Genomic DNA, 55839 nt, shown 5'->3' with positions numbered 1-55839 from the left:
CTCTTCTCGCTGATCGCCGCCGGGGCGGCCGTGCCCATCGCGGCTGGGCTGGCCACCTGGCTCGGCGCCGCCTGGACGCTCCGGCTGGCGATGGTCGTCTTCCTGATGACCGGCGTCCTGGCCGTGCGGCTGCCGCGCCATGTCGACTCGCCCGACGACACCGACGAGGAGTCGGGGCAGGTCCGCTGGCGCACCGTGCTCAAGATGGGCCCGGCGGTCACCGAGTCGATGCTCGCCAACATCGGCATCCGGCTGTTCTCCGGGTTCCTGCTGTTCTTCCTGCTCTTCCTCGTCCAGGAGAGCAACGTGCCAGGCATGCGGCCGGCCGTACCTCCGGCGGGCGTCGCCGTCGACCAGCTGACCGGTTTCGCGCCTCTGGCCCTGATCGCCCTGCTAGCGGGCGCGGCGGGCCTCGGCGGTCTCGTCGGCGCCCTGGCGGCCAACTGGGCGCGCCATCACTCCCCGTTGCTGATCATCCTGCTGACGTCGGCGTTCACGCTGGTGATCACCGTGGTGACCGCGGTGTTCTTCAACGTGTGGTGGGCGCTGGGTATCGCCTTCACGATTGCTTTCGCGCAGGAGCTGGGCAAACTCGCCATGGACGCGATCATCCAGCGTGAGATCGGCGAGGAGGTGCGCTCGTCGACGTTCGGCGTCGTCGAGGCGTTCCTCCAGGTGGCCTGGGTGTTCGGCGGGCTCGTGGGGTTGCTGCTGTCGCTCACGGAGAGCGGCAGGGCTGGGCTCATCGCGCTCTCGGTCGTGCTGGGGGTGGGGCTGGTCTGGTTGCTGGCCAGGAGGCGCTCGCGCATCAAGGCCCGCGACGCGCGCGCCGAGGCCGAGCAGGCGCCTTCCGGGGTGGTCGACGTGATCGACACCACCAAGCCGCTCACCCGGCCCCAGTAGCCCGCAGGGTGAGCAGCCCGTAGGAACGCAGCTCGGGCACCCTCCAGACGACCGCGGCCACGGTCACCGTCGCCAGCAGGCCTCCGGCGCAGATCACCACCCCGGTCCCGAAGATCGGCGCCGCCGTCCCGTGCAGCAGGTTGGCCAGCTGCGGCCCGCCGATGAGGACGACCGTCAGCGCGCCCTGGATCCGGCCGCGCATGGCGTCGTCGGTGAGCGCCTGGGTGATGGCGTTGCGGAAGGTGCTGAGCACGAAGTTCACCGCCCCGCCGGCGACGAGCGCCGCCAGCGCGAGCCACAGGTGCTGCGCCAGGCCCAGGACGATCACGGTGACGCCCCACGCGGCGACGGCCGCCGCCATGAGCAGGCCGTGGCGCCTGGCGCGGGTGAAGGTGCCCGACAGGAGCCCGATCGCGAACACCCCGGCGGGATAGGCGGCGTAGAGCATGCCCAGCGCGGGACCGCCGCCGGCCGGGCCGCCGTAGGTGCGCTCGGCCAGTTCGGGGAAGAGCGCGATCGGCATGCCGAAGACCATGGCGGCCAGGTCGATCCCGAGCACCGCCACGAGCAGCCGGCTGCCGGCCAGGTACCGGAATCCGTCCCCGATCTGGGCGATCGTCGAGCGCCGCGCTGCCGGGGAGGAGGCCGGCGGGATGCGGGGAAGCCTGGCGACGGCCCACACGACGGCCGGAAGCGCGAGGGTGTCGAACAGGTACAGGGTGCCGAGCCCGACGAACGGGATGAGGACTCCCGCCAGCATCGGGCCCAGGATCGACCCGGCGTAGCGCACCAGCGAGGTGAGGCTGTTGGCCGCCGGGAGCAGCTCGACCGGGACGAGGCGCGGCACCACCGCCCCCATGGTGGTCATGATGGCCCCGAAGGCCAGCCCCTGGCAGCCCACCAGCACCATCAGGACCGGCACCGACCTGAGGTCGAGCGCGGACTGCACCCACAGGGCGGCGTAGGTCAGGGCGAGGCCGCAGTGCGCGGCCAGGAGGATCGTCCGCCGGTCCTCGCGGTCGGCGAGCGCCCCCGTCCACAGGGCGGCCACGACCAGCGCCACGAAGGACACGATGGCGGAGGCGCCCACGGCCGCCGACGACCCCGCCATGGTGAACAGCTGCGTCGGGACGGCGGCCAGGCTGAACGACCCGCCCATCGCGCACACGACCGACGCCAGCCACATGCGACGGAACGCGGGGATGGCCAGGGGACGGCGATCGACGGCGAGGCCGCGCATCACCGGTCGGCGTCCAGCGGCACGACGTCGGCGACGACGCAGGCGACGTTGTCGGGGGCGCCCGCGGCGTACGCCAGCGCGATCAGGTCGTCGAGTGCCTGCTGCGGCCCGTCCGCCCCGGCCAGGACCTCGTGCAGTGACGCGGCGGGGACGACGGCCGACAGCCCGTCGGAGCACAGCAGGTCGCGGTCTCCCGCGGCGGCCTGGTGAAGCGACAGGTCGGGCTGGGTCCCGCCGGTGCCGGTGAGGGCCTGCACCAGCAGGGAGCGCTGCGGGTGGGAGCCGGCCTCCTCGGCCGTCAGCCTGCCCTGGTCGACCAGCGACTGGGCGTAGGTGTGGTCGTGGGTGATCTGGAAGAGCTCACCGTCACGCAGGCGGTAGGCGCGGGTGTCGCCGATGTGCGCCAGCGCGAGCTGGGAGCCCGACCACAGCAGCGCGGTCAGGGTGGTGACCGCCTCGCCGTCCGATGACGCCGCGGCGATTCTCCCGATCCGCGCGTCGGCGTCGTCGACGGCGTCGGCCAGCGCCCCGAGGAGGTCCTCGGCGGGGATGGCCAGAGCCTCCAGCTGCTTGAGCGCCTCGATGGCGGTGGCGCTCGCGAGGTCTCCCGCCCCGCCGCGCACGCCGTCGGCGACGGCCAGGAGGCGCGGCCCGGCGTAGGCGGTGTCCTCGTTGCTCGTGCGTACCAGCCCTGACTCCGACCTGGCGACGTAACGGATCCCGAGCATGGCCGCGCGATCGTCCACGGAGCTGCCCTTCCCCGTCAGGTAGTCGACGAGGAACGACGCCAGCCGCCCGCGAGAGGCGGTCTCGGCCTGAAGCTGCTCCCAGTAGCTCGCGATCTCCTGCGCGGCCTCGTCGGCGGGCAGGTCGCACACCCGGCGGATCCTGGCCAGGGGCATGCCCAGCCGGCGCAGCCAGGCGATCAGCCGGGCCCGCTCCAGCTGCTCCGGCTCGTAGAACCGGTATCCCGTCTCGCCGTCCACGGCGGCGGGCCGCAGGAGACCCAGCTCGTCGTAGAGCCGCAGGGCCTTGGGAGACAGCCGAGCCGCCCGAGCGAACGTTCCGATCGTCAGCAGCTCAGCCATCGTTCCTCCTCGTCCCGTCCGGCCCGGCCGGTATCGACGATGCTGGGGCTTGACCCATGGGGAAGGTCAACCCCGGAGATCCGCTCAGGCCTGGCGGCGGGCCCGCACCGCGGCCGCGAGTTCCTCGACGAGCGCCACCGTGTCGTCCCAGCCGAGGCAGGCGTCCGTCACGCTCTGCCCGTAGCACAGCGTCTCGCGCGGTCCCGGCTCCTGGCGTCCCGGCACGATGAAGCTCTCGACCATGATTCCGGCGACCGCCTCGTCTCCCGCCGCGATCCTGGCGGCCAGCTCGCGCACCACCGCCGCCTGCCGTACGTGGTCCTTGCCGCTGTTGCCGTGCGAGGCGTCGACGATGAGCCTGGCCGGCAGCGAGGCCTTCTCCAGCAGGGCCAGGGCGTCGCGCACGTCGGAGGGGGCGTAGTTGGGCCCGGAGCGCCCGCCGCGCAGGATCACGTGGCAGTCGGGGTTGCCGGAGGTGGACACGACGGACGCGCGGCCCTGGTCGTCGATGCCGAAGAAGACCTGGGGGTGCGAGGAGGCGACGATGCCGTCGATGGCCACCTGCACGTCGCCGTCGGTGGCGTTCTTGAACCCGACCGGCATCGACAGGCCCGAGGTGAGCTGGCGGTGCACCTGGCTCTCGGGGGTGCGGGCGCCGATGGCGCCCCAGCTGACGGCGTCGGCGATGTACTGCGGGCTGGTCGGCTCCAGGAACTCGCACCCGACCGGCAGCCCGGTGTCGAGCACGTCGAGCAGGACGGTGCGGGCCAGGCGCAGGCCGCGGCTCACGTCGTGGCCGCCGTCGAGGTCGGGGTCGTTGATGAGGCCCTTCCAGCCGATGGTGGTGCGGGGCTTCTCGAAGTAGACGCGCATGACGATCTGCAGGGCGTCGCTGACGCCGGGCACCAGGGCGGCCAGGCGGCGGGCGTAGTCGAGCGCGGCCTCGGGGTCGTGCACGGAGCACGGCCCGACCACGAGCAGCAGCCGGTCGTCGGCCCCGGTGAGGATCTCCTGTACGGCACGGCGACCGGCGGTGACGACGGCCGCCCGCTGTTCGCCGAGGGGCTGTTGAGCCAGGAGCTCGGCGGGCGTGGGCAGCGGTTCGAAGGAGGTGATGCGCAGGTCGCTGGTGACAGTCATGGGTGCTTGCTCCAGTAATCGGAGGCGGCCCCATGCCGGGAGTCCCAGAGCCAGGTCCGCCTAAACGACGAAAGGCAGAGACGAGATGTCTCTGCCTTGTGGCTCCGGGTGATCAGCAGGTCAGCGCATATGGACCTCGGCCCCACCCGGAGCCGTTCCATAGCGCCAAAATCGGCTGATCAATGACATGCCGGAGAGGCTAGCACACTAATCGAGGTCGTCCGCTACCACCCTCAGCACCTGAGCGATTTTCTTGGAGTGCGCGCCGTCGGGGTGCTTGCCCCGCCGGTAGATCTCCGAGATCCCGTCGAGCAGCTTGATCAGATCCTCGACGATGACCACCATCTCGTCCGGCTTCTTCCGCTTGGCCTTCACCTTGGGCTTGGCCAGGGTCGGCGGCTGCTCCAGGATCCGGACCGAGAGGGCCTGCTGTCCACGCCGGGACTCGGCCACGCCGAACTCGACCTTCTGGCCGGGCTTGAGCGCGGGCGCCCCGGCGGGCAGCGCGGAAGAATGCACGAAGACCTCACCGCCGTCGTCGCGGGTGAGGAAGCCGAATCCCTTGTCGGCGTCGTACCACTTGACCTTGCCACTCGGCACAGGGGACCTCGTTCAGACTGTCGGGAAAGTACTGTCGGAAAAAGTGAGTGGAAGTAGGTTATTCCCCGCACGCCCCGAGGGCGACCGGGTAAATCCGGGGCGAATTCAGTGCTGCCAGCCGTCGAACCAGGACGCGAACTCCTTCAGATCGTCCAACGCCACATCCGCTCCGTGCTCCCGCAGTTCGCCCACGGTGTAGGGCCCGGTCGCCACCGCCACGCTGACGGCCCCGCCCGCCCTGGCCGCCTCGATGTCGGCGACGTGGTCTCCAACATAGGCCGCCGCGCCGAAGCGCGCGAGAGCCGAACCCTTCGCGGATCCGAAAACCGATCCGACCACTTCGTCCACCTCGAAACCGAGCGCCTCGACCGTGCTGGTGGCGTCACGCACGTTCTTGCCCGTCACGACGATGACCTTGCCTCCGCGGGCCCGTACAGCGGCCAGCGCCTCGTGCGCGCCGGGCATCGCGGTGGTCATCGGCAGGGCGTAGGCCGGGTACAGCTCGCGGAAGGCCAGGGCCGCGGCGGCGATGTCGGTCTCCGGCAGCCAGTTGGCCAGTTCGTGCTCCAGCGGAGGCCCCAGCCGGGTCACGATGGCCGCGCTGTCGAAGACCACCCCCAGCCGCAGCCCCAGCTGGTCGTAGCAGGCGGCGATGCCCGATCGGGTGTCGGCAAGCGTCATATCCAGGTCAAATCCCACGTTCCCCACGCTGTGAAGAATGCCACCCGTGGGGGAAGGATGGACACATGGCCAACCCCCCAGACGCCGACCGCCGCCCGGCCGTCCGGCATCGTCCGGCCAAGCCCGGCCCTTCGAGTGGCCCCACGCCGCTGCGGCGGGTGGCGGAGGCGCTGATCTGGCTCGTCCGGCTCACCACCCGGCTGGCGGCCCTGATCGTGGTGCTCTACGCGGTTTTCACGGTGTTCAAGGCGAATCCCGCCAACGTCTGGTACCAGGTCGTGGAGTCGGCCGCGGGCGGTCTGTCACTGGGTCTGGCGGGCCTGTTCCAGCTCGCGGACGATCGGTGGGAGGCGCTGGTCAACTACGGTCTCGCGGCGGTGGTCTGGCTGATCATCGGCTCGGTGCTGGCGAGTATCCTGAGGAAACTATGACGAGGTCGACGCGCGAGCGGATCATCGACGAGGCGCTGCGGCTGTTCGCCGAGCGCGGCTACGCGGCGACCTCGGTGGCCGAGATCGAGGCGGCCTCCGGCCTGTCTCCCGGCGCCGGAGGGCTCTACCGGCACTTCAAGTCCAAGTACGAAGTGCTGGCCGCGGCCATCCACGAGCACGCCGCGCGCACCCGCAGCCAGGTCGCCGTGAGCCTGGCCGAGCTCGACGAGCTGGAGTCGCGGACCGACCTGGAGGGGCGCCTGGCCCACCTGTGCCGCTCCGGCCTGGCCAAGGTGCGCGAGGAGAGCGAGCTGACGCGCGTCTTCTTCCGCGACCTCAGCCAGTTCCCCGAGCTGGTGGCGGTGGTCCAGGAGGGCCTGCTGCAGCCGATGTTCGACGCGATCGTCTCCTGGTTCAAGACTCAGCCCGAATACTCCCAGGCCGACGTCGACTGGACCGGCGTGGCCGTGGTGCTGGGCGGCTCGGTGGTGCACTACCGCCTGTTCCAGGAGACCGTGGGCACCTCACCGGGCCATGCCGAGAAGGAGCAGTTCGTGGCCGGGTGGGTGCGCCTGGCGATGGGCCTGCTGCCGGCCCACGCACCGGTCAGCTAGCTAGCGCAGGGCCGCCTGCGGGGCGCCGATCCTGCCGCGCTCCACCACGCCCGAGATCACCGCGACACCCAGCCCCGCCGTACCCAGGATGGCCCCCACCCACAGCGGCGAGGTGAAGCCGAGCCCCGCGTCGATGGCCAGTCCTGCGAAGAACGGCCCGATGGCGTTGCCCAGGTTGAAGGCGGCCACGTTGGCCGCCGAGCCCATGACCTGCGCCCCGGTGGCCTTCTCCAGCACCCGGGTCTGCAGCGGCGGGATCGACGCCGAGGCCACCACGCCGAACAGGGTGATCGTCACAGCCGCCCCGATCATGGTGTGCGAGGTGGCGATGAGCACCAGCGCCACCGCGACGATGCCGCCGAGCAGCACGTAGATGCTGGGCATGAGTGCCCGGTCGGCCATGCGCCCGCCGATGGGGCCGCCGATCAGCATGCCGACGCCGAGCAGGGTGATCACGATGGGCACCGATCCGGCGGAGAACCCGGAGACCTCGGTGAGCAGGGGCGAGACGTAGGTGATCACCGCGAAGGCCGGTGCCCAGCCCAGCGCGGTCATGGCCAGCACCAGCCAGACCTGCCCGCTGCGGAAGATCCGCAGTTCCTGGCGCAGCCCCGAGTCGGGCCTGGGCCCGCGCGGCACCAGCAGCGCGATCCCGGCCAGCGCGACCACGCCGATCACCACGACCGCCCAGAAGGTCGAGCGCCAGCCGAGCTGCTGGCCCAGGAAGGTGCCGAACGGCACGCCGACCACGTTGGCCAGGCTGAGCCCGGTGAACATCAGGGCGATGGCGCTGGCCCGCCGCTCCGGCCTGACCAGGTCGGCGGCGACCACGGCGGCGACGCCCACGTAGGCGCCGTGCGCGAAGGAGGCCACGATCCTGCCCGCCATGAGCGCGCCGTATCCGGGCGCCAGCGCGGACAGCACGTGAGCCACGGCGAACAGCACCATCACCGCCATCAGCAGGGTCTTCCTCGGCATCCGTGCCCCCAGCGCGGTCATCAAGGGGGCTCCCACGACGACGCCGAAGGCGTAGCCGGAGACCAGCAGTCCCGCGGCCGGGATCGAGGTGTGGAAATCCGCCGCCAGGTCGGGCAGCAGCCCGGCGATGACGAACTCCGTGGTGCCGATCCCGAAGGCACCCAGAGCCAGCGCGAGCAGCGCGAGAGGCATGATGGAGCACTCCTCATATAAACTGATAGCCAGCGCGTGCATTAATTGCACACGCCTCATATATGAGCATGCAACTACATGCGTGTGCAACTTTTGGAGGGGTGAGCCATGTCACTAGAGACCAGGGCCCAGGGCTGGCGCACCCTCGCGGCCCTGCAACAACGCATCGAGACGAAGATCGAGAAAGCGCTCCAGGACCACCACGACCTGAGCGTCAACGAGTTCTGCCTGCTGCACCACCTGTCGGTCCCCGGCGGGCCGAGCACCCGCATGCAGCACCTGGCCGAGATGCTCGTGCTCAGCCAGAGCGCCACGACCCGCCTGGTCACCCGGCTCGAGAACCGGGGCCTGGTCAAGCGGGTGCTGTCGGCGGAGGACCGGCGCGGCATCTACGCCGAGGCCACCGAGTCGGGACGCGAACTGCACGACAGGGCGGTGCCCACGCACAACGAGGCGCTCGAGGCGGCGTTGCGCGAGGCCGAGGGCCTGCCCGAGCTCACGCCGCTGGTCTCCGCCCTGGAGACGCTGGCACTCAAGGTTCAGCCGTTGAGCGGCCTCGAGGCTCAGCCGTAGCGCAGCCTCAACGCTCAGCCGTTGAGCAGCTGGTAGGCCATCCTGGCCACGCCGAGCCCGGCGCCGATCATGAACATGATCCCGCTGACCGCCCAGAACTCCGTCATGAAGCGCTCGAACCCGCTGAACCCGCCCAGCCGTACCGCCGCCACCAGCGCGCCGCCCAGGGCGTAGCCGATCATCGGGGAGGCCAGCCCCCACAGCCGCTCGCGCAGCGTCCAGCCCTCGCTGATCAGCGTGAGCACCGCCCCGACGGCCCACACCAGCACCGGGATCTCGAAGATCGCCAGCTCGCCCACGTGGAAGGGCACCATCAGCCCGGCGATCAGGAACAGCACCATCGCGGTCACCTCACGCGGATGGTCCTGCAGGATGGTCCAGGCGTCGCGCCCCTCGGTGGTGTAGGGGTTGGCGCTCGACATGAAAGCGCTCCGCAGCCCGGCGAACGGCGAGCGGCGGCGCGGTGGCCGCGACAGATGCCGCTGCGCCAGCTGGCGCCCCCTGATGACGCCGGGCGGCGCGTCGTCGACGATGCGCGGGCCGACGGCGGGAAACTGCGCCGTCTTGCGCGGCTCCTCGGGCGGGGGCTCGACGATCGGGTTGAGCTGCCTGACCTCGCGCTCGACGAGCGCGCGGGGGTCGCCGAACCTGGCGAGGACCTTGGCCACGTCCTTGGCGGTCCGTGCGTCCCCGCGCTCGCGCTCGATGCTGGCGCGTAACCTTTTCACGAAGTCGATGCGCTGGTCCGGACGGAGCACTCCGTGCGCCGCGTCCGCCGCCCGGGCCACGTAGTCGAGAACCAACTGATCAGCTCTCTCGTTCACAAGCCAAAACTACAGCGACTTACCATTTTCAGGATGACCTTCACCGATTGGCTCCGGGGCCGCTCCGACGAACAGTTGCGAGCGCTGGTCTCCGCGCGCCCGGAACTCATCACTCCGGTGCCCGCCCATCTCGAAGGTCTGGCCGCGCGGGCCGGCAGCCCGTCGGCGATCGGGCGGGTGCTCGACCGCCTCGACCGCTTCTCCCTGTCGGTGGTGGAGGCGCTGGCCGTCCTCGACGAGCCCGTCCCCGCCGACCGGCTCAAGAGCGCGCTCAACCTGCCCAGGACCCCCAAGCAGACCCTCGAAAGGCTGCGCGGCCTGGCGCTCGTCTTCGGCACCGACAAGGCGCTGCGGCTGGCTCCAGGGGTGCGCGGCGTCCTGGAGGACCCCGCCGGGCTGGGGCCGCCCGTGGCCGACGTCTTCCGCCACCACCCGCCGGAGCAGCTGGCCGAGATGGCCGACGAGATCGCTCCCGGCACGACGGGCACCGGCAAGGAACGCCTGGCCGAGGCGCTCGCGCAGCCGGGCAAGCTGATCGAGGAGGTCTCCTCCGAGGCCCGCACCGCCCTGAACCAGCTCACCTGGGGCCCTCCCACCGGCAGGGTGCCCAACGCCCGCCGCGAGGTCACCACCGCCACCGCCCGTTCCCCCATCGAGGAACTGCTGGCCAGAGGCCTGCTGGCGGCGACCGGCGAGCAGACCGTCACGCTCCCCCGCGAAGTGGCGCTCTACCTGCGCGACGGCCGCGTCCACCACGACGCCCAGCCCAGCCCGCCCAAGCTGGAGGGCACGCCGCGCCAGCAGCCGCTGGCCGACCGCACCGCCGCGGGCCAGGCCTTCGAGCTGGTCCGCGCGGTCGAGGAGCTGTGCGAGCGCTGGTCCGTCGAGCCTCCAGGCGTCCTGCGCACCGGCGGGCTGGGCGTGCGCGACCTCAAGCGCACCGCCGGACTGCTCGACCAGCCCGAGTGGGTGGCCGCGCTGGTCGTGGAGATCGCCCACTCCGCCGGCCTGATCGGCGCCGAGGGCGAGTGGCTGCCCACCTCCGCCTACGACGTGTGGCGCGTCAAGCCCACCGACGAGCGCTGGGTACGGCTCGCGGAGGCCTGGCTGCGCATGGACCGCGTCCCCGGCCTGATGGGTGAGCGCGACGAGAAGGACCGCCCGCTCAACGTCCTCCACCCCGACCTGCGGCGTTCGTCCGCGCCCGGCATCCGGCGGGCCACACTCGAGATCCTGCCGCCCGGACTGGCCCCCAGCCTGGAGTCGGTCCAGCAGCGCCTGGCCTGGGAGCAGCCCCGCCGCCGCGCACTCCTGCGCGACCAGCTGATCGAGTTCACCCTCCGCGAGGCCGAGCAGGTCGGCGTGACCGGGATGGGCGTGCTCTCCACCCACGGCCGCGAGCTGCTCGACGGCGACGTCACCAGCCTGGCCGCCCTGCTGCCCGAGCCCGTCGATCACGTGCTGCTGCAGGCCGACCTCACCGCCGTCGCCCCAGGACCGCTCACCAGCGACCTGAACCGCTGGCTGGCGCTGACCGCCGACGTGGAGTCCAAGGGCGGCGCGACCGTCTACCGTTTCAGCGAGAGCTCCGTGCGCCGCTCCCTCGACGCCGGTCACGGCGCCGACGAGCTGCTGTCCATGCTGGCCCGCCACTCGGCCACGCCCGTGCCGCAGCCGCTGTCCTACCTGATCACCGACGTCGCCCGCCGTCATGGCCGCATCCGGGTCGGCACGGCGAGCGCCTACATCAGGTGCGACGACTCCGCCCTGCTCGACCAGATCACCGCCGACCGGCGGGCGGCACCGCTGCGGCTGCGCAGGCTGGCCCCGACCGTCATCGCCTCGCGCACCTCCCGAGCGGTGCTGGTCGACTCGCTGCGGGCGATGGGCTACGCCCCGGTCGCCGAGTCGATCGACGGCGACGTGATCATCACCCAGCTCGACTCCCGGCGCACCGAGGCGCAGCCCGCGCCGCGCGCCGTCCACACGGCCGTGCTCGATCCCGACGTCGTCGTGGCCGCCGTCCGCGCCATGCGCGCGGGAGACGCGCGGCGCATGCCCGCGGAGGCGCCCACCGGCCAGGTGCCGCGCGGTCCCGCGACCGCGACCATCACCGCGCTCCAGGACGCCATCCGCGCGGGTGTGCGCGTGTGGATCGGCTACCTCGACTCGCAGGGCAACGCCACCTCGCGCATCCTCGAACCCGCCCGCATGGAGGGCGGCTACCTGACCGCCTATGACGAGACCCGCGCGGCCGTCCACCGCTTCGCACTCCATCGGATCACAGGGGTCGCCGATCTCTCCTGACGGAGTTACGTTGACCGCATGACGCAGACTCTGGGGCACCTGGCCGAGCAGTCATGGGAGCGCCTGGGCGACTACGACTCGCTGTTCTACGAGGGCCGGTGGCACCGCAGCCTCGACCTGGCCGCGCGGGCGCGCCGCGTCTGCGGCGGGCTGGTCTCCGCCGGAGTACGGCCGGGCGACCGCGTCGTGGTGATGATGGCGACCTCCCCCGAGGTCCCCGTGCTCTACCAGGCCGTCTGGCTGGCCGGAGCGGTCGTGACACCGGTGGTCTTCCTCGTCGGACCCGACGAGCTGCGCCACATCCTGACCGACAGCGGAGCGCGGCTGGTCGTCACCTCGCCCGAGCTGCTCGACACCGTCAACGCGGCAGGCGTCGACGTCCCTGTCCTCACCGAACTCCCCGAGGCCGCCGAGCACGGCCTGGTCCCCCGCGACCCGGCCGACCTGGCCGCCCTGATGTACACCGGCGGCACCACCGGCCGCGCCAAGGGTGTCATGCTCAGCCACAGCGGCCTGTGGAACGTCTCCCGGGCCGGGTACGACATGTCCCACCAGGAAGGCGTCAACCGCGCGATCGTGCCGGTGCCGCTCTCGCACGCGTACGGGCTGATCGTGACCATCGGCGCCATGCAGGCGTCCGAGCCGCAGCAGGCGGTGCTGATGCGCTGGTTCGAGCCGAAGGCCTTCCTGGAGCTGGCACGCGAGCAGCGGGTGGAGTTCGGCGCCGTCGTGCCCGCCATGCTGCAGATGCTGCTCGCCCAGGACGAGTTCCCCGAGCTGCCCCACCTGCGCTTCCTGACCTGCGGCGCGGCCCCGCTGACCCGCGAGGTGCTGGAGGAGTTCGAGCGCCGCATGCCCGGCGTGCAGATCCTGGAGGGCTACGGGATGACCGAGACCTCCGCGGTGACCACCTTCAACCCGCCGGGCCGCCGCAAGATCGGCAGCGTCGGGCTGCCGCTGTCCGGCTACGAGATCACCATCCGCGACTCGGCCGGGGAGGAGGTGGAGTGCGGCGACGTGGGCGAGATCTGCATCCGCGGCGAGTCGCTGATGCAGGGGTACTGGGGCGCGACCGCCGACGACTCCACCGCCCTGGTCGACGGGGAGCTCTGGACCGGCGACATCGGCTGCGTCGACGACGACGGCTACCTCTACGTCGTCGACCGCAAGAAGGACCTGATCATCCGCGGAGGCTTCAACGTCTTCCCCCGAGACGTCGAAGACGCCCTGAACGAACATCCCGATGTGGTCATCTCGGGAGTCGTCGGGCGTCCTGACGAGCGGGTCGGCGAGGAGGTCGTGGCTTTCGTGCAACTGCGTCCCGGAGCGACGGCCTCGGCCGACGCGCTGATCTCCTGGGCCAGAGACCGGGTCGGCCGGGTGAAGTATCCGCGCGAGGTGCGCTTCGTGGATCACATCCCGGTGACCAGCGTGCTGAAGCTGGATCGTAAGGCCCTACGCGCCCAGCTGTGAGCGGTGCGCGGCCGACAGCCAGAGCATCGCGGGGATCACCCCGGCCGCCAGCACCAGCGAACCGGCCGCCCCGCCGCTCATGGCGTAGGCGTTGGCGACCAGCACCCCGGCCCCGGCCAGCCGCGAGACGACCTTGCCCGCGGTGCTCCCCTGGTGGCGGGCCAGGACGAAGCAGGCGGCACTCAGCGTCAGGAAGGTGATCGAGCCCGCGGCCATGTGGCCCAGCGAGTGCCAGCTCATCGTGGTCGGGATCGCGTCGTAGCCGGCGGGGAAGCCCGCTCCCGGGTCCATGACCAGCAGGCCCGAGGCGATCATCCCGATGCCGACGATCCCGGTCAGCCTGGGCAGCCACACGCTGCCGCTCGTGCGGCGCAGGCCGTACGAACCGGCGACGAACAGCACGCCGGCGACGACGAAGTTGGCGATCTGCAGCCAGCCCAGGTCTCCCAGCGCCAGCATGCTCAGCGGGTGCCTGGTCAGGTCGAACGGCTCGCGCAGGGCGGCCTGGGCCAGCGAGAGCGCGGCCCAGAGCGGGGCGGCGAGCGTGCCGGCGACGAGCAGGGCGCGGGTGGTGGTGGCGATGGCGGTCATGTCGTGTCCCTTTCTCGGTGGTCTCTGCCCAGACGTCGATCGATCGATGTGACAGGGAATGGTTGGCGTTCCCTGTCACATAGGCTGGAGCGACGTGGGGGTACAGGCACCGATCGAAAGGACCGCGAGATGCGCTACCTGATGATGTCCAAGGGTTCCGACACCCCGCCCGACGAGAAGCTCTTCACCGAGATGGCCGCCTTCATCGAGGAGATGTCGGCCGCCGGCATCCTGCTGGCCACCGGCGGGCTCGACCCGGTGGGCATCCGCGTCGCCTCCAAGGGCGACGAGATCACGATCACCGACGGCCCGTTCACCGAGGCGAAGGAGGCCGTGGCCGGCTTCGCTCTCGTCGAGGTCCGCTCCCGGGAGGAGCTGCTGGAGCTCTCCCGCCGCTTCCGCAGGATCGTCGGCGACGGGGAGAGCTTCATCCACCAGGTGTTCTAGGTGGACGCGGCGCGCACGGTCGACGCGGTATGGAAGTTCGAATCCGCGAAGATCATCGCTGGGCTGACCAGGCTGGTGCACGACGTCGGCCTGGCCGAGGAACTGGCCCAGGACGCGCTCGTGGCGGCGCTGGAGCAGTGGCCGGAGTCAGGCGTGCCCGGCAACCCGGGCGCCTGGCTCATGACCATCGCCAAACGCCGCGCCATCGACCACCTCCGGCGCACCCGCCGCTTGCAGCCACTGGAGGAGGAAAGGCGGGAATCACGTGACCCCGATGCCGACCCCGACGACGTCCTGCGGCTGATGTTCCTGTCGTGCCACCCGGTGCTGCCCACCACGCACCGGGTGGCGCTCACCCTGCGCCTGCTCGGCGGCCTGACCGCCGGCGAGATCGCCCGCGCCTTCCTCGTCACCGAGCAGACCGTGACCCAGCGGATCGCCGACGCCAAACGGCTGCTCGCCGCCGAGCAGGTCGCCTTCGACCTGCCCGCGGGACCCGAGCTGGCCGATCGGCTGTCGTCGGTGCTCGGGGTCGTCTACCTGATCTTCAACGAGGGCTACTCCGCCACCTCGGGCGACGACCTCATGCGTCCAGGGCTCGTCCATGAGGCGCTGCGCCTGGGCCGCCTGCTCGCCGAGCTCGCCCCCTCCGAGGCCGAGGTGCACGGGCTCGTCGCCCTGATGGAGATCCAGGCCTCACGCTCGGCCGCCCGCACCGGGCCGTCGGGCGAGCCCGTCCAGCTCCACGAGCAGAACCGGGGGCGCTGGGACCAGCTGCTCATCAGGCGCGGCTTCCAGGCGATGCTCCGCGCCCGCGCCACCGGCGGCACGCCAGGGCCGTACATGCTGCAGGCGGCCATCGCCGTCACCCACGCCCAGGCACGCGGCGCCGCCGAGACGGACTGGGCGCGCATCGCCGCCCTCTACGACCTGCTCGTCCGGCTCCTGCCCACGCCCGTCGTGCACCTCAACCGCGCCGTGGCCGTCGGCATGGCGCACGGGCCCGCCGCCGGGCTCGACCTCGTCGAGCCGCTGCTGTCCGACCCCGCGCTGCGCGACTACCACCTGCTGCCCAGCGTCCGCGGCGACCTCCTCGAACGGCTCGGACGCCACGCGGAGGCCCGCGTCGAGTTCACCCGGGCCGCCGCCCTCACCCGCAATGCGGCGGAGCGGGACTTCCTGCTGCGACGAGCCGACGCCACCGGCTCCGGCCAGGCGGCCGGCCATCTTCGCCCGGAGCCCGGGACTCTCGGCCAGGCCGCCCAGCGTTTCCTCGCGAGCCAGGACCTCACCCCCGCCACGGTCCGCTCCTACACCCAGACCCTCACCCGCCTGCGCCGGAGCCTGGGAGACCGCCTGCCGCTCACCGGCCTCACCCCCGCCCACGTGTCCAGGGTGTTCACCACGACCTGGCAGGAGGCGGCGCCCAGCACCTGGAACCGCCACCGAGCCACCGTGCGCTCCTTCTCGGCCTGGCTGGGCGGCGAGGACCTGGCGGCCCTGCTCCCCCGGCGCCGCGAGGAGCCACGCGCCCACACACCCGTCGACAACACGATCCTCGACGAGCTCCACGACCTGCCCCTGCGGGAACGAACGCTCTGGCATCTCCTGCGCGAATCGGGCGCCCCCGTGACCACCGTCCTGGCGCTGAACGTCGAGGATCTCGACCTCGACGACCGCACCGCGAGCAACGGCGTCTCCTGGCGCAAGCACACCGCCCGCCTCCTGCCCGCCCTGATCGCCGGCCGTCCCTCGGGCCCGCTGTTCCTCACCGACCGGAGAGCCGGGCCAGGCGCCACCGACGTGTGCCCGCATACCGGCAGGAGGCGCCTCTCCTACGAGCGCGCCGAGTACCTGTTCAAGCAGGCGAGCGGCGGCCTGACGCTGAGCAGGCTTCGCCGACGAGCCGGGCAGAACTCGCGAATCGTGATAAATGTAGGACGGTGACCAGCCCTCACGACCCGCAGCCGGGCTACAGCGACTACCAGCCCTACGGCGCGCCGTATGGCCAGCAGCCGCCGCCCACCTCAGGCCACGGCCACCTGCCGCCGGCGGTGCAGCGGACGGTCGAGAACACCCGCACGCAGGCGATCGTCGCCCTGACGGTCAACTTCATCTCGGTGGCCTCGTGCTGCAACGTCTTCGGCCTCGTCGGCGGGATCCTGGCCTGGCGCGCCCTCAGCAAGGCCACCACCGACCTGCCGGGCGCCAAGAGCCTGACCAAGTGGAGCTGGATCGTCTTCGGCACCGGATTCGCGATCATGGCGATCGTGATGGGCATCGCGATCGCCGTCGACACCCGTAACGGCGATTAGGGACTGTTCAGCGCCACTCTCGTGTTGGATAACGATGTGAACAACGGCCCGCTCATCGTCCAGTCCGACAAGACGCTGCTGCTCGAAGTCGACCATGATCAGGCCGACGAGTGTCGCAGAGCCATCGCGCCCTTCGCCGAGCTCGAGCGCGCACCCGAACACGTGCACACCTACCGCGTCACCCCTCTGGCCCTGTGGAACGCCCGCGCGGCGGGCCACGACGCCGAGCAGGTCATCGACGCGCTGATCTCCTACAGCCGCTACCCGGTCCCCCACGCGCTGCTCGTCGACGTGGCCGAGACCATGGCCAGGTACGGCAGGCTGCGCCTGGAGAAGAACCCGGCGCACGGCCTCATGCTGTCGAGCACCGACCGCGCGGTCCTGGAAGAGGTCCTGCGCTCCAAGAAGATCCAGCCGATGCTGGGCGACCGCATCGGCGCCGACGCGGTCGCCGTCCACCCGAGCGAGCGCGGCAACATCAAGCAGGCGCTGCTCAAGCTGGGCTGGCCCGCGGAGGACCTGGCCGGTTACGTCGACGGCGAGGCCCACCCGATCGCCCTGAAGGAAGACGGCTGGACGCTGCGGCCCTACCAGAAGGACGCGGCGGACGCGTTCTGGCACGGCGGCTCCGGCGTGGTCGTGCTCCCCTGCGGCGCCGGCAAGACCATCGTCGGCGCGGCGGCTCTCGCGCACGCCCAGGCGACCACGCTGATCCTGGTCACCAATACGGTCAGCGTGCACCAGTGGAAGCAGGAGCTGCTCAAGCGCACCTCGCTGACCGAGAACGAGATCGGCGAGTACTCCGGCTCCAAGAAGGAGATCCGCCCGGTCACCATCGCGACCTACCAGGTCATGACGGCCAAGCGGAAGGGCGTCTACGCCCACCTGGAGCTGTTCGACGCGCGCGACTGGGGCCTGATCGTCTACGACGAGGTGCACCTGCTGCCCGCGCCGATCTTCCGCATGACCGCCGACCTCCAGGCGCGGCGGCGCATCGGCCTGACCGCCACCCTGGTGCGCGAGGACGGCCGCGAGGGCGACGTGTTCTCCCTGATCGGACCCAAGCGCTACGACGCGCCCTGGAAGGAGATGGAGAACCAGGGCTGGATCGCACCCGCCGACTGCGTCGAGGTGCGGGTGACGCTCCGCGACGACGAGCGGCTGGTCTACGCGATGGCCGAGTCCGACGAGCGTTACCGCTTCGCCGCGACGACGCCCGCCAAGACGCGCGTCACCGAGGCGCTGGTCAGGAAGCACCTGGGCGAGCAGGTCCTGGTGATCGGGCAGTACATCGACCAGCTCGACGAGCTGGGCGAGCATCTCAACGCGCCGGTCATCAAGGGCGAGACCCGCATCAAGGAGCGGGAGGAGCTGTTCCAGGCCTTCCGCGACAAGGAGATCCAGGTGCTCGTGGTCTCCAAGGTGGCCAACTTCTCCATCGACCTGCCGGAGGCGGCGGTGGCGATCCAAGTGTCGGGGACCTTCGGCTCGCGCCAGGAGGAGGCGCAGCGGCTCGGAAGGGTGCTGCGGCCCAAGTCCGACGGGGGCGGGGCCCGCTTCTACACCGTGGTCAGCCGCGACACCGTCGACCAGGAGTTCGCGGCGCACCGTCAGCGGTTCCTGGCCGAGCAGGGCTACGCGTACCAGATCATCGACGCCGACGACCTGCTGAACGAGGTATGACAAAACGCCCGGCCACCGGCCGGGCGTTTCCGTTCCATACCCCACTTAGGTCCAGGAGCATCCACGGGTCATCAAGACACACCCCCCTCACCCGGGTGTCAGGCTAACTCTTGCGTATCACGCCTGAACGCGACATACCCCATGATCCGCGCAATGCACCCCCTATGCCCGGATTTTTCGGTATTGGTCTAGCTCGCGAGCAGCCCACCCAGAAAAAGCACTCCCACCGCTGCAATCCAGGCCACCACACCCGCTCCCATCAGGCGCGCGAACACCCTCTCGTGGTGCCGGGCCGCAGGGAGCACCCAGGCGCCTGCCGTACAGCAGGCCGCCACGGCGGCGAACAGCCCCGACACCAGGTTGACGCCCGCCAGCCGGGCCTCGCACTGGCCGTCGCCCGCACAGAAAGCCTCCAGCCCCCACCCCGCGAACACCGACAGCGCCCACACCGCCGCGAGAAGGAAGCTGGCGACCGTCGGGAGGACCGGGGATATGCCCAAGCGCACGCCCCACTCCTACCCGCCGAAAATGCTTTGGAAGCCTCCGCGCCCGGCGACTAAGCTTGTCGGTTCGCTACCAGGACCGTTACCACCACCTCCCAAGGAGGTCTTTTCGCATGCCCGTAGACCAGCTGGCTCCCGACATACTGGCCTCGGAACAAGCCCATCTCGCCGAATCCCGCAAAGCGCTGCAGGCCATGCGTGAGCACGCGCAGTCGCTGTCGTCCGACGCCGCCGGCGACTGGGTCTCCCAGCAGATCCTGCAATCGCTGCTCGACCAGCGGGTCGCCGCCCTGGCCGACCACCCGGACACCCCGCTGTTCTTCGGCCGCCTCGACCGCAACGCCGACGACGACCTGCCGCGCACGATCTACGTCGGCCGCCGCCACGTGCACGACGGGCACAGCAAGCCGCTCGTCATCGACTGGCGCGCCCCCGTCTCGCGCGCCTTCTACCAGGCCAGCCCCGGCGACCCGATGGGCGTGCACCTGCGCAGGCGCTTCGGCTACCACGGCGGCAAACTGACCGCCTTCGAGGACGAGCCCCTCGACACCGGCGCCGACGTCGGCCCCTCGAGGATCCTCACCGAGGAGATCGAGCGCCCGCGTACGGGCCCCATGCGCGACATCGTCGCCACCATCCAGCCCGACCAGGACGAGATCGTCCGCAGCGACCTCGGCACCACCGTGTGCGTGCAGGGGGCGCCCGGCACCGGGAAGACCGCCGTCGGCCTGCACCGAGCCGCCTACCTGCTGTTCACCCACCGCGAGAAGCTCGCCCGCGCCGGGGTGATGATCGTCGGGCCGAACAAGGCGTTCCTCTCCTACATCTCCTCGGTCCTGCCCGCGCTGGGCGAGGTCAAGGTCGACCAGACCACCGTCGCCGACATGCTCGGCACCCCGGGCGCCACGGAAGAGCCCGAGGTCGCCGCGCTCAAGGGCTCGGCCCGCATGGTCGACGTCCTCGAACGCGCGTTGTGGGCGCACATCGTCAAGCCCACCGAGGGCGTCGTCTACACCCAGGGCGTCTACCGCTTCCGCGTGGCCGACCACGAGGTGCGCGAGATCGTCGCCTCCCTGCGCGGCACCACCCGCTACAACCCCGGACGCGACGCGCTCACCCAGCGCATCGCCCACCTGGTGCTGGTCCGCATGGAGCAGCGCGGCGAGTCGCCCGACGACCGCGTGCACGACAAGGTCGCCCGCTCCAAGGAGGTCAAGGCGGTCGTCGAATCCGTCTGGCCCAAGCTGACTCCCCAGCAGGTCCTGTTCAAGCTGCTCTCCGACCCGGAGTTCCTCGCCAAGGCCGCCAGGTCCGACCTGACCGCCGAGGAGCAGCAGCTCCTGCTCTGGCGCAAGCCGTACCGCGGCGCCAAGTCCGCCAAGTGGACCGCCGCCGACGCCGCGCTCCTCGACGAGCTCAACGACCTCATGGAGCGCACGCCGTCGCTCGGCCACCTGGTCGTCGACGAGGCGCAGGACCTTTCCGAGATGCAGCTGCGCGCCCTGGGCCGGCGCTGCCGCACCGGTTCGGCCACCGTCCTGGGCGATCTGGCCCAGGGCACCACGCCGTGGTCGGTCAGCTCGTGGGAGACCGTCCTGAAGCACCTGGGCCAGGCCTCGGGCGAGGTCACCGAGCTCACCCTGGGCTTCCGCGTGCCGCGCGAGGTCCTCGACTACGCCGCCCGGCTGCTGCCCTCCATCGCCCCCCACCTCGCCGCGCCCCGCTCCCTGCGCCCCGGCGCCGGCTCCCTGTCGGTGCGTCCTGGCGGCTCGCTCACCGAGGCCGTGACGCAGGCGCTCGACAAGGAGGGCTCGATCGGCGTCATCGTGCCCGACGCCCGGGTCGACGAGATCGCCCAGGAGCTCGGAGCGCCGGTCCTCGGCCCCGACTCGACCGAGGACCACCGCCTCCTCGTCGTCCCGGCCTCGCTGGTCAAGGGTCTGGAGTACGACCACGTGATCGTCGTCGAGCCGGCCGACATCGTGGCCGCGGAGACCCGCGGGCTGGCCCGGCTGTACGTGGTGCTCACCCGTGCGGTCACCTCGCTGACGGTCCTGCACGACCGTCCGCTCCCGGAGCAGCTGGCCGCCGGATAGCGAAACGGTCCAGGCCGCCCACAACCGGCGCACAAGCGCGGTCGCCCACCCTGGTGCTCGACAACGAACACCCTGGGGGAATCACATGATCAACGATGTCCGAGGGCGCGTGCTGTGCCCGGGCGACGACGGCTTCGAGGCCGCGGCCACACCCTGGAACCTCGCCATCATCCAGCACGTCAGCGCGGTAGTGGAGGCCGAGGACGCCTCCGACGTGGCCGCGGCCGTACGCCATGCCCGCCTGACCGGCCGCGCCGTGACCGTCCAGCCCGGCGGCCACGGCGCCACGCCCGGCCTCGACGGCGAGATCCTGGTGCGTACCGGCCGGATGCGGTCGGTGGAGGTGCGCCCGGAGGAGCGGCTCGCCCGGGTGGAGGCGGGGGCCTCGTGGGGCGAGGTGCTCACGGCGGCGGGCAAGCACGGCCTGACCGGGCTCGCGGGCAGTTCGCCGGTGGTGAGCGTGGCGGGGATGAGCCTCGGCGGCGGCCTGAGCTGGTTCGGTCGCGCCCACGGGCTGGCCGGCAATGCCGTGCGGGCCCTGGAGGTGGTCGACTCCGAGGGTGCGCACGTGCGCGTGACGGCCGACTCCGACCCCGACCTGTTCTGGGCGATGCGCGGCGCGGGCGGCGACTTCGGCGTGGTGACCGCGATGGAGATCGCCCTCTTCCCCGCTTCCGTCCTGTACGGCGGGCGCCTGCTCTGGCCCGCGAACCGCCTGGAGCAGGTGCTCTCCGCCTTCCGCAAGATCACCGCGGACGCCCCCGACGAGCTGAGCCTCTGGTTCACCACGATGCAGTTCCCGCCCCTGGACTTCGTGCCGGAGCCGCTGCGTGGCCTGCACGTCGTCCTGGTCGACTGCGCCTTCCTCGGCGACGCCGCCACGGGCCGCGAGCTGCTGCGCCCGCTGGAGCGCATCCCCGGCGTCATCTTCGACACCCGCGACGAGCTCCCGGTGAGCGAGCTGGGCTTCATCTGCGCCGAGCCGGTCGAGCCCATGCCCTCGCAGCACCGCGCGGAGCTGCTCACCGACCTCGACGACGCCACGACCGCCACCCTCCTCAAGGCTGTCGCCCTGGGCCAGGTCACCCCGGACGTGGTCCTCCAGATCCGTCACCTCGGCGGCGCGCTGGCCCGGCCGGACGCCGACGCGGGCGCCTGCGGCCACCTGGCGGAGCCGTACCTGGTCAACCTGCTCGGCATGGCGGGCGAGGAGACCGGAGCGCGGCAGGCCGGCCTCTCCCTGGCCCTGGCCCCCCACGTCAGCGGGCGCAAGCCGTACACCTTCCTCAACGAGGGCGAGGGCGCCGCGGCGGCCTTCCCCGAGGCGACGCTGGCCAGGCTGCGGCGGATCAAGCGGGCACGCGACCCGCAGGGCCTGTTCCGCTCCAACCACCCCGTGCTCGGCTGACCTGAGGTCACGCTGCTAGGTTGGCGGGCCATGAACATCCGGTACGGCACGCCAGAAGAGATCCCCGCGCTCCTGGATTTCTGGGTCCTGGCAGCCGAGGGCACCGATCGGCGCGACTCTCCCGACAAGGTCGCCGCCCTGCTGGAGCGGGATCCGCAGGCCCTCCTGGTCGCCGAGATCGACGGCGTGACGGTGGGCACGCTCATCGCGGGCTGGGATGGCTGGCGCGCCCACCTCTACCGGCTGGCCGTCCATCCCGGACACCGTCGCAAGGGCGTCGGCTCCCGGCTCATCAAGGCCGCCGAGGAGCGCTTCGCCCAGTTCGGCGCCTTCCGCGTGGACGCCATGGTGCTGCACGACAACGACCTCGCCCACCACGCGTGGAAGGCCGCGGGCTACGCCGTCCAGCCGGAGTGGGGCCGCTGGGTCAAGCCGCTGACCCCTTGAGAACGCCGAAGGGCGGTTCCCCGCCGGGGAACCGCCCTTCAACGTGTCAGCTGGACTTAGAAGTCCATGTCTCCGCCGCCGGGCATGCCGCCGGGAGCAGCCGGGGTCTTCTCCGGCTTCTCGGCGATGACAGCCTCGGTGGTCAGGAACAGCGCCGCGATGGAGGCGGCGTTCTGCAGAGCGGAGCGCGTCACCTTCGCCGGGTCGATGATGCCCGAGTCGAACATGTTGACGTACTCGCCGGTCGCGGCGTTGAGGCCCTCACCCGGGGTCAGGTTGCGGACCTTCTCCACCACGACGCCGCCCTCGAGGCCGGCGTTGACGGCGATCTGCTTCAGCGGCTCCTCGAGAGCCTTGCGCACGATCGCGGCACCGGTGGCCTCGTCGCCCTGGAGCTCGAGCTTGTCGAACGCCTTGGCGCCGGCCTGGATCAGAGCCACGCCACCGCCGGGGACGATGCCCTCCTCGACGGCCGCCTTCGCGTTGCGAACGGCGTCCTCGATGCGGTGCTTGCGCTCCTTGAGCTCGACCTCGGTCGCGGCACCCGCCTTGATGACGGCGACGCCACCGGCGAGCTTGGCCAGGCGCTCCTGGAGCTTCTCGCGGTCGTAGTCGGAGTCGGTGCGCTCGATCTCGTTGCGGATCTCGTTGACCCGGCCGGAGATCTGGTCGGCGTCACCGGCGCCGTCGACGATGGTGGTCTCGTCCTTGGTCACGACGACCTTGCGGGCGCGGCCCAGCAGGTCGAGCGTGGCGGACTCGAGCTTGAGACCGACCTCCTCGGCGATGACCTGACCACCGGTGAGGGTGGCGATGTCGCCGAGCATGGCCTTGCGGCGGTCGCCGAAGCCGGGGGCCTTGACGGCAACCGACTTGAACAGGCCGCGGATCTTGTTGACGACCAGGGTGGCCAGAGCCTCGCCCTCGATGTCCTCAGCGATGATCAGCAGCGGCTTGCCCGACTGGACGACCTTGTCGAGCAGGGGCAGCAGGTCCTTGTTGGCCGAGACCTTGCTGTTGACGATCAGGATGTAGGGGTCCTCGAGGACGGCCTCCATCCGGTCGGGGTCGGTCACGAAGTAACCCGAGACGTAACCCTTGTCGAAGCGCATGCCCTCGGTGAGCTCGAGCTCGAGCCCGAAGGTGTTGCTCTCCTCGACGGTGATGACGCCTTCCTTGCCGACCTTGTCCATCGCCTCGGCGATGAGCGCGCCGATCTCGGCGTCGGCGGCGGAGATGGAGGCGGTCGAAGCGATCTGCTCCTTGGTCTCCACGTCCTTGGCCAGCTTGGAGAGCTCCTCGCTGACGCGCTCGACGGCGGCCTCGATGCCCTTCTTCAGGCCCATCGGGTTGGCGCCGGCGGCAACGTTGCGCAGACCCTCGCGTACGAGAGCCTGAGCGAGCACGGTGGCGGTGGTGGTGCCGTCACCAGCGACGTCGTCGGTCTTCTTGGCGACTTCCTTGACGAGCTCGGCCCCGATCTTCTCGTACGGGTCCTCGAGCTCGATCTCCTTGGCGATGGACACACCGTCGTTGGTGATCGTGGGGGCGCCCCACTTCTTCTCCAGCACGACGTTGCGGCCCTTCGGGCCAAGGGTCACCTTGACGGCGTCAGCGAGCTGGTTCATGCCGCGCTCGAGACCGCGCCGGGCGTCCTCGTCAAACGCGATCATCTTGGCTGCCATAAGGCTAGACCTCCCAGATGAGGGTGGCTTGCAAATGGGACCGAGCCGAAGCCCGCGACGGCATATAGGTCTGCAACTCCATGCGGCAGACCCCATCGTCCCGATCCGATTGTTGGCACTCTAGTAGCTAGAGTGCCAACGAACTGTTTAGCACTCTACCCGGTCGAGTGCAAGCGAGCGAACCAACGGCGCAGTTCAGCGGGTGTTCACCAGCTCGAGAATCTCGGGGCGTACGAACGCCTGCGCTTCGGCGTACGGCACGGCGACCCAGCGGATGTCGGCGCACTCCGGCGTGTGCCCGCGCCAGCCGACCAGGACGTTGTCGGCGGTGAAGGCCAGGGCCGAGGTCGGGACGAAACGGCAGGCACCCTCGACGGGGTGCGTCGGCCTGCGGACGAGCTCGCCCAGCCGGGCGAGGCCGACCTTGAACAACTGCCTGGGCGTGAACACCTGGCCGGTGGTGAGGTCGACGGTGATCCCAACGGGGAACTTGTACGCCGCGCCATGAGGGAAGAGCGGGTCGCTGACGTCCATGGCGGCCGACAGCAGTCGCGGCCCCTTCAGCCCGATCTCGACGGTCAGCCCCTGGTTCATCTCGACGCCGTCGACGTCCTGCTTCTTGGAGCGCCGCGTGTAGCGGGCCTGCGCCTGGTCCAGCGGCGCGTACAGGGCGCGGTTGACCGTCTGCTGGAGCACGGGGTCGGCCAGCCCGGTCACGGCCAGGTACTCCGCGCCCGCGGCCGAGTAGCCGGCGACGCGCGGACCGTCGCCCACACGCTTGACCGTCACCTGGAGCTCGGCCGGTTTCTGCGTCGCCTTCTTCTTGACCGGGGCGCTGGGACCGAGCAGGTACGCCAGCACTGTGAACACGGCGGCGACCGCTACGACAGCAGGCAGGATCCACTTGGGCACGGCGTGGAACGCTAGCCCAATCCGTCACGTTTTGCCCACCGGGAAACGGAGACGAGTGAAGGCCAAAGGCCGGGTCATGGAAAGTGGCCCGGCCCCTGAGCCCGGGAGGGGCGTTCGCGTCACGCGAACCGCCGACTGTTGGTGTCAGACTGCCCGGACAGACTCGGCCTGGGGGCCCTTCTGTCCCTGCGTGATCTCGAACTCGACCCGCTGGCCCTGCTCGAGAGACCGATAGCCGTCCATCATGATCGCTGAGTAATGGACGAAGACATCCTTACCACCGTCTACCGCGATGAAGCCGTAGCCCTTGTCCGCGTTGAACCACTTGACGGTGCCCTGCGCCACTTCCGACTCCTCTAACTGGGCTCCGGACCTCGCCCATTCCTCTCGCGACATCCGGGGTCATGCGGACTTAACACGAAATCAAGCCAGACGACCGCATCGACCATACCTGTGGCATGCCTTTGAAGAACAGAGTCAAGCGGAAAACTACTTAGCGCGACATTTCCTTTAAGTTTGAAATTTTTGCCCCAGAACGACGACAGGCCCCCTCGGGGGCCTGTCGGACGCGAGTACGGCTCAGCCGCCGGCGACCGCGGGGATGATGGAGATCTGAACACCCTCAGGCGTCGCGGTGTCGAGGCCTTCGGCAAATCGGACGTCCTCTTCGCCAACATAAACGTTGACAAAACGCCGAATCTTGCCCGATTCATCCAGAATTCGAGCGCCGATACCCGGGTAGTCGGCGTCCAGCTTCTGAAGGACGTCACGAAGGGTCGCGCCCTCGCCACTTACGTCCGAGCTACCGCCCGTGTAAGTGCGCAGAATCGTCGGAATCCGCACCGAAACACTCATTAGATAACCTTCCTAAACGCGTCGAGCGACGGCTTGATCACCGCGCTGGGCGCGGCCACGGACGAGACGGCGTCCAGCGTCTTGAGGCCGTCGCCGGTGTTGAGCACCACGGTGTCAAGCTCGGGGTCGAGCTTGCCCGCCTCGACGAGCTTGCGCAGCACACCCACGGTAACCCCGCCCGCGGTCTCGGCGAAGATGCCTTCCGTCTCGGCGAGGAGTCTGATGGCCGAGACGATCTCGGGGTCGGAGACGTCCTCGACCGCACCGCCGGTGCGGCGGGCGATGTCGAGCACGTACGGTCCGTCGGCGGGGTTGCCGATCGCCAGCGACTTGGCGATGGTGTCGGGCTTGACCGGCTGGACCACCTCGTGACCGGCCTTGTAGGCCACGGAGACGGGCGAACAGCCGGTGGCCTGCGCGCCGTACACCTTGTAGGGCTTGTCGTCGACCAGGCCGAGCGCGATGAGCTCCTTGAAGCCCTTGTCGATCTTGGTGAGCTGCGAGCCCGAGGCGATCGGGATGACGATCTGGTCGGGCAGGCGCCAGCCGAGCTGCTCGGCGATCTCGTAGGCCAGGGTCTTGGAGCCCTCGGCGTAGTAGGGCCGGAGGTTGACGTTGACGAAGCCCCACTTCTCGCCGATCGGGTCGCCGATCAGCTCGGAACAGAAGCGGTTGACCTCGTCGTAGGTGCCGTCGATGCCGATCAGCTTGCCGCCGAAGACCCGGGCCATGGCGATCTTGGCCTGCTCCAGGTCGGCGGGGATGAAGACGCAGGCCTCGAGTCCGGCGCGGGCCGCGGCGGCGGTCACGGCGCCGGCCAGGTTGCCCGTGGACGAGCACGACAGGGTGTGGAAACCGAAGTTGCGCGCCGCCTCGACGGCGATGGCGACCACCCGGTCCTTGAAGGAGTGGGTGGGGTTGCCCGAGTCGTCCTTGACGTACAGGGACTTCAGTCCCAGCGACTTGCCCAGGCCCTCGGCCTTGACCAGCTTGGTCCAGCCGGGGTTCATGTTGCGCTTCTGCTCGACGTCACCGGGGACCGGGAGCAGCTTCTTGTAGCGCCAGATGTTGGCGGGGCCGGCCGCGATCTCCTCGCGGGTGACCGTGCCGAATTCGTAGGCCGCCTCGAGCGGCCCGAAACACTCCAGGCACGCGAAGCTGGGGCCGAGGTCGTAGCGCGCACCGCACTCGCGACAGGACAGGGCGACAGCGGGGCCGAAATCAAGCGACATGAAGCGAGGCCTTCCCTCATCTTCGCCTGCGGCCGCCTTGACCGCAGACCGGATTTGGCACCTTGTCCCGGCCGGCCTCGTCACGTCACGAGCGCGTCTCCGGGAGGGTTGCCGGGGCTTCGCAGGGCCGGTCCCTCCACCCCTCTGGATGAGCAATATGAAGTTGTGTTGCTGACCTGCACTCTACCTGGAGCCCAGCGTCAAGCAACTCGTCGTCTCAGCAGTCGAGATGATCCGTCTCAGCGATAGTCCTCCCCGAGCTGGCCCTGCACATATTTGCGGGCCTGGTGAATCCGGGATTTGGCAGTGCCCAAAGGGATGCCAAGCTGCTCGGCGACCTCGTTGTAGTCGAGCTGCACGATGTCTCTGAGCACCAGAGCCTGGGCCAGGTCGGGCTTGTCGGCCTCCAGCGCCTCCATCGCGTCGAGCAGGTCGAGGCGCGACCCGGCGATCACGCTCACCCGGCGCACGTCGGGCTTCTGCATCGGCAGTTCGTCGGAGGTCTGCTCGGCCGCCCGCCGCTTCAGCGAGCGGTAGGTGGTGCGCGCGCAGTTGGCCGTCACGATGTGCAGCCAGGTCGAGAACCTGGCCCGCCCCTCGAAGCGCCCGATGTTGCGCGCGACGGCCAGCAGGGTGTCCTGGCAGGCCTCTTCGGCGTCCTGGTGGTAGGGCAGTATCCGGGCGCAGTGGCGCAGCACATCGGGCTCGATGCGCTTCAGGAGCTCGCCGAGCGCGCGGTGGTCACCGGCCGCGGCGGAGCGTGCAAGTTCCTCGGTTAGCTCATCAAGCGCCATAGAGAGATCCTAGAAGCATGAACAGCGTCCTGGTGGCCTCGAACCGTGGCCCCGTCTCCTTCACCGTCTCGGACGAAGGCGCGCTCATCATGAAGCGCGGCGGCGGCGGGCTGGTCTCCGGCCTGTCGGGGGTGGCCAAGAGCAACGGCGTGCTCTGGGTCTGCGCGGCGCTCTCCGACGGCGACCGCAGTGCCGTACGGCAGGCGCCAGGGGGCCGCCTCGACCAGGCGGGGTATGACACGGGTGCGTTGCGCATGCTGGATATTCCTCCCGCCACCTTTCATCGTGCTTACAACGCGGTTGCCAACTCGACACTCTGGTTCGTCAATCATCTCCTGTACGACATCCCCAACGCACCGTTGTTCGGCACCCGGTTCGAGCGCGAGTGGGAGTCCTACCGCGACTACAACGGCGCCTTCGCGCTCGCGCTGGCCGAGGAGGCCGGTCACGAGGCGCGGGTCATGGTGCAGGACTACCACCTGACGCTGACCCCGGCGATGCTCAGAGCCGAGCGCCCCGACCTGCGCATCGCGCACTTCAGCCACACCCCGTGGGCGCCCCCGGAGTATTTCAGCCTGCTGCCCGACGAGGTGGCGCGCGAGGTGCTGGAGGGCATCCTGGGCGCCGACCACGCCGGGTTCCTGACCGAGCGCTGGGCGCAGGCCTTCGCCGACTGCTGCCGCCACCTCCTGGGCGCGGAGGTCTCCGGGGGCGGCGTGACCTACGAGGGGCGCACCACGAACATCGGCGTGCACAGCCTGGGGGTCGACGGCGACTCGCTCTGGCAGCGGGCCTGCGAGCCCGACGTCGAGTCGCACATGGCCGCTCTCAGGGAGCAGACGGGCAACCGCCGCCTGATCGTCCGCATCGACCGCACCGAGCTGTCGAAGAACATCGTGCGCGGCCTGCTGGCCTACCGGGAGTTCCTCGCCGCCCATCCCGAGTGGCACGGCCGGGTGGTGCACCTGGCCTTCGCCTACCCCTCGCGCCACGACCTGCCGGAGTACCGCGAGTACACGGCGGCCGTGCAGCGCTGCGCCAAGGAGATCGAGGACGAATACGGCACCGAGGACTGGGACCCGCTGATCCTCAACGTCAACGACGACTACCCGCGCAGCCTGGCCGCCTACCGCCTGGCCGACGTGCTGCTGGTCAACCCGATCCGCGACGGCATGAACCTGGTGGCCAAGGAGGGCCCGATCCTCTCGGACAGGTGCGCGCTGGTGTTGTCGCGCGAGGCGGGGGCGGCCGCGGAGCTCGGCGGCGACGCCATCGTGGTCAACCCCTACGACGTGGGCGAGACCGCCCGCGCGCTGCACTCCGCGCTGGTCATGGACGAGGACGAGCGCCTGCGCAGGGCGGCGAGCCTGCGAAGGGCCGCGACCGCGCTGCCGCCGGAGAAATGGCTGTCGTCCCAGCTTGATGCCCTTTAGTACGCTTTGCCCGGTGAATAGGGTCGCCATACGCTTCACCCGTGATCGCGCAACCTGGCTGGTGTATCTGCAGATCGGGGTGTTCGCGACCTACCTGTACGGCCTGAGCTCCGCGCTGCAGATCCTGCGCGCGGAACAGGGCGTCTCCCAGACCGTCGCCGGGCTGCACGGCATCTCCATGGCCGTGTGCGGCGTCGCGGCAGGGCTGGCTCTGCCGTACCTGACCAGGAGGTTCGGCCGCCGCGCCACGACCTGGGCCGGGCTCGTGGGCATCAACGCCGGCGTCGCGCTGGTCTTCGCCAGTTCCGCCGTCCCGGTCACGATTCTCGGCTACGGACTGGCCAGCGGATTCGGCACCTTCACCCTCTACACCGGCATGGCCGCCCTCAGCGACCACCACGGTCCCGCGGGCCCCGCCGCGCTCAACGAGGCCAACGCCTTCGGCGTCATCTTCGGGATCGTCGCCCCCTACCTGGTCAGCGCCGCCGCCCAGAGCGCCTTCGGCTGGCGCGCCGCCCTCCTGCTCACGCCGGTGTCGACCGTGCTGCTCGCCCTCGCGCTCGGCCGCCACTGGTTCCCGGACAAGAACGTCGAGACGGCCGAGCACCACGAAGGGCCACCACCGGGCTTCGGCTGGCGGTTCTACGTGGCGGGCGGGGTGCTGTTCTGCTGCGTGGCGCTGGAGTTCACCTTCAACCTCTGGTCGTCGGCCCTGGTGACCACCCGCACGGGCCTCTCGCCCGCGGTGGCGGCCAGCACCCTGACCGCGCTCACCGCCGGTCTGGCCGTCGGCCGCTTCGTCGGCACCCCGCTGGCGCTGCGCATGCGCACCACGAACCTGCTCGTCGGCGCCCTGGCCGTCACGCTCGCAGGCTGGCTGCTGTTCTGGCTCAGCACCAGCCCCGTGCTCTCCTACGCGGGAGTGTTCGTCTGCGGCCTGGGCATCGCCCTGCAGTTCCCCCTCGCCCTGGCCGGCATCATCGCCAACTCGGGCAACCGCCCCGACCGCGCCTCGGCCATCGGCTCCATCTGGGCCAGCACGGCCGTCGGCGTCGGCCCGCTGGTGCTGGGCGCGCTCGCCGACGCCTCCGGCACCGTCAACGCGTTCCTGATGGTGCCGGTGCTGATCGCCCTGGCCGTGGCGGGACTGGTCAGCTCCAGACCGCGCCCTTCAGAATCGTCGCCAGTCCCGGCGTCCTGAACTCGTCGACGATCAGCAGTTTGGTCGTCGGCAGGTACCACAGCCGCTGCGGATAGGTGATCTTGGTCGGGGTCCCGTTGTCGGAACAGGTGATCTTCCACTCGGTGAAGTGCGCCTTGCGGTCGCCGATCGCCTTGAACCCGGTGACGGAGGGCTTGGAGGGCATCGGCGAGGACCAGTACCTCTCGTCCTTGACGCAGTACATCACCCCGGAGCTGGGGTGGTACGGGTGGTCGAGCCGGTAGGGGCCGCCCTCCTTGGCGTACTTCACGGCGCTCTTGCCGAGCACCCAGAAGCCGTCGCACTCGGCCGCCCGCTTGGCGCAGCCGCCGGTCAGCACGTGGAGACCGTAACGGTACTTCTTGACCTTCCACTTCGCCGGGACCTGGATGGTGAGCTTGCCGTACGTGACCGGCTTGGTGGCCGCCGCCGGGCTGACCAGGAGCGACGCCGCAAGCGTCAGGGCTGTGATCATGCGTGGGACCCTACGCGGCCCCGCTTGCAATCCGCTCGCAGAGCGATGCGAGCAGGTCCACGACGCCGTCGGGGCCTGCCACCACCAGGTCGGCGCGGGCGGCCAGCTCGGTGACCTCGTCGGAGGAACTGGCCACGGTGACCCCGGGGATCCCGGCGGCCCGCAGCTCCTCCACCGCGTCGAAGGCCTTCAGGTCGCCGAGGTCGTCGCCGACGTAGAGCACCGACCTGGACCCGGTGCGCTCCACGTAGGCGCGCAACGCCACGCCCTTGTCCATGCCGGGCGGCCTCAGTTCCAGCACGAACCTGCCGGGCTCGGCGGCCAGCCCGTTGGCGTGCGCCAGCTCGCGCAAGGGGCCGTCGAGCGCACGCAGTGCCCCGGCCGGGTCGGCGGCCTGGCGCGTGTGCACGGCGACCGAGTGGCCCTTGTCCTCGACCCTGACACCCGGCGGCAGCTCCATCGCGGCCAGCGCCTTGCGCGCGACCTCCACACCGGGATGCTCGGGCGGAGCATGGAGCTCGCCGTCGGCCCACTGCTCCAGGCCGTAGTGGCCGAGCACCGGCAGTCCGCCGACCAGATCCTGGCCGGGGCGCCCCGTGATGATCACGATGTCGCCCACCCGGGCCCGGAGCCTGGCCAGCGTGCCGGCCACGGCCGGATGCGCCCTGGCCGCGGCCGGATCCTCCACGATCGGCGCGAGGGTGCCGTCGAAGTCCAGCCCGATGAGCGTTCCCGACGGATCCGTCAGGATCGCCTCGAGCCCTGCCTTGCCCGCCTCAGTCTTCGGAGTAGGAGTCACTCACCTACCATAAAACCGGCGTTGCGCCCGCTCTCGACGGCGGGTGGCCCGCATCCTGCGCAGCCGCTTGACCAGCATCGGATCGTGCTCCAGCGCTTCCGTGCGGTCGATCAGCTCCCCGAGGAGCTGGTAGTAACGGGTCGCGGAGAACCCGAAGCTCTCCTTGATGGCGTGCTCCTTGGCGCCCGCGTGCCGCCACCAGTGGCGTTCGAAGGCGAGAAGCTCGATCTCACGGTCGGTCAGAGGTCGGTCGGGCGGCTCGGGGGCAGCACTGTCACCGTTCGCCGGTGCAGCGTCCATGGTTCCTCCTAGCCCTTCGTCGTGCCTACGGCACGACTGCTCGGAACGTCCGGGAGACCCGCTGGGGTCACGTTCCTCGCGGCGGCGGCGCGGCCTGGACACCATCGTAATGTTCCGAACGTGGGTGTTCACGGGCTATTGCGAGACGTACAGTCACCAGTTGTGGCCCCTGTCATCACACTTCTCACCGACTACGGACTTGAGGACGGGTACGTGGCGGCCTGCCACGGCGTGATCCTGCGCATCGCGCCCGACGCGCGCGTCATCGACGTGTGCCATCTGGTGCCCGCGGGAGACGTACGGCGCGGCGCGGCGATTCTCGCGCAGACCATTCCCTATCTTCCCGAGGGCATCCATATCGCTTCGGTCGATCCCGGGGCGGGCGGCACCAGGCGTTCCGTCGCCATCGAGTCCGGCGGCCGGGTGTTCATCGGCCCCGACAACGGCCTGCTGTCGTGGGCGGTGCACGCGGCAGGGGGACCCTCGGCAGCCTACGAGATCGCCAACGAGGCCTTCTTCCTGGATCCGCCCTCCCCCACCTTTCCCGGGCGCGACGTGTTCTCCCCCGTCGCCGCCCGCCTCTCGACCGGACGCCAGACGGCCGAGCTCGGGCCGGCGGTGCCGCTGACGCGCCTGGTCTCGCTGCCGTCGCCCACCTCGCAGTTGCGCGAGGGTTCCGTCGAGGGCGAGGTCGTCTCCGTCGACCGCTACGGCAACACGCAGCTGTCCATCGCCGCGGGCGATCTGCGTTCGCTCGGCGTGCGGGTGGGCGACACGCTCGGCGTCTGGCTCGGGCGGCGCCAGCTCGCGCTGCCGTTTCGCGAGACGTATGCCGCGGTCGCGCCGGGCGAGCTCGTGGCGTTCGCCGACTCGGCCGGGCTCATCGCCATCGCCGTCAACTGCGGTGACGCCGCGCAGCGGCTCGGGCTGCCGCCGGGAGCCCGCGTACGCCTCGCGCCCGTTTCCTAGCAATTCCGACATTACCCCGCGTATCGGCTTGTTTACCGAAGCGGGTGTCCGCGCATGTCAGAATTCACCGACGTGTCCACCCTGCCACTTCTCACCGCCGCCCTCCTGGCCACCAGCACCCCCGCCGTCGCCGCCGACGACGTGGCCTCCACGGTCAGGGCCAGGCAATGGCAGCTCGACGCCCTCCGCCTGCCCTCGGCCTGGCGGGCGTCCAAGGGCTCGGGCGTCCTGGTCGCCGTCCTCGACACCGGCGTCGACCCCCGCCACCCCGACCTCAAGGGCGCGGTGGTGGAAGGCCCCGACCTGACGGGCGGCGGGAGCGCCGACGGCCAGTGGGGACACCACGGCACGGCGATGGCCAGCCTGATCGCGGGCCGGGGCCACGGACCCGGCAAGGAGCGCGGCGTCATGGGCGTGGCCCCGCAGGCCAAGGTCCTGTCGGTGCGCGTGACCCTCGAGAACGGCGACCCCCGTCGCGTGCTGCAACGCGCGGGCGGGGGGAACGCCCTGGCCAAGGGCATCCGCTACGCCGTCGACCGGGGCGCCGACGTGATCAGCATGTCGCTGGGCGGCGGCAGCGGCACCTGGAAGGGCTCGAAGGCCGAGAACGACGCGGTGCGCTACGCGCTGGAGCGCGGCACGGTGCTGGTCGCGAGCTCGGGCAACGACGGCGCGACGACCAACCGGCGCAACTTTCCCGCCGCCTACCCGGGGGTGATCGCGGTCGGCGCGGTCGACAGGCAGCTCAGGGCGGCGGCGTTCTCCAACCGCCAGGACTACGTCTCGGTCGTCGCGCCCGGCACCGAGATCGTGGGGGCCGACGGCCCTGGCTCCTACGTGATCGGCGACGGCACCAGCCCCGCCGCCGCGCTGGTCGCGGGCATCGCGGCGCTGATCAGGTCGCGCCACCCGCAGCTGTCGCCCGCCCAGGTGCGCGAGGCCATCGAGCGGGGCACCCGCCGCAAGCCCGGCGAGGGCCGGACCCGAACCCTGGGGTACGGCCTGGCCGACGCGCAGCGGGCGCTCAAGCACGCCGACCGCATCGCCCGGCGGAGCGCCACCCAGCCCGCGCTCGGGCCCACCACCGAGCTGCTGCCCTCGCAGGAGCCGCCGGTCTCGCGCCTGCTGACGATCCTGGCGATGATCCTGCTCGTGGCCGGCATGTCGATCCGGGTGATCGCCAGGCGATGACTCAAGCAAGCGCTTGTGTGATACTCGGAGACTATGTGGTTCACGGTCGAGGACGGCCTCACCTACCTGGTCGGCACCCAATGCACCGCCTGCCGTACCGTCTGCTTCCCCCCGAAGACCGGCTTCTGCCCCAATCCCCGCTGCGACGGCGAACAACTGAACGAGACGCGCCTGTCACGTAGCGGGCGGGTCTGGTCCTACACCAACTCGTGCTACCCGCCGCCCGAGCCCTTCGAGGCCGCCGAGCCGTACGTGCCGATCACGATCGCCGCCGTCGAGCTGGACCGCGAGAAGATCGTCGTGCTCGGCAGGGTCAAGGACCTGACCGTCGCCGACCTGAGCGTGGGCATGGAGCTGGAGCTCACCAGCGAGGACGGGGTGTGGTTGTGGACGCGGTGATCCTCGGCGCGGGCATGCACCCGTGGGGCAAGTGGGGAAGGGACTTCACGGAGTACGGCGTGCGGGCGGCCAAGGACGCGCTCGCCGAGGCCGGGATCGCCTGGACCGACGTGCAGTTCGTGGTGGGCGCCGACACGATCAGGAACGGCTATCCGGGCCTGGTCGCCGGCTCGACCTTCGCCCAGGCCCTCGGCTGGACGGGAGCGCGCATCGCCTCCTGCTACGCCGCGTGCGCCTCGGGCGCGCAGGCCCTCGACATCGCCCGCACCCGCATCATGGCCGGGCTGTGCGACGTCGCGCTGGTGGTCGGCGCCGACGCGGCGCCCAAGGGCTTCTTCAAGCCGGTCGGCGGGCCCGGCGACCCCGACTGGCTGCGCTTCAAGCTGCTCGGCGCGAGCAACCCGGTCTATTTCGCGCTCTACGCCCGGCGCAGGATGGAGCTGTACGGGACGACGCAGGACGACCTGGCCGCCGTCAAGGTCAAGAACGCGCTGGCCGGGTCGCTCAACCCCAACGCCCGCTACCGCAAGGCCGTCACGGCCGAGGAGGTGCTGGCCTCGCCCATGGTCGCCGACCCGCTGCGGCTCATGGACATCTGCGCGACCTCCGACGGGGGCGCCGCGATCGTGCTGGCCTCCCGCGACTACGCCCGCCGGCTCGGCGCGCGCGATCCCGTACGGCTGGCGGCGATCTCCACGGTGACGCCCACCTTCCCGAACACCGTGCTGGAGCTGCCGAACTTCGCCACCGACTCGGCCGCCGCCGTCCCCCCGCCGGCCAGGCCCTTCCGCTCGGCCATCGCGCACGCCGCCTACGAGGAGGCAGGCATCGGGCCCGAGGACGTCTCCCTGGCCGAGGTCTACGACCTGTCCACGGCGCTCGAACTCGACTGGATCGAGGACATCGGCCTGTGCGGTCCGGGCGAGGCCGACAAGCTGCTGCGCACCGGCCAGACCGCGCTCGGCGGGCGCATCCCGGTGAACGTGTCAGGCGGGCTGGCCAGCTTCGGCGAGGCCATCCCCGCCCAGGCCATCGCCCAGCTCTGCGAGCTGACCTGGCAGCTGAGAGGCGCGGCCGGGGCACGCCAGGTCGAGCACGCCCGTATCGGGCTGGCCGTCAACCAGGGCCTGTTCGGCCACGGCTCGGCCGTCATCACCACGAGGTGAAGCGACACCGGAGACGCGAAGAGCCCGCCACGGTCGTCCGTGACGGGCTCCTCTCGCTCGCTAGTTGACGTGCACCACGTCGTGGGTCTCGGCGAAGTGGCAGGCGCTCTCGTGAGCGGTGCCGGGCCGGATCTGCAGCAGCGGCTCCTGCTCGGCGCAGATCTCCTGCGCCTTCCAGCAGCGAGTGCGGAAACGGCAGCCCGAGGGCGGGTTGGCCGGCGAGGGCGGGTCGCCCTGCAGGATGATCCGCTCACGCTGCTCGCGGCCCTCGGGGTCGGGGACCGGGACGGCCGACAGCAGCGCCTGGGTGTACGGGTGCGCGGGCTTGTCGTAGATCTCGACGTCCTTGCCGAGCTCCACCATCTTGCCCAGGTACATCACGCCGACGCGGTCGGAGATGTGGCGGACCACCGACAGGTCGTGGGCGATGAAGATGTAGGCCAGCCCGAGCTCGTTCTGCAGCTTCTCCAGCAGGTTGATGACCTGGGCCTGGATCGACACGTCGAGCGCGGAGACCGGCTCGTCGCAGACGATGATCTCGGGCTGCAGGGCCAGGCCGCGCGCGATGCCGATGCGCTGGCGCTGGCCTCCGGAGAACTGGTGCGGGTAGCGGTTGATGTGGTCGGGGTTGAGACCGACCAGCTCCAGCAGCTCCTGCACCCGCTTGCGGCGGTCGCCCTTGGGCGCGACCTCCGTGTGGATGTCGTACGGCTCGCCGATGATGTCGCCGACGGTCATCCGGGGGTTCAGCGAGGTGTACGGATCCTGCATCACCATCTGGATGTTGCGGCGCATCGCCTTGAGCTCGCCGCCCCTGGCGTGGGCGATCTCGCGGCCCTTGATCTTGACCGAGCCGGAGGTCGGCCGCTCCAGCGCCATGAGCACCTTGGCCAGCGTCGACTTGCCGCAGCCCGACTCTCCCACGATGCCCAGGGTCTCGCCCTTGTGCAGGTCGAAGGAGACGCCATCGACGGCCTTGATCGCGCCGATCTGCTTCTTGAAGACGATGCCCGTGGTCAGCGGGAAGTGCTTGACCAGGTCACGAACCTCGAGAATGACCTCAGCTGCCATCGAGGACCTCCCTCCAGTAGTGGCAGGCGCTGCTGCGCACGCCGCTGATCTCGTGGAGCGGGGGGACGTCGGTCACGCAGTTGTCCTGGCGGTACGGGCACCGCGGGTTGAACGCGCAGCCGGACGGCATGTCGAGCAGGTTGGGCGGCAGGCCCTTGATCGCGTACAGCTCCTGGCCCTTGAGGTCGACCCGGGGGATCGACTCCAGCAGGCCCTTGGTGTAGGGGTGGGCAGGCGCCTTGTAGATGTCGTGCACGGGGGCGTTCTCCACGATCCGCCCGCCGTACATGACGGCGATCTTGTCCGCGACGTCGGCGACGACGCCGAGGTCGTGGGTGATCAGGATGAGGCCCATGTTGCTCTCGCGCTGCAGGTCGGCCAGCAGCTCCATGATCTGGGCCTGGACCGTCACGTCGAGAGCCGTGGTGGGCTCGTCGGCGATCAGGACCTCGGGGTCCAGCGCGATGGCCATCGCGATCATGATGCGCTGCCGCATGCCGCCGGAGAACTGGTGCGGGTAGTCGTTGACCCGCTGCTTCGCGGCGGGGATGCGGACCCGCTCCATGAGCTCGACGGCCTTCTTCATGGCGTCGCGCTTGCTCATCCCGCGGTGCACGCGGAACATCTCGCTGATCTGCCAGCCCACGGTGAACACCGGGTTGAGCGACGACAGGGCGTCCTGGAAGATCATCGCGATGCGCTGGCCGCGCACCTGGGTACGGGCGTCCTCCGACAACCTCAGCAGATCGGTGCCGCGGAAGCGGACCTCCCCCTTGGGGATGACCGCCGGAGGCATGTCGAGGATGCCCATGATCGCCTGGGCGGTCACGGACTTGCCGGAGCCGGACTCGCCCAGCACGGCGAGCGTCTCACCCGCGCTGAGTGAGTAGCTCACACCGTTGACCGCCTTGACGACGCCGGCGCGAGTGTGAAACTCCACGTGCAGGTTGTCGACCGCGAGCAGCGGCTCGTTGCCAAAGCCTCCCTCGCTCGGCAACAAGTCGTTCTTGGTCTTCGCCATCTCGGTATCCCCCCTACCGCAACTTCGGGTCTAGCGCGTCGCGGACGGCATCGCCGAGCATGATGAACGCGAGCACGGTGATGCTCAGGAACACGGCCGGGAAGATCAGCGGCAGCGGCGCGTCGAGGAATCGGTCGCGCGCGTCCGAGATCATGAGTCCCCAGGAGATGTCGGGCGACTGCACGCCCACACCCAGGAAGCTCAGTGCGGCCTCCGCGGCGATGAACACGCCCAGGTTGATCGTCGAGACGACGATGACCGGAGCGAGCGCGTTCGGCAGCAGGTGACGGAACATCAGCCGGCTCGGACCGGCTCCCAGTGCCCTCGCCGCCACGACGAAGTCCTGGTTCTTGGCGGTGATGACCGCGGCCCGCATGATGCGGAAGGTCATCGGCCAGCTCAGCACCGTCAGCGAGACGATCACCAGCAGGATGCTGTTGATCTGGTCGCGGAAGGTCGAGGCGATGAGCAGCGCGCCCAGGATGCCGGGGATCGCGAAGAAGATCTCCGTCAGGCGGGACAGAACCGTGTCGGTCATGCTGGCGTAGAACGCCGCCACCATGCCGAGCAGGCCGCCGATGACGGCGACCAGGACGGTGGTGAGCACACCGATGACGATGGAGTTGCGCGCGGCGTGGATCGTCCGGGAGTACACGTCACAACCGAGGTTGTCACGCCCGAAGAGATGGCCGGCGCTCGGCGCCTGCCTGGCCACGCTCAGGTCGCAGGCCCTGGGGTCCACGGAGCTGAACAGGGTCGGCCAGATCGCCATGAGCAGCAGCACGCCGATGAGGATCGCCGAGATCACGAAGGCCGGCTTGCGGCGCAGGTCGTACCACGCGTCGCTCCACAGGCTCGCGGGCTTGTCGTTCTGCTTCTTCTGGTGCCTGCCGCCGGACTGCGGCGGGCTCGCGACGCTACTACTCATAACGGATCCTCGGGTCGAGCACGGCGTACATCAGGTCGACGACCAGGTTGGCCAGGATGTAGACCAACACCAGTGCCGTCACCACGCCCACGACGATGGGCTGCTGGCGTTCGTAGACGCCTCTGATGAGCAGGCTGCCGACCCCGTTGATGTTGAAGATGCGCTCGGTGATGACCGCGCCGCCCATCAGGTTGCCCAGGTCGGCGCCGAGGAAGGTGACCAGCGGGATCAGCGCGTTGCGCAGTCCGTGCCGGCCGACCACGCGGCGTCTGTTCATGCCCTTGGCGACCGCTGTGCGGATGTAGTCGGAGCGTAGGGTCTCCACCAGCGATGTTCGGGTCAACCGGGTCAGGTAGGCGATCGAACCGCCGGCGAGCACGAAGCCGGGCAGCAGGAAGCTGTACCAGCCCTCCGAGGTGCCCGCGATCGGGAAGAGGCCCAGCTTGACGCCCAGCAGGAGCTGCAGGACGAATCCGGAGACCAGGGTGGGGACGGAGATCAGGATCAGGGTCGAGGCGAGGATCATGGTGTCCTCGGCCTTGCCCCTCCGCAGTGCGGCCCACAGGCCCAGGCCCACGCCGATCACGGCCTGGATCATGAGCGCGGTCAGGGCCAGCTGCAGCGTGGTCGGGAACGTGGCCTTCATCAGGTCGCCCACTGGGACGTTCTGGAAGGTCGTTCCGAAGTCACCCCGGAACAGCACACCGCTGATGTAGTACCAGTACTGCAGCAAAAGGGGATCGTTCAGGTGATACTGCTCGCGGAGTACCTCGACCACCTGTGGTGACGGCGGCTTCTCCCCCGCCAGCGCCCTGATGGGGTCGCCCGGCAGTGCGAAAACGATCGCGAAGATGAGCAGGGTGGCGCCCAGCAAGACCGGTATGGCCTGCAGAAGGCGCCGGATGACGTATCGGCCCATTAATGCCTCCCGTACATGCCTGAAGGCAGTCCCTCGAACCATAGTCCGAAGTCCGAGCGACTGCCTCCGAAGCGGGTCCACAAAGGGTGGGCGTCGGCCGCGCCCACCCTTTGGAAGGACGTCAGGCCTTCTCGACTGCCGCCCAGTTGACCTGCTTGAGCAGGTTCAGGGAAACATTCTTGATCTTGGTGGAGTGGCCCCAGTTGGTCCGGTAGAAGTACACCGGGATGTAGGGCAGGTCCTTCAGCAGGACGTCGTCCGCCTGCTGGTAGAACTTGACGCTCTCGTCCGCGGTCGCCGCCTGGTCACCCTGGTCGACGAGCTTGTCGAACTCGGGGTTGTCGTAGCCGCCGTAGTTGGAACCGTTCGCGATCGCGATCTTGCCGAAGATCGGGCGCAGGTAGTTCTCGGGCGACGGGTAGTCGTACGACCAGGCCATGCGGAACAGGCCGGAGTACTCCTTGTTCTGCAGCGACTCGAGGATCGACGCGAACTTCTCGAACGGCTTGGCCTCGACCTCGACGCCCAGGTTCTGGCGGAGGTTGTTGGCGGTCGCCTCGATCCACTCCTTGTGACCACCGTCGGCGTTGTAGCCGAGCTCGATCTTCGCCGGGCCGCCGGCCTTGGTGTAGAGCTCCTTGGCGGCGGTCGGGTTGTAGGTGCAGGCCTCGCCACAGGCACCCTGACGGTAACCGTCGACGACCGGGCTGATGAAGTCGTCGGCGGGCGAACGGCTGCCCGAGAAGACGACCTCGGAGATCGTCTTACGGTCGATGGCCATCGAGATGGCCTTGCGGACGTCGGCGTTCTGGTAGTCCTTGTTGTAGGCCAGCGGAACACCGATGTAGCCGACCGCGGAGTCGGGGTCGTCGTGGTAACGCTCGCCCAGCGCCGACTTGGCGCTCGACAGCTGCGTCGCCGGGATCGAGTCGTGGATGTCGAGCTGCTCGCCCTGCAGGTCGTTGTACGCCGTCTCGGACGAGGTGTACAGCTTGAACTGCAGCTTGGTCCAGTTCTTCGGCTTGGTGCCGGTGAACTTGTCGTAGACGGTCAGGTCGATCGTCTGGTCAGTGCCCTTCTTGTAGGCCTTGTCCAGCTTGAACAGACCCATGCCGATCGGCTGCTCCTGAGCCGCGGCCGTGAGCTTGCCGTCAGCCTCCCAGGACTTGGGGTGCATCGGGTAGAACGCGGTGTAGCCCAGCATCAGGCCGAACTGCGAGAACGGCGAAGCGAGGGTGACCGTGAAGGTGGTGTCGTCGACGACCTTCAGGCCCTTCATCTCCTTGACGGTCTCCATGGTGCCTTCGCCCTCAGGGTTGAGGTCGGCGTAACCGTCGATCTTGGCCATGAAGCCCGTGGCGTCAGCGGCGCTGCTCTTGCGCGCGACCCAGTTCCACGCGTTCACGTAGTCCTGAGCGGTGAGCTTGGTGCCGTCGTGCCAGGTGTAACCCTGCTTGAGCTTGATCGTCCAGACCTTGTTGTCCGTGGTGGACACGGACTCGGCGACGTTGGGGTCCGCCTGCTTGTTCTCGTTGTAGTTAACGAGCGGGTCGTAGATCGCAGCAAGGATCTCCGCACCCTCCGACTCGGCCGTGAGACCCGGCACGAGTGCGTGCTGCGGCTCACCGACCTCCATACGGACCGGCGTCTCGCCGCTTCCGGCGCCGCTGCTTCCAGTGGAAGCGCCGCCGCCACACGCGGCAACCGCGAGGGCCAGCAGCGCGGCACCGGCGACGATCTGTGCGCCCTTGGTAACACGCATTATGAGAATTTCCTCCCTCTGAGGTGGGCGTAAGCGCTGAGCTGCGGTTCTCGCCGTTGCAGCCTGACGGGGAAGGTTCCTCCCCGAGTTTGGCTGACTTGGTCAGACCAGCCGACGCCCTGCCAGTCGATCGCGACTATCCCTCACTACTTGCCACCAGCGAGTCTCTGGCGCGTTGCAGTTCGGTCACACGTGCGCTGTGACCGCGTCACACGCATCCAGCCGCACCAACCGCATTTATACCAAGTCGATGGTAAAATCGGTCAAAGAGGAAGGAATGCCTCTGACGGGTTGATGAAAAATACCTCAGCTCACAGAGTGCTCATGCCAAGTCCAGCGTAACGACGCCCCCTGGGCTACCGTTGACCGAGCGTTGGAACCGGGCAGGGGGTGTCCTCGTCCAAGTCTTCACGGGCGGAACCGCCGCTCCAGGCATCCCATCCACCTGCATCCAATAGAGTCCTTCTCATGAGCCAGCCGGAATCCGCGTTCGCGGACGCCCAGGCGGGCGGCCGAAGCGGGGAGTCGCTGGCCAAGCTCGCCCAGAGATACGGGCTTCGCCGTGCCATCGCACGGCCGAGGTTCCACGTCTACCTGCGCCAACTCTGGGAACGCCGGCACTTCATCACCACGTACGCGACTTCGCGGAACGTGTCGAAGTATTCGAACTCGGCGCTCGGCCAGCTGTGGCAGGTGCTGACTCCGCTGCTCAACGCCGGCATCTACTTCGTGATGTTCGGCGTCATTCTCCAGGGCGGCAAGGGCATCCCTAACTATCCCGTGTTCCTGCTGGTCGGGATGTTCGTCTTCACCTACACCCAGCGCAGCGTGACCGCCGGGGCCAAGTCCATCAACGGCAACCTGTCGATGATCCGGGCGCTCCACTTCCCCCGCGCCGCGCTCCCGCTGGCCTACACGATCCAGGAGCTCCAGCAGCTGGTCATCTCGATGGGCGTGCTGCTGGCCATCATCGTCTGGTTCGAGCCGCCCACGCTGCTGTGGCTGCTCATACCGGTCGTGCTCTTCATGCAGACCATGTTCAACATCGGCGCCAGCCTGGTCATGGCCAGGGTCGGCGCCTCGATGCGCGACATGAACCAGCTCCTGCCCTTCATCATGCGGACCTGGCTCTACGCCTCCGGCGTCTTCTTCTCCATCCAGGACAAGGTCGCGGGCGTCCTGCCGCAGTGGGTGGCCAACGTGATGTACGCGAACCCCGCGGCCTCCTACATGGAGGCCATGCGCGAGATCCTCATGGCCGACTATCGCGTCCAGCGTCACTCCGGCCCCGACTGGATCTGGTACAGCTGCGCGGCATGGGCCGTGTTCGCGCTCATCTTCGGTTTCTGGTACTTCTGGCGTGCCGAGGAAAGGTACGGCCGTGGCTGAGATGACCGAGGAGCTGCCGGAAGTGACGACGACGCCCAAGACCCCCTTGGACGCGCCGACGGGCACCCCGACCGTCATCGTCGACGACCTCCACATCGTCTACCGCGTCTACGCCAAGGCCACCGACCACGAGAAGGGCAATGCCGTCAACGCCCTGATGCGCCTTCTCAGGCGCCAGGGCCGCCCCCAGATGACCGAGGTCCACGCGGTCAAGGGCGTCTCCTTCGTGGCCTACCACGGCGACGCCATCGGCATCGTCGGCCGCAACGGCTCCGGCAAGTCGACTCTCATGCGAGCCATCGCCGGCCTCCTCCCACCCCATCAGGGGGCCGTCTACACCGACGGCCAGCCCTCGCTGCTGGGCGTGAACGCCGCTCTCATGCGCGATCTCACCGGTGAGCGCAACATCATCCTGGGCTGCCTCGCCATGGGCATGAGCCCCGCCGAGGTCAGGAAGAAGTACGACGAGATCGTCGACTTCTCCGGCATCGACGAGTTCGTCAAGCTCCCCATGTCGACCTACTCCTCCGGCATGGGCGCCCGGCTGCGGTTCGCCATCTCCAGCGCCAAGACCCACGACGTCCTCCTCATCGACGAGGCCCTGGCCACCGGCGACCGCGAGTTCCGCAAGAAGTCCCAGGAACGCATCAAGCAGATCCGCGAGTCCGCCGGCACCGTCTTCCTGGTCTCCCACGACCACAAGGTCATCGAGGAGACCTGCAACCGGGTCATCTGGCTCCACAAGGGCAAGATCAAAATGGACGGCGATCCCGCCGAGGTCATGGCGGCCTACCACAAAGGCTGATAGGACGTAAGCACCGTTCCTTCGATGGAGGTGCACCTTGTCTGCCCGGCCGCCGCTCCCGCTCGACTTCCTCCCGCCGGTCCCCTCGCTCACCGTCACCAGTGACGACGTCCGCGACGGCGAGACCCTGGCCGAAGCCCACGTCTTCAACGACTGGGGCATGACCGGCGGCAACCTCTCGCCGCACCTGCGCTGGTCCGGAGCGCCCGAGGGCACGCTCAGCTACGCGGTGACCTGCTACGACCCGGACGCCCCCACGCAGGGCGGTTTCTGGCACTGGCTGCTGTTCGACATCCCGGCCGACGTCACCGAACTGCCCACGGGTTTCGGCACGGCCGACGCCAAGTTCGGCGGCCAGGCGCGCAACGACTTCGGCGTCGCCGCGTACGGCGGAGCCGCCCCGCCTCCCGGCTGGCCGCACCGCTACATCTTCGCCGTCCACGCGCTCGGGGTGGAGTCGCTGGGCCTGTCGTCCGACACACCCGCCAACGTCGTGGGCTTCAACATCACCGCGAACACGCTGGCCAGGGGGTCCATCGTTCCTGTGTACGAAATGTGAGTGGCTGGAGGGCCAAAGCCCTGACAGCGTGACTCGTGTTCCGATATGATTCGAACGTAGATTCGATCGCAAGGAACACGAGATGGAGTGGGGGCGCGCGATGCGAGAGCTGTCGTCCGCGATTGACCACCTGGCCATCGAGGACGTATCCGAGATTCCCAGGATCCAGCTGACCGAGCAACTCATCGAGCTGCATTGGCAGATGGCCAGACTCCAGGCCCAGATCGCTCGCCGTACTGGCGTCCGACTTCCCTGACGCTGGGCCCACCACTTCCCCAAAACCTCGACGCCCGCCGCACCCGCGGCGGGCGTCGGCATGTCCGCCCGCCGTACAACACCACGCGGGCCGCCACCCGGCCCGCATCGCCCGCCGTACAACGCCGCACAAGCCGCCGCCTGAATCGCCCCCGTGCAACACCACGCGGGCCGCCGCCCGGCCCGAATCGCCCGCCGTACGACACCACGCGAGCCCCGCCTGAATCGTCCGCCCCACAACGCCGCGCGGGCAGTTGCGTGAATCGCGCGTTTCGTGATTCGCGCGCCCGGCGCATAATCGATTCCCGCCTTTAACCCGGCGCTTCCTGCCGCCCGTGCCGGCGAAAGCGGCGGGCCGCCCGGGGCGAATATCCCAGCCCGCCATTCCCGATTCTCCGCCGAAACGCGGGCGCCCCCGGCGCGCACACCACTCGCGAAAAGCGGTGCCACGCACCGGAGGCGCAATTACCGCTGTCTAGCTCCCTGCGCGGCCTCTCAGGCCGAAAGCCGGGTCTTTCGTGGGGCACCCTCGAACGGGAACCAGTCGGCGAACGCCGGTTTCAGATCCGTGAGCCACGCCGCCTTCGGGTCGTACTGCGCGAAGAACGGCTTGCCGACCAGTTCGGGGTCGCGCGCCTGGATGAAGTGGAGCACGAAGACCCGCTGCCCGGCGATGTCGGCGATCCCGTCGACGCACACCTTGCCCGGCGTGGCCGACATGGAGGGCCCCCGCACCGTGCGGCAGAGCCCTGAGACCGAGGAGTACGCCTCGCGGAAGATCTGGTAGGCGTCGGCCAGCGGCACCGCGAAGTAGTCCTGTGGACCGGTGTCGCGTTCGACGAACATGTAGTACGGGATCATCCCGAGTGTGAGCTGGCGGCGCCACATGTCGGACCAGACGCCGGGTGCGTCGTTGATGGTCCTGATCAGTGGCGCCTGGGTGCGGATGACCGCTCCGGCGCCGATGATGCGCTCGGCGGCCGTGGCGACCAGTTCGGGCTCCAGCTCCCGTGTGTGCGAGAAGTGCGCCATGAAGGCGAGGTTCTTGCCGGCGGCCACGACGCGCTCGAACAGGCGCAGGGTGTCGTCGGCGTCCGGGTCGGAGACGAAGCGCTGCGGCCAGTAGGCCAGCGACTTGGTCCCGATCCTGATGGACTCGATCTGCTCGATCTCCAGCAGCGGCTCGATGTAGCGCTTGAGCACCGGCTCACCCATGATCATGGGGTCGCCGCCGGTGAGCAGCACGCTGGTGACCTCCGGGTGCACCCGCAGGTAGGCCACGAGCTGGTCGATGTCGTCGGAGGCGAACTTCAGGTCCGCGTCGCCGACGAACTGGGCCCAGCGGAAGCAGTACGTGCAGTACGCGTGACAGGTCTGCCCCTGCTTGGGGAAGAACAGCACGGTCTCTGGATATTTGTGCTGCATGCCCGGCACCGGTTCCCGGCCGATACGAGGCACGTTGAGTTCCATCTGTCCCGCGGGATGCGGGTTCAGGGTCTGGCGGATGCGGTTGGCCTCGGCCAGCAGCTCCGCCTTGGGTGCGTCGTCGCGCAGCATTCCCGTCAGGCGCGCGACGTCGGTGGTGGGCAGCATGTCCGCCTGCGGGAAGACGAGGCGGTAGATAGGGTCGTCAGGTGCCGCCGACCAGTCGATGAGCTCATCCACGACGTAGGCGTTGGTCCGAAAGGGCAGGACAGTGGCCACCGCCCGCACCTTCAGCCGCTCTTCCTCGTCGAGCCGGGCGCGCTTCAGAAGCTCGTCGAGGTGCTTGGCGGAGTACGCCGTGAACCGTCGGGTTCCCATCTCGTTCAAGATCACTAGGCCTTTCCTATCTTTTTTGTCGGACCTGATGTAAACCTCTCGACCCTGCCGCGCGTCTAGGGTCCTTATACCCGGACGCGGCCGATACCACTTCTGGTTCCACTGGGGCTCAAGTTGCCAGTGAGGTTTACGCAAAGTCGCGACATATCGCGTATCTTGGACAGCATGAGTGATGACCTGCGCGCGTCAGACGAGGACCGGGACCGCGTCGCCGCGGTTCTCGGGGAAGCACTCGCCACCGGACGGCTGACCAGCCTCGAACACGCCGACCGCCTCGACGCCACCTACAACGCCAAGACCACGGGCGAGCTGGTCCCCCTGACCCGCGACCTGCCCGACGTGAAGGCCACCCACGCCCCCCAGGAGGTGGAGCGCCAGACCATCCAGGCCACCTTCGGCAAGACCCTGCGCAAGGGCCGCTGGGTGGCCTCACGCCACACCAGGCTGGCGCCGCGCTTCGGCGCCCTCATCGTCGACCTGACGGAGGCCGTGCTGCCCGGCCGCGAAATCACCCTGGAGTGCGAGCCCGCCTTCAGCAAGCTCATCATCAGGGTGCCCGACAACGCCCAGATCATCGACGAGGGCAGCACGGTCTTCGGCAAGCGCAACGTCTCCGGCGGCACCGGCACCGGAAACGGCCCCGTCATCCGCGTCACAGGGCGGGCATCGTTCTCCAAGCTGATCGTCTCTCGCGGGGTCACGGACTGGAACCTGCGATAAAGCACCTAACATTCGGACTGTGTACGACTTGATGGCGACGCCGACGTGATAGCTCTCGATGCCATGGGCGGCGACCACGCGCCACACGAGATCGTGGCGGGCGCCGTCCAGGCCGTCAGAGAGCACGGGCTGCAGCTCGTCCTGGTCGGCCCGCCACGCGTGCTCTACGAGGCGCTCACCGACCACGACGCCGCCAAGGAGATCCCGATCGTGCGGGCCGAGGAGTCGCTCGCCATGCACGAGGGCGCGCTGGCGAGCCTGCGCCGCCCCAAGTCGAGCATCGCGATCGCCTGTCATCTCGTACGGCAGGGCCACGCGAGCTCGGTCGTCTCCGCCGGATCCACCGCCGGGGTGGTGGCCACGGGGCGCCTGCGCCTCAAGGGCCTGCCCGGCATCCTGCGCCCGGCGATCGCCGTCCCCCTCCCGACCAGGCCGACCCCCACGGTCCTGCTCGACGCCGGCGCCAACGCCGAGGTCAAGCCCGAGATGCTGGTGCAGTTCGCGCACCTGGGCGCCGCCTACGCCCAGACCGCCTACGAGATCGAGCAGCCCCGCATCGGCCTGCTGACCATCGGCAGCGAGGCGGAGAAGGGCAACAAGCTCGTACGGCGGGCACACGAGCTCATGAGCGAGCTCAAGGGGTTCGTCGGCAACGTCGAGGGCCACGACCTGCTCACGGGCATGGCCGACGTGGTCGTCACCGACGGGTTCACCGGAAACGTCGCGCTCAAGTCGATGGAGGGCGCGGTCCGCTACGCCTTCGGCGAGCTGCGCGAAACCATCAACTCCAGCCGCCTGGCCAGGCTCGGGGCCATCCCGCAGCGCGGCCGGCTGCGCCAGCTGTGGGAGCGCCTCGACCCCGAGGCGCACGGCGGGGCCGTACTCCTCGGGTTGAACGGCACCGTGGTGATCGCCCACGGCTCCTCGCGCGCGAAGGGCGTCACCGCCGCCTGCCGCCTCGCCGACGAGCTGTCGAAGGGCGGCATCGTCACCCGGATTTCCGAGCGTGTCGGGAAATCACACCGACTATGGTGAGCCTGGAAGGCGGTGAGCTGGGGATTCACCCGTAGAGCTCTCGTCAAGCGAAGCCAATCGGGGGATTATTCGTGAACGGACTCACGGCTGCCCAGGTCGCGGCCGCCAAGCCGAACGACGTGCCGCGCCAGACGAGCCGTTCGATGAGTGCGATCATCCGGGCCAACGTCCTCACCTTCTTCAACCTCGTCATCGGCGTCCTGTGGGTCCTGATCCTGATCTTCGGCGACTGGAAGGACGGCCTGTTCGGCCTGGTCATCGTCGCCAACGCGGCGATCGGCATCGTCCAGGAGTGGCGGGCCAAGCGCACCCTCGACAAGCTCGCCGTGATCAACGAGGCCCCGGTCAGGGTCCGGCGCGACGGCGCCGACCACGAGATCGAGCCGAGAGCGGTCGTCCAGGGAGACCTGATCCTGCTCGGCCCCGGCGACCGGCTGCTCGTCGACGGCGACGTGGTCCACTCCGACAACCTCGAGATCGACGAGTCGCTGCTGACCGGCGAGGCCGACCCGGTGCACAAGAAGCCCGGCGACGAGGTGCTGTCGGGCAGCTTCGTCGTCGCGGGGTCGGGAGCCTTCACCGCCACCAAGGTCGGCGCCGACGCCTACGCGGTCAAGCTCGCCCAGGAGGCCTCGCAGTTCTCGCTGGCCCACTCCGACCTGCGCGACGGCATCACGAAGTTCATCAAGTTCATCACCTGGCTGGTCGTGCCGATCGGCATCCTGCTCATCTGGAGCCAGCTGCGCAACGACACAAGCTTCGACGTCGCCATCACCCGCGCCGTCGCGGGCCTGGTCACGATGATCCCCGAGGGCCTGGTCCTGATGACCTCGATCGCCTTCGCCGTCGGTGTCGTACGGCTCGGCAGGCGCGGTGCGCTCGTGCAGGAGCTCCCGGCGATCGAGGGCCTGGCGCGCGTCGACGTGCTGTGCGTCGACAAGACCGGCACCCTCACCCAGGGCGGCATGGACCTCGACGAGGTCATCCCGCTGGCCGGAGCGCCCTACGCCGACCCGCTGGCCGCGCTGGCCAACGTCGACCCCCGCCCCAACCCCACCGCCCAGGCCATCCAGGCCCGCTTCCCCACGACGCCCGACGGCTGGCAGGCCCGCGAGAACGTGCCGTTCTCCTCCGCGCGCAAGTGGAGCGGCGCCGACTTCGGCGACCGGGGCTGCTGGGTCCTCGGGGCGCCCGACGTGCTGATGGAGCCCGGCACCCCCGGATACGGTCAGGCACGCCAGCTGGCGATGAGCGGCACCAGGGTGCTGGCGCTGTGCCGTACACCTGACCTGTCGGGCACGTCGGCGGAGCCGGCGGCCCTGGTGACGCTGAAACAACGCCTGCGGCCCGACGCGACGGCCACGATGGAGTACTTCGCCAAGCAGGGCGTGGCCGTCAAGGTCATCTCCGGTGACAGCCCCGACGCCGTGTCGGCCATCGCGCGGACCATCGGCATCCCCGGCGCCGCGAACGCCGTCGACGCCCGGCTGCTCGACGAGGCCGACTACGGCCAGGCCCTGGAAGACAACACGGTCTTCGGGCGGGTCACCCCGCAGCAGAAGCGCGCCTTCGTCTCGGCCCTGCAGTCACGCGGCCACACGGTCGCGATGACCGGCGACGGCGTGAACGACGTGCTGGCGCTCAAGGACGCCGACCTCGGCATCGCGATGGGAGCGGGCAGCCCGGCGACCAAGGCGGTCGCCCAGGTGGTCCTCATGGACAACCGTTTCTCCACGCTGCCGCACGTGGTCGGCGAGGGGCGGCGGGTGCTGGCCAACATCGAGCGGGTCTCCGGCCTGTTCCTGACCAAGACCTTCTACGCGATCATCATCTCGCTGCTGGTCGGCGTCATCGGACTGACCTTCCCCTTCGCGCCGCGCCACTCCACCCTGGTCAACGCGCTCACGATCGGCATCCCCGCCTTCTTCCTGGCCCTGGCGCCCACCTACGAGCGTGCCAAGCCGGGCTTCGTGCCGCGGGTGCTGCGCTTCGCGATCCCCGCGGGACTGGTGTGCGGCGTCGCCACCATGATCTCCTTCATGGCCGCCTCGCCCGGCTCGTCGCTGACCGAGAGCAGCACCGCCGCCGTGATCACGCTCTTCCTGGTGTCGTGGTGGGTGCTTGTCCTCATCGCCCGCCCGCTGACCATGTGGAGGATCGGGCTCATCGCCGCGATGGCCGCGCTGTTCGTGGCCGCCCTGGCCATCCCGTTCGTGCGCGAATTCTTCGCCCTGGAACCTGGCGACGTCGGCAACGATCTGATCGCCGTGACCATCGCCGCCGTGGCGGCGGTTATTGTCACGGTCGCCGTCAAGCTCACCGCTACCCTTAGAACATGACCGACCCGCAGATAATGCTCACCGAGCGCGTCCAGCAGGCGCTGGCCGCCGCGTTCGGGCCCGAGCACTCCGACGCAGACCCGCTGATCCGGCCCTCCCAGTTCGCCGACTTCCAGGCGAACGTCGCGATGAGCCTGGGCAAGCGACTGCGACGGGCGCCGCGGGAGGTCGCCACCGAGCTGGCTGCGCAGCTCGTCGACTTCCCCGGCACGGTCGAAGTCAGCGGGCCGGGCTTCCTCAACATCACCCTCGACGACTCGTGGATCGCCGGCCAGGCGCAGGCCCAGCTCGGCGACCCGCTCAACGGCGTGGTCCAGGGTGAGCCGCAGCGTGTCGTGATCGACTACTCCGCGCCCAACGCCGCCAAGGAGATGCACGTCGGGCACCTGCGCTCGACGGTCGTGGGCGACGCCCTCGCGCGCACCCACGAGCACCTCGGCAACACCGTCATCCGGCAGAACCACCTCGGCGACTGGGGCACGCCCTTCGGCATGCTCGTCGAGCACCTCGTCGACATCGGCGAGCAGACCGCCGTCGCCCAGCTCGAAGCCGGACAGGGCACCGAGTACTACCAGGCCGCCCGGGTCAAGTTCGACAACGACGAGGCGTTCAAGGCGCGCTCGCGGTCGCGGGTGACGACCCTCCAGTCGGAGGACCCCGAGACCATCCGGCTGTGGCACGTCTTCATGAACGCCACGATCGCCTACTTCGACAAGATCTACGCCCAGCTGCAGGTCACCCTGACCGACGCCGACATCGCCGGCGAGAGCAAGTACAACCCGTGGCTGGAGCAGGTCTGCAACGACCTGGAGGCCGCCGGCATCGCCGTCATCAGCGACGGCGCGCTGTGCGTCTTCCCGCCGGGCTTCACCGGCGCCGACGACCAGCCGCTGCCGCTCATCATCCGCAAGAGCGACGGCGGGTACGGCTACGCCACGACCGACCTCGCGGCGATCCGCTACCGGGTCGACGAGCTCAAGGCCGACCGGTCGCTGTACGTCGTCGGCGCCGACCAGGCGCTGCACTTCCGCATGGTCTTCGCCACGGCGAAGATGGCCGGATGGCTGCCCGACTCGGTCAGCTTCGAGCACGTGCAGATCGGCATGGTCCAGGGCAAGGACGGCAAGCGCTTCAAGACCCGCTCCGGCGAGTCGGTGAAGCTGTCGTCGCTGCTCGACGAGGCGGTGGAGCGGGCCTACGAGAAGATCGCCGACAAGGGGTACTCCCCCGAGCTCCGTGCGGAGATCTCCGAGGCGGTCGGCATCGGCGCGGTCAAGTACGCCGACCTGTCGGTCAGCCACGACAGCGAATACATCTTCGACTTCGACCGGATGATCGCCTTCAGCGGCAACACCGGCGGCTACATGCAGTACGCCACCGCCCGGATCCGCTCCATCTTCCGCAACGGCGGCATCGACGTCGACAACGTGAACGGGCCGGTCCTGCTGGGCGAGCCCGCCGAGCGCGCCCTGGCCCTGCACCTTCTCGGGTTCGGCACGGTCGTCGCCCAGGTGGCGGAGCTGTCGGAGCCGCACCGGCTCTGTGCCTTCCTCTACGAGACCGCCAGCCTCTTCAGCACCTTCTACGAAGAGTGCCCGGTGCTCAAGTCCGAGGGCCTCATCAAGGCCTCGCGGCTGGCCCTGTGCGCGCTGACCCTGCGCACACTCGAGACGGGCCTGTCCCTTCTCGGCGTCCCCGTTCCCGAGCGCATGTAGCAATGTGGCGCGCCTTCACACCGGGGGCGCGCCACGTCGCTAGGCTTTGCGTGCTCATGAATTGAGGGGGAGTCAACGCCTTGAGCACGAATCTGACTGCTGGCCCCTCAGAGGTGCATCGGTACGCAGAGGCGTTGCTTGCCCACTTGGCAGCCAACGGCTCCGTACCCCCCTCAGAGGCTGGGTTCCCCGACGAGTCGGGTGAGTGGCTGCCGCCCGCCCTCGAAGCGCTGCTGGCCATCCTCGGCGGCAACGATCCGCTCGAGCCGCTCTCGCGCGCGGCCTCACGCGACCAGCAGACGACCGCGCTCTTCCTCTGCCTCGCCCTGGCCGTCGCCGGCCACGGCACGCGCATCCACGCCTCCTGGCTCGGCACCGCCTTCGGCGAGCTCTCGCTCGACCGCCCGGTGACCCACGGGCAGCGGGCGCTCTGGCTGGCCGCCGCCAGGGGCGCGTACGGCCCGGCGGGCAAGATCTTCGTGCTCCGCAAGCTCGACGCGCTTGCCGTACACCAGCAGGCCGATCCCGCCCAGTGGCTGCAGGCGCTCGTCCCCGGTGAGGCGACGGTCGTCGTGCCCGCCTCGCTCGTCGACTTCCCCGAGCTCGCCGAGATCCCCGATCTGGCCAGGCCCGCACAGGCGGGCACCAAGCTCGCCCGCATCCTCGCCCGCTGCATCGAGATCACCTCGGTGCGCGAAGACGTGACGACCCCGCTGACGAACGGCACCGGCTCTCCGGCCTCCGTATGGGCGGAAGACGAGCCCCTGAGCGTTCTGCGCAACCTGGTGGGCCTGTCCGATCGCGAGGAGGGCCCCAGAGGCTCGCTGATCAGCCACCTGCTCGACGACCTGCGTCCCGGCGCCGACCCGCAACTGGCGGCGATCTCGCTCCACGTGGCCGCGCCGATCCTCAAGCGCGTCACCGACGAACTGGCCGCCGACACCCAGCTGGTCGCGCCCGACTCGGTCGTCGTTCCGATGCTCGGCCACCAGATCAGGCTCCGGCCGGAAGGCCCGGACCAGGATTCGATGCACGCGGCGGAGCGCGAGATCACCGAGGACGGCGTATCTCGTCAGCGGCCCCCATGGGGGGCGTGGGCACTGGTGGTCGCCGCTGTGGCCTTCTTCGCGGGAGCTCTGGCGACCGGGCTGCTGGTGCTGCCCGGGCTGCTCTGCGCGGCTGCGGGGGGCTGGCTGCTGTGGCGGCGGCATCAGGCCGCGGAGTCCGACTCCCGCTATATCGCTTCACAGGTCGGCGAGCTGAAAGAGCTGGCCGACGGCGCCGTCTGGGCTTTGCATGCCTACGCCCGCGAGGCCGATGACCGGGCTCGCCAGGCGGCAGACGACGCCGCCGAGGTCACGCGGCTGCTGCGCCGCGGCCCTCGGGCGGCTTAGGTCGTCTCGATCTCCACGTGTGACGGCGCGAGCAGGAACACCCGGTCGGCGATCCGCTCGATGCGGCCCTCACAGCCGTAGGCAAGGCCCGCGGCGAAGTCGACCATCCTGGTGGCCTCCGGCATCGGCATGCCGGTCACGTCCATGATGACGGTCTGGCCCTCACGGAAGTGCTGACCGATCGTCGGCGCGTCGTTGTACTTCAACGGCTGGACCATGACGATCCGCGACGACTCGACGGTGGAGCGCCACCGCTTGGCCGCCCGCTCCGACGCCGGCATGTACTCGTCCTCTACATACTCTTCGTCGTCGTAATAGCGATCTTCTTGGTCGATACCCAGGCCAAGGTAGCTCGCCACCTTGCGCACTGCCCCCATCGGCTTGTCCTTTCCTCAGGAACGTCCCGTTACTGGCACGCTCCTACACATTTGACGGTAACCGACGATTCGTGTTTCGCCATGCGACACGCCCAGCACTTATTCCATTTTGTACGCCTAGCGTCCCGGTTTCGACTGGATATCTCGTTGCTTTCCAAGGGTAGCCCTCGGGGCATGATCATCTCCGGGACCGCCGCACCGGTGAATTCCAGCTTCGCCTACGTACAGGATGGATCAAGCGAGTTGCAGTACGCCTGCTGATCACTTGCAGCCCTTCTGCCCCATGAATCCCAGGTCATGCAGGGGGCGGACCACTCATTTCACCCGAGCTTCACCTTCCCCAGCCGCTTCGGCAGCACCTTGTCGCCGAAGGTCACCGTCCAGTGCACCTTGTCGCCCTTGATGGCACGCCCGATCCCGAAGCTCTTCCAGGCCGGGTCGACCAGCACCGCTCTGTGGCCGGGAGACTGCATCCACCACTGCAGAGCCTGCGACGGCGGAACACTTCCGCCCCAGCCGTAGTAATTGATTTCGGCGAACTTCGTGAAACCGGAAACGCCGCACTGGGTGAAGCGGGTGGTGATGTTACGGCCCAGGGAGTCGACGTGGTTGCTCGGCGAGACACCCATCGCGGCACTGTCGTTGCTCGCCCACTGGGCGGCACGGGACAGGGCGGTTGACGAGGCGACCAAGGGGGTGAGGCCGTTCTCCTGGCGGAAATCGTTGATCAGCCTTTCGAGCTCGCGCTCGGTGCTGTCGTGGAACTGGGCGAGGATCTGTGTTCTGGGGTTGCCCAGGGAGCAGTTGGTGGTGGCCGCGGCCGCGGCGGGGGTGGCGGTTGCCAGGGCGGTGGTTAGGAGGATGGCGATGGGGGTGAGGGCGAGCGCCAGGCGTCGCGCGGTTGTGCTTGGGCTCGTGGGGTGAAGGGTGCGGGGGCGGGTGGGGTTCAGGGTGTGGGGGCGGGTGGGGTGAAGGCTCTGGGGGTGGGTCGGGCGAGGGGCGTGGGCGCGGTGGTGATGAGGATCGTTGGCGTAGCCGGGGTGAGGATCGTTGGCGTAGCCGGGGTGAGGATCGTTGGCGTAGCCGGGGCGAGATGCGTTGCCGTTGCTGGGATCGGCGGCGTTGGCGTGGCTGGGGTGAGGACCGTTGGCGGAGCCAGGGGGAGACGCGTCGCCGTTGCTGGGGTCAGGGGCGTCGGTGTGGCTCGGCTGAGGGATATGGGCGCCGGCGGCACGCGGGGGACGCGGCGTGGTGGGGGCACCGGCAGAGGTCGCGGCGGTGCCGTTGTCGCGCGCTGCGTCGGCGACGCCAGCCGGCGAAGTGATGGCGGGGTGGGCGCGAGGAGCGTGACCGGAGGAGCGAGTGGCATGGGCACCGGAGGACCGAGCGACGCGGGCATCGCCGTCGGTGTCAGCGATGCGGGCAGCACCGCCCAGGCCGTCTGACGGCTGAGTGGAGGGAAGGGTGTTGGTTCGGGGTGACGGGGGCGGGGTGCGCTCGGTCATCGCGGCCTCTTCGAGTCGATGGTGCTCCGTGTGGTGGTCACACGGTGCAGTCGACTGCCTGCAGAGCGCCTACGGTCTGGTTACCGGGGCTTGCACGACTCTGAAAACGCAAGAAGGCCCGCACCGAGTCGCCCCGGGCGAGCCTCCTTCGTTGCCATGAAACGCAGAAAGGCCCACCCGGAGACCGGGTGGGCCTTTCTGAACCAAAATTTGTGCGGCGGCGACCTACTCTCCCACACCCTGGCGAGTGCAGTACCATCGGCGCAGAGAAGCTTAACT

At 69.5% G+C, this 55839-nt stretch carries 54 protein-coding genes and 1 riboswitch (1 of these 55 only partly in view); of the genes, 28 read left to right on the top strand and 26 right to left on the bottom strand.

Features of this window, described 5'->3' with window-relative positions; translation table 11 throughout:
- Positions 1-903, top strand: partial view of an MFS transporter gene (locus HNR30_RS32960; protein ID WP_181614023.1) — the 3' portion only. It extends 651 nt beyond the left edge of the window; the window shows 903 of its 1554 coding nt (coding positions 652-1554); the start codon falls outside the window, past its left edge; the stop codon is at positions 901-903.
- Here the strand turns inward: HNR30_RS32960 and HNR30_RS32955 are convergent.
- From HNR30_RS32955 to HNR30_RS32935, 5 genes are all read right to left on the bottom strand, one after another.
- On the bottom strand, positions 887-2143 hold the full coding sequence (locus tag HNR30_RS32955) for an MFS transporter (protein ID WP_246379918.1): 1257 nt from the start codon (positions 2141-2143) through the stop codon (positions 887-889). The genes HNR30_RS32960 and HNR30_RS32955 overlap by 17 nt on opposite strands.
- A complete protein-coding gene (locus HNR30_RS32950; protein WP_181614021.1) occupies positions 2143-3231 on the bottom strand; it encodes a MerR family transcriptional regulator in 1089 nt (362 codons plus the stop codon). The genes HNR30_RS32955 and HNR30_RS32950 overlap by 1 nt, the downstream gene beginning before the upstream one ends.
- A gap of 84 nt (positions 3232-3315) precedes the next feature.
- Complete coding sequence (locus HNR30_RS32945; protein WP_181614020.1) at positions 3316-4371, bottom strand: 3-deoxy-7-phosphoheptulonate synthase; 1056 nt, start codon at positions 4369-4371, stop codon at positions 3316-3318.
- 207 nt (positions 4372-4578) lie between these two features.
- A complete protein-coding gene (locus HNR30_RS32940; protein ID WP_181614019.1) occupies positions 4579-4971 on the bottom strand; it encodes a cold-shock protein in 393 nt (130 codons plus the stop codon).
- A gap of 105 nt (positions 4972-5076) precedes the next feature.
- Entirely contained in the window at positions 5077-5670 is a 594-nt protein-coding gene (locus HNR30_RS32935) for an HAD family hydrolase (RefSeq protein WP_312894807.1), read from the bottom strand.
- 47 nt (positions 5671-5717) lie between these two features.
- Here HNR30_RS32935 and HNR30_RS32930 point away from each other — a divergent pair, with 47 nt between their 5' ends.
- A complete protein-coding gene (locus HNR30_RS32930; RefSeq protein ID WP_181614018.1) occupies positions 5718-6083 on the top strand; it encodes a hypothetical protein in 366 nt (121 codons plus the stop codon).
- Positions 6080-6697: a TetR/AcrR family transcriptional regulator gene (locus tag HNR30_RS32925; RefSeq protein ID WP_181614017.1), complete on the top strand. Its 618-nt coding sequence runs from the start codon at positions 6080-6082 to the stop codon at positions 6695-6697. Before HNR30_RS32930 ends, HNR30_RS32925 begins: the two co-directional genes overlap by 4 nt.
- Here the strand turns inward: HNR30_RS32925 and HNR30_RS32920 are convergent, their stop codons facing one another.
- Positions 6698-7867 carry an MFS transporter gene (locus HNR30_RS32920; RefSeq protein ID WP_181614016.1) on the bottom strand — a complete coding sequence of 390 codons (1170 nt, stop codon included), beginning with the start codon at positions 7865-7867 and terminating at the stop codon, positions 6698-6700.
- A 108-nt stretch (positions 7868-7975) separates the two neighbouring features.
- Here HNR30_RS32920 and HNR30_RS32915 point away from each other — a divergent pair, with 108 nt between their 5' ends.
- Positions 7976-8440, top strand: a complete 465-nt coding sequence (locus HNR30_RS32915) for a MarR family winged helix-turn-helix transcriptional regulator (RefSeq protein ID WP_181614015.1) — start codon at positions 7976-7978, stop codon at positions 8438-8440.
- 14 nt (positions 8441-8454) lie between these two features.
- On the opposite strand, the gene HNR30_RS32910 is transcribed toward HNR30_RS32915, so the two are convergent.
- Positions 8455-9264 carry a hypothetical protein gene (locus tag HNR30_RS32910; RefSeq protein ID WP_181614014.1) on the bottom strand — a complete coding sequence of 270 codons (810 nt, stop codon included), beginning with the start codon at positions 9262-9264 and terminating at the stop codon, positions 8455-8457.
- Between the two features lie 33 nt (positions 9265-9297).
- Here HNR30_RS32910 and HNR30_RS32905 point away from each other — a divergent pair, with 33 nt between their 5' ends.
- Together HNR30_RS32905 and HNR30_RS32900 are read left to right on the top strand one after the other, a co-directional pair.
- Entirely contained in the window at positions 9298-11571 is a 2274-nt protein-coding gene (locus tag HNR30_RS32905) for a helicase-associated domain-containing protein (RefSeq protein ID WP_181614013.1), read from the top strand.
- Between the two features lie 18 nt (positions 11572-11589).
- Entirely contained in the window at positions 11590-13044 is a 1455-nt protein-coding gene (locus HNR30_RS32900; protein WP_181614012.1) for a class I adenylate-forming enzyme family protein, read from the top strand.
- Here the strand turns inward: HNR30_RS32900 and HNR30_RS32895 are convergent.
- Entirely contained in the window at positions 13027-13635 is a 609-nt protein-coding gene (locus HNR30_RS32895; RefSeq protein ID WP_181614011.1) for a DUF998 domain-containing protein, read from the bottom strand. The genes HNR30_RS32900 and HNR30_RS32895 overlap by 18 nt on opposite strands.
- 129 nt (positions 13636-13764) lie before the next feature.
- On the opposite strand from HNR30_RS32895, the gene HNR30_RS32890 reads away from it, so the two are divergent.
- From HNR30_RS32890 to HNR30_RS32875, 4 genes are read left to right on the top strand one after another with little or no spacing between them, the layout of a single operon-like run.
- Complete coding sequence (locus HNR30_RS32890; protein WP_181614010.1) at positions 13765-14082, top strand: YciI family protein; 318 nt, start codon at positions 13765-13767, stop codon at positions 14080-14082.
- A complete protein-coding gene (locus HNR30_RS49575; protein WP_181614009.1) occupies positions 14083-16029 on the top strand; it encodes a DUF6596 domain-containing protein in 1947 nt (648 codons plus the stop codon).
- Positions 16026-16397 (top strand): hypothetical protein, encoded by a 372-nt coding sequence (locus HNR30_RS32880; RefSeq protein WP_181614008.1) that lies wholly within the window; start codon positions 16026-16028, stop codon positions 16395-16397. The genes HNR30_RS49575 and HNR30_RS32880 overlap by 4 nt, the downstream gene beginning before the upstream one ends.
- A 36-nt stretch (positions 16398-16433) precedes the next feature.
- Positions 16434-18080, top strand: a complete 1647-nt coding sequence (locus tag HNR30_RS32875; protein WP_181614585.1) for a DNA repair helicase XPB — start codon at positions 16434-16436, stop codon at positions 18078-18080.
- Between the two features lie 188 nt (positions 18081-18268).
- On the opposite strand, the gene HNR30_RS32870 is transcribed toward HNR30_RS32875, so the two are convergent.
- Positions 18269-18586, bottom strand: coding sequence for a hypothetical protein (locus HNR30_RS32870; protein ID WP_181614007.1), 318 nt, complete (start codon positions 18584-18586; stop codon positions 18269-18271).
- 110 nt (positions 18587-18696) lie between these two features.
- On the opposite strand from HNR30_RS32870, the gene HNR30_RS32865 reads away from it, so the two are divergent.
- From HNR30_RS32865 to HNR30_RS32855, 3 genes are all read left to right on the top strand, one after another.
- The gene (locus HNR30_RS32865) at positions 18697-20679 is read left to right on the top strand and encodes a HelD family protein (protein WP_181614006.1); all 1983 of its coding nucleotides are present in this window, start codon (positions 18697-18699) and stop codon (positions 20677-20679) included.
- An 85-nt stretch (positions 20680-20764) separates the two neighbouring features.
- The gene (locus HNR30_RS32860; RefSeq protein ID WP_181614005.1) at positions 20765-22087 is read left to right on the top strand and encodes an FAD-binding oxidoreductase; all 1323 of its coding nucleotides are present in this window, start codon (positions 20765-20767) and stop codon (positions 22085-22087) included.
- 30 nt (positions 22088-22117) lie between these two features.
- Complete coding sequence (locus tag HNR30_RS32855) at positions 22118-22534, top strand: GNAT family N-acetyltransferase (RefSeq protein ID WP_181614004.1); 417 nt, start codon at positions 22118-22120, stop codon at positions 22532-22534.
- Between the two features lie 56 nt (positions 22535-22590).
- On the opposite strand, the gene groL is transcribed toward HNR30_RS32855, so the two are convergent.
- The 6 genes from groL to HNR30_RS32825 all read right to left on the bottom strand — a co-directional run bounded on the left by groL (position 22591) and on the right by HNR30_RS32825 (position 28012).
- Positions 22591-24219 carry a chaperonin GroEL gene (gene groL, locus HNR30_RS32850; protein ID WP_181614003.1) on the bottom strand — a complete coding sequence of 543 codons (1629 nt, stop codon included), beginning with the start codon at positions 24217-24219 and terminating at the stop codon, positions 22591-22593.
- A 195-nt stretch (positions 24220-24414) separates the two neighbouring features.
- Positions 24415-25131, bottom strand: a complete 717-nt coding sequence (locus HNR30_RS32845; protein ID WP_181614002.1) for a hypothetical protein — start codon at positions 25129-25131, stop codon at positions 24415-24417.
- Positions 25132-25275: 144 nt separating this feature from the next.
- A complete protein-coding gene (locus HNR30_RS32840) occupies positions 25276-25476 on the bottom strand; it encodes a cold-shock protein (protein WP_068927743.1) in 201 nt (66 codons plus the stop codon).
- Positions 25477-25710: 234 nt separating this feature from the next.
- Positions 25711-25986 carry a MoaD/ThiS family protein gene (locus tag HNR30_RS32835; protein WP_181614001.1) on the bottom strand — a complete coding sequence of 92 codons (276 nt, stop codon included), beginning with the start codon at positions 25984-25986 and terminating at the stop codon, positions 25711-25713.
- Positions 25986-27218, bottom strand: coding sequence for a threonine synthase (thrC, locus tag HNR30_RS32830; protein WP_181614000.1), 1233 nt, complete (start codon positions 27216-27218; stop codon positions 25986-25988). Before thrC ends, HNR30_RS32835 begins: the two co-directional genes overlap by 1 nt.
- Before the next feature lie 13 nt (positions 27219-27231).
- Positions 27232-27373: riboswitch (SAM riboswitch) on the bottom strand.
- Positions 27374-27457: 84 nt separating this feature from the next.
- Positions 27458-28012 (bottom strand): RNA polymerase sigma factor, encoded by a 555-nt coding sequence (locus HNR30_RS32825; RefSeq protein WP_181613999.1) that lies wholly within the window; start codon positions 28010-28012, stop codon positions 27458-27460.
- A 17-nt stretch (positions 28013-28029) separates the two neighbouring features.
- On the opposite strand from HNR30_RS32825, the gene HNR30_RS32820 reads away from it, so the two are divergent.
- Together HNR30_RS32820 and HNR30_RS32815 are read left to right on the top strand one after the other, a co-directional pair.
- The gene (locus HNR30_RS32820; RefSeq protein ID WP_181613998.1) at positions 28030-29445 is read left to right on the top strand and encodes an alpha,alpha-trehalose-phosphate synthase (UDP-forming); all 1416 of its coding nucleotides are present in this window, start codon (positions 28030-28032) and stop codon (positions 29443-29445) included.
- Positions 29446-29458: 13 nt separating this feature from the next.
- Complete coding sequence (locus HNR30_RS32815; RefSeq protein WP_181613997.1) at positions 29459-30646, top strand: MFS transporter; 1188 nt, start codon at positions 29459-29461, stop codon at positions 30644-30646.
- Here the strand turns inward: HNR30_RS32815 and HNR30_RS32810 are convergent.
- The 3 genes from HNR30_RS32810 to HNR30_RS32800 are packed head-to-tail and all read right to left on the bottom strand — an operon-like array spanning position 30597 to position 32220.
- Positions 30597-31121 carry a hypothetical protein gene (locus tag HNR30_RS32810; RefSeq protein WP_181613996.1) on the bottom strand — a complete coding sequence of 175 codons (525 nt, stop codon included), beginning with the start codon at positions 31119-31121 and terminating at the stop codon, positions 30597-30599. The genes HNR30_RS32815 and HNR30_RS32810 overlap by 50 nt on opposite strands.
- 10 nt (positions 31122-31131) lie before the next feature.
- Positions 31132-31920 (bottom strand): trehalose-phosphatase, encoded by a 789-nt coding sequence (otsB, locus tag HNR30_RS32805; RefSeq protein WP_181613995.1) that lies wholly within the window; start codon positions 31918-31920, stop codon positions 31132-31134.
- Complete coding sequence (locus tag HNR30_RS32800) at positions 31921-32220, bottom strand: DUF3263 domain-containing protein (RefSeq protein WP_181613994.1); 300 nt, start codon at positions 32218-32220, stop codon at positions 31921-31923.
- Between the two features lie 162 nt (positions 32221-32382).
- Between HNR30_RS32800 and HNR30_RS32795 the strand changes: the two genes are divergently transcribed.
- From HNR30_RS32795 to HNR30_RS32780, 4 genes are read left to right on the top strand one after another with little or no spacing between them, the layout of a single operon-like run.
- Positions 32383-33189, top strand: a complete 807-nt coding sequence (locus HNR30_RS32795) for an SAM hydrolase/SAM-dependent halogenase family protein (protein WP_181613993.1) — start codon at positions 32383-32385, stop codon at positions 33187-33189.
- A gap of 54 nt (positions 33190-33243) precedes the next feature.
- Positions 33244-34380 carry a type VII secretion-associated serine protease mycosin gene (gene mycP, locus HNR30_RS32790; RefSeq protein WP_181613992.1) on the top strand — a complete coding sequence of 379 codons (1137 nt, stop codon included), beginning with the start codon at positions 33244-33246 and terminating at the stop codon, positions 34378-34380.
- Between the two features lie 33 nt (positions 34381-34413).
- The gene (locus tag HNR30_RS32785; RefSeq protein ID WP_181613991.1) at positions 34414-34779 is read left to right on the top strand and encodes a Zn-ribbon domain-containing OB-fold protein; all 366 of its coding nucleotides are present in this window, start codon (positions 34414-34416) and stop codon (positions 34777-34779) included.
- Positions 34767-35945 carry a lipid-transfer protein gene (locus tag HNR30_RS32780; RefSeq protein ID WP_181613990.1) on the top strand — a complete coding sequence of 393 codons (1179 nt, stop codon included), beginning with the start codon at positions 34767-34769 and terminating at the stop codon, positions 35943-35945. Before HNR30_RS32785 ends, HNR30_RS32780 begins: the two co-directional genes overlap by 13 nt.
- 60 nt (positions 35946-36005) lie before the next feature.
- On the opposite strand, the gene HNR30_RS32775 is transcribed toward HNR30_RS32780, so the two are convergent.
- The 5 genes from HNR30_RS32775 to HNR30_RS32755 form a co-directional block, all read right to left on the bottom strand.
- Positions 36006-37016, bottom strand: a complete 1011-nt coding sequence (locus tag HNR30_RS32775) for an ABC transporter ATP-binding protein (protein ID WP_181613989.1) — start codon at positions 37014-37016, stop codon at positions 36006-36008.
- Entirely contained in the window at positions 37006-38037 is a 1032-nt protein-coding gene (locus HNR30_RS32770; RefSeq protein ID WP_181613988.1) for an ABC transporter ATP-binding protein, read from the bottom strand. Before HNR30_RS32770 ends, HNR30_RS32775 begins: the two co-directional genes overlap by 11 nt.
- 13 nt (positions 38038-38050) lie before the next feature.
- A complete protein-coding gene (locus HNR30_RS32765) occupies positions 38051-38965 on the bottom strand; it encodes an ABC transporter permease (protein ID WP_181613987.1) in 915 nt (304 codons plus the stop codon).
- Positions 38958-39884 (bottom strand): ABC transporter permease, encoded by a 927-nt coding sequence (locus tag HNR30_RS32760; RefSeq protein WP_181613986.1) that lies wholly within the window; start codon positions 39882-39884, stop codon positions 38958-38960. The genes HNR30_RS32765 and HNR30_RS32760 overlap by 8 nt, the downstream gene beginning before the upstream one ends.
- Positions 39885-40005: 121 nt before the next feature.
- Positions 40006-41646 carry a peptide ABC transporter substrate-binding protein gene (locus HNR30_RS32755; RefSeq protein WP_181613985.1) on the bottom strand — a complete coding sequence of 547 codons (1641 nt, stop codon included), beginning with the start codon at positions 41644-41646 and terminating at the stop codon, positions 40006-40008.
- Between the two features lie 468 nt (positions 41647-42114).
- Here HNR30_RS32755 and HNR30_RS32750 point away from each other — a divergent pair, with 468 nt between their 5' ends.
- The 4 genes from HNR30_RS32750 to HNR30_RS32735 all read left to right on the top strand — a co-directional run bounded on the left by HNR30_RS32750 (position 42115) and on the right by HNR30_RS32735 (position 44655).
- Entirely contained in the window at positions 42115-43035 is a 921-nt protein-coding gene (locus HNR30_RS32750) for an ABC transporter permease (RefSeq protein WP_181613984.1), read from the top strand.
- Between the two features lies 1 nt (position 43036).
- A complete protein-coding gene (locus HNR30_RS32745) occupies positions 43037-43840 on the top strand; it encodes an ABC transporter ATP-binding protein (RefSeq protein ID WP_181614584.1) in 804 nt (267 codons plus the stop codon).
- Positions 43841-43877: 37 nt separating this feature from the next.
- The gene (locus tag HNR30_RS32740; RefSeq protein ID WP_181613983.1) at positions 43878-44399 is read left to right on the top strand and encodes a YbhB/YbcL family Raf kinase inhibitor-like protein; all 522 of its coding nucleotides are present in this window, start codon (positions 43878-43880) and stop codon (positions 44397-44399) included.
- 82 nt (positions 44400-44481) lie between these two features.
- A complete protein-coding gene (locus tag HNR30_RS32735) occupies positions 44482-44655 on the top strand; it encodes a hypothetical protein (protein ID WP_181613982.1) in 174 nt (57 codons plus the stop codon).
- 494 nt (positions 44656-45149) lie between these two features.
- On the opposite strand, the gene HNR30_RS32730 is transcribed toward HNR30_RS32735, so the two are convergent.
- Entirely contained in the window at positions 45150-46457 is a 1308-nt protein-coding gene (locus HNR30_RS32730; protein ID WP_181613981.1) for a KamA family radical SAM protein, read from the bottom strand.
- A 183-nt stretch (positions 46458-46640) separates the two neighbouring features.
- On the opposite strand from HNR30_RS32730, the gene HNR30_RS32725 reads away from it, so the two are divergent.
- The 5 genes from HNR30_RS32725 to HNR30_RS32705 all read left to right on the top strand — a co-directional run bounded on the left by HNR30_RS32725 (position 46641) and on the right by HNR30_RS32705 (position 53678).
- On the top strand, positions 46641-47195 hold the full coding sequence (locus HNR30_RS32725) for a DUF1707 SHOCT-like domain-containing protein (RefSeq protein WP_181613980.1): 555 nt from the start codon (positions 46641-46643) through the stop codon (positions 47193-47195).
- A gap of 45 nt (positions 47196-47240) precedes the next feature.
- Positions 47241-48230 (top strand): phosphate acyltransferase PlsX, encoded by a 990-nt coding sequence (gene plsX / locus HNR30_RS32720; RefSeq protein WP_312894804.1) that lies wholly within the window; start codon positions 47241-47243, stop codon positions 48228-48230.
- A gap of 71 nt (positions 48231-48301) precedes the next feature.
- A complete protein-coding gene (locus HNR30_RS32715; RefSeq protein ID WP_312894803.1) occupies positions 48302-50569 on the top strand; it encodes an HAD-IC family P-type ATPase in 2268 nt (755 codons plus the stop codon).
- Positions 50566-52284 (top strand): arginine--tRNA ligase, encoded by a 1719-nt coding sequence (gene argS / locus HNR30_RS32710; protein ID WP_181613979.1) that lies wholly within the window; start codon positions 50566-50568, stop codon positions 52282-52284. Before HNR30_RS32715 ends, argS begins: the two co-directional genes overlap by 4 nt.
- Positions 52285-52430: 146 nt before the next feature.
- Positions 52431-53678, top strand: coding sequence for a hypothetical protein (locus HNR30_RS32705; protein ID WP_246379872.1), 1248 nt, complete (start codon positions 52431-52433; stop codon positions 53676-53678).
- Here the strand turns inward: HNR30_RS32705 and HNR30_RS32700 are convergent.
- Positions 53675-54055 carry a cell division protein SepF gene (locus HNR30_RS32700; protein ID WP_181613977.1) on the bottom strand — a complete coding sequence of 127 codons (381 nt, stop codon included), beginning with the start codon at positions 54053-54055 and terminating at the stop codon, positions 53675-53677. The two genes, HNR30_RS32705 and HNR30_RS32700, sit on opposite strands and share 4 nt — an antisense overlap.
- A gap of 320 nt (positions 54056-54375) precedes the next feature.
- Positions 54376-55560 carry a CAP domain-containing protein gene (locus HNR30_RS49570; RefSeq protein ID WP_181613976.1) on the bottom strand — a complete coding sequence of 395 codons (1185 nt, stop codon included), beginning with the start codon at positions 55558-55560 and terminating at the stop codon, positions 54376-54378.
- Positions 55561-55839: the final 279 nt, after the last annotated feature.

The organism is Nonomuraea soli (genome assembly GCF_013761175.1).
GTDB lineage: Bacteria > Actinomycetota > Actinomycetes > Streptosporangiales > Streptosporangiaceae > Nonomuraea > Nonomuraea soli.
This window is presented reverse-complemented; position numbering and strand designations above follow the sequence as displayed.

Bases quoted from the DNA above. Each gene is read 5' to 3' on its own strand.
- HNR30_RS32920 (WP_181614016.1), bottom strand. From the start codon at position 7,867: ATGCCTCTCGCGCTGCTCGCGCTGGCTCTGGGTGCCTTCGGGATCGGC.
- HNR30_RS32900 (WP_181614012.1), top strand. From the start codon at position 11,590: ATGACGCAGACTCTGGGGCACCTGGCCGAGCAGTCATGGGAGCGCCTG.
- HNR30_RS32825 (WP_181613999.1), bottom strand. From the start codon at position 28,012: ATGGCGCTTGATGAGCTAACCGAGGAACTTGCACGCTCCGCCGCGGCC.
- HNR30_RS32775 (WP_181613989.1), bottom strand. From the start codon at position 37,016: ATGGCAGCTGAGGTCATTCTCGAGGTTCGTGACCTGGTCAAGCACTTC.
- HNR30_RS32895 (WP_181614011.1), bottom strand. From the start codon at position 13,635: ATGACCGCCATCGCCACCACCACCCGCGCCCTGCTCGTCGCCGGCACG.
- HNR30_RS49570 (WP_181613976.1), bottom strand. From the start codon at position 55,560: ATGACCGAGCGCACCCCGCCCCCGTCACCCCGAACCAACACCCTTCCC.
- HNR30_RS32945 (WP_181614020.1), bottom strand. From the start codon at position 4,371: ATGACTGTCACCAGCGACCTGCGCATCACCTCCTTCGAACCGCTGCCC.
- thrC (WP_181614000.1), bottom strand. From the start codon at position 27,218: ATGTCGCTTGATTTCGGCCCCGCTGTCGCCCTGTCCTGTCGCGAGTGC.
- HNR30_RS32755 (WP_181613985.1), bottom strand. From the start codon at position 41,646: ATGCGTGTTACCAAGGGCGCACAGATCGTCGCCGGTGCCGCGCTGCTG.
- HNR30_RS32765 (WP_181613987.1), bottom strand. From the start codon at position 38,965: ATGAGTAGTAGCGTCGCGAGCCCGCCGCAGTCCGGCGGCAGGCACCAG.
- HNR30_RS32770 (WP_181613988.1), bottom strand. From the start codon at position 38,037: ATGGCGAAGACCAAGAACGACTTGTTGCCGAGCGAGGGAGGCTTTGGC.
- HNR30_RS32820 (WP_181613998.1), top strand. From the start codon at position 28,030: ATGAACAGCGTCCTGGTGGCCTCGAACCGTGGCCCCGTCTCCTTCACC.
- HNR30_RS32930 (WP_181614018.1), top strand. From the start codon at position 5,718: ATGGCCAACCCCCCAGACGCCGACCGCCGCCCGGCCGTCCGGCATCGT.
- HNR30_RS32890 (WP_181614010.1), top strand. From the start codon at position 13,765: ATGCGCTACCTGATGATGTCCAAGGGTTCCGACACCCCGCCCGACGAG.
- HNR30_RS32735 (WP_181613982.1), top strand. From the start codon at position 44,482: ATGGAGTGGGGGCGCGCGATGCGAGAGCTGTCGTCCGCGATTGACCAC.
- HNR30_RS32800 (WP_181613994.1), bottom strand. From the start codon at position 32,220: ATGGACGCTGCACCGGCGAACGGTGACAGTGCTGCCCCCGAGCCGCCC.
- HNR30_RS32730 (WP_181613981.1), bottom strand. From the start codon at position 46,457: ATGGGAACCCGACGGTTCACGGCGTACTCCGCCAAGCACCTCGACGAG.
- HNR30_RS32925 (WP_181614017.1), top strand. From the start codon at position 6,080: ATGACGAGGTCGACGCGCGAGCGGATCATCGACGAGGCGCTGCGGCTG.
- HNR30_RS32700 (WP_181613977.1), bottom strand. From the start codon at position 54,055: ATGGGGGCAGTGCGCAAGGTGGCGAGCTACCTTGGCCTGGGTATCGAC.
- argS (WP_181613979.1), top strand. From the start codon at position 50,566: ATGACCGACCCGCAGATAATGCTCACCGAGCGCGTCCAGCAGGCGCTG.
- HNR30_RS32955 (WP_246379918.1), bottom strand. From the start codon at position 2,143: ATGCGCGGCCTCGCCGTCGATCGCCGTCCCCTGGCCATCCCCGCGTTC.
- HNR30_RS32905 (WP_181614013.1), top strand. From the start codon at position 9,298: ATGACCTTCACCGATTGGCTCCGGGGCCGCTCCGACGAACAGTTGCGA.
- groL (WP_181614003.1), bottom strand. From the start codon at position 24,219: ATGGCAGCCAAGATGATCGCGTTTGACGAGGACGCCCGGCGCGGTCTC.
- HNR30_RS32785 (WP_181613991.1), top strand. From the start codon at position 34,414: ATGTGGTTCACGGTCGAGGACGGCCTCACCTACCTGGTCGGCACCCAA.
- HNR30_RS32750 (WP_181613984.1), top strand. From the start codon at position 42,115: ATGAGCCAGCCGGAATCCGCGTTCGCGGACGCCCAGGCGGGCGGCCGA.
- HNR30_RS32835 (WP_181614001.1), bottom strand. From the start codon at position 25,986: ATGAGTGTTTCGGTGCGGATTCCGACGATTCTGCGCACTTACACGGGC.
- mycP (WP_181613992.1), top strand. From the start codon at position 33,244: ATGTCAGAATTCACCGACGTGTCCACCCTGCCACTTCTCACCGCCGCC.
- HNR30_RS32950 (WP_181614021.1), bottom strand. From the start codon at position 3,231: ATGGCTGAGCTGCTGACGATCGGAACGTTCGCTCGGGCGGCTCGGCTG.
- HNR30_RS32745 (WP_181614584.1), top strand. From the start codon at position 43,037: ATGACCGAGGAGCTGCCGGAAGTGACGACGACGCCCAAGACCCCCTTG.
- HNR30_RS32810 (WP_181613996.1), bottom strand. From the start codon at position 31,121: ATGATCACAGCCCTGACGCTTGCGGCGTCGCTCCTGGTCAGCCCGGCG.
- HNR30_RS32865 (WP_181614006.1), top strand. From the start codon at position 18,697: ATGCCCGTAGACCAGCTGGCTCCCGACATACTGGCCTCGGAACAAGCC.
- HNR30_RS32725 (WP_181613980.1), top strand. From the start codon at position 46,641: ATGAGTGATGACCTGCGCGCGTCAGACGAGGACCGGGACCGCGTCGCC.
- HNR30_RS32760 (WP_181613986.1), bottom strand. From the start codon at position 39,884: ATGGGCCGATACGTCATCCGGCGCCTTCTGCAGGCCATACCGGTCTTG.
- HNR30_RS32855 (WP_181614004.1), top strand. From the start codon at position 22,118: ATGAACATCCGGTACGGCACGCCAGAAGAGATCCCCGCGCTCCTGGAT.
- HNR30_RS32860 (WP_181614005.1), top strand. From the start codon at position 20,765: ATGATCAACGATGTCCGAGGGCGCGTGCTGTGCCCGGGCGACGACGGC.
- HNR30_RS32915 (WP_181614015.1), top strand. From the start codon at position 7,976: ATGTCACTAGAGACCAGGGCCCAGGGCTGGCGCACCCTCGCGGCCCTG.